Below are 57,671 nucleotides of genomic sequence, written 5' to 3' on the forward strand. Positions count from 1 at the left end.
CCTCAACGACACACCAAGAGCCCAACCGCCCCGGTCAGCCGCAGGCCCGAAACCCCACCATCCCAGGGGACTTAGCCTCGGCCCAGAGCACCGACGAGCTCCCTCGCGGTAGCGGCCGGCTGTCCCTGTCGGAGCAATAGGCGAACCAGGCTGCCCTGAGTGATGGGGCACGTCGCAAAGCCGGAACCGTTCGCCGACAGCCACCGCCCCGCCGGTCGATGGTGAACGTGGTCGCCGACCAGCAGCGCTACCAATACGTTGGCGTCGAGCAACGTGGTCAACCCTCGTCCTCCAAGGACCGGACATCCTCAGAAGTCACCACGGTGCCGAGATGTACCACCGGCAACCCGGTCAGCTGACTTTCCTGTACTCGAGTCACAGCGCCCTGCCCCAGGCCGCGCCGCATCAGATCGGCGACCGTCTCACCGAGAGTGCGGCGGGTATCCCGCGCAATCGCCTGCACCTGTCGGTGCAGGTCATCGGGCAGGTCCACCGTGGTTCGCATCTGCCCATCATATCATCAACACATCATGATGACCCTAGGCGACCGCTGGGTCGGGCACGCGACAATAGAGCGCCACTAAGCAGTGCGCCGCGGTCGAGGCCCGCGGTAGCGGATACCGGCCAGCTGCGGAACCCGATAGGGGCTGCGCAGCCGGCGGGTCCGGTGCCCGTGGCCACGCAGCTGATAGCGGCCGAGTTCCCGGCGCACCGAGGGCGCCAGCAACGGGCCCAACACCGCGCCGGCACCAAGTGCCAACGCCAGCCCGATCGCCAGGCCCACCGTGCCCCCGGCATTGGGGTGCCCGTTGACGAACTGCACGAAGCCGCGGAACACGGTCAGCCCGGGGACCAGCGGAATGATGCCCGCCATGATGATCACCAGCGGCGTCACCCGCAGCCGGGGCGCCAGCAGGGTGCCGACCAGACCGGTCGCCGCGGCCGCTATGAAGGAGCCCGCAATGGGGTCGGCGTCCACCAGTCGCAGCCCGAATACCAGCAACGTGGCGGTCGCCCCCGCAAGACCTGCCGCCAATGCCGCCTTGAGCTGCGCGTAACCGGCTATCGCCGCGGCCGCGGCGCCCATGGCGCCCGCCAGCACGTACACCGGCATGCTCAGCACTGCGACCGGTATCTCGGCGCTCACCCGGACTTGGGCGCCGAACCAGCCACCGATGCGCACCGCGATGGACACGCCGACCAGGATGCCCGCCGACGAGAGCAGGATGTCCATGCCCCGCGAGACCGCGGTGAGCTGGTAGCCGGTGATGGCGTCCTGCACCGAGCCGACGGTGGCCAGCCCCGACAACAACACCACGATGTTGGCGGCCACCACCGGTGACACCGACGCGCCGGCGGGCAGCCAGCCGACGGCGTGCGGAACGATGGCCACGCCGGTGGCCACCGCTGCGGCGACCACCTGCTGAAACAGCAGCGGTAGCCGCCAGCCGTTGAGCACCCGGCCGACCCGGTCGATCAGTGCGGTGGTGGCCGCCGAGATCACGGCAATCACCGGCCCGGCACCGATCAGCACCGAGAAGCAACCGGCCATGACCGCCCAGCCGGCGGTGGCCACCCATCGCGGATAGGGATGGTCGGCCCGGCTGACGATGTCCAGTTGCTGCTGCACCCATTCGGGATCGGGCGTGGTTGTGACGACATGCTCGGCGAGGTCGGTGGCCAGCTGCAGCCGGGTGTAGTCCAGTGAGCGCGACTGCACCAGATACATCGCCGTGACCGGGGCGCCCGGCACCCCGCGAGGCACCGACACCCTGATCGAGTTCGCCATGATGTCCACCTGGGTCTGCGGCAGCCCGTAAGCGGTCGCGATCGCGAGCATGCTCGAGGCGACATCGGCGGTTCCGGCCTGCGATCCCAACAGCAGCTGCCCGAAACGCAGGGCGATATCGAGCACCCGGCGAACATCGGTTTCATCCATACTCATCGTCTCCGATGACACCATGCCCGTCGGCTACCCGCGCAGGGGCCCCAGGTCACCCCCCCGTTGCCGGATGCGGCTGTCAGAGCAGAAAGCGATACGCCGGCGAGCCTGGCTCCAGCGGCTCGACGTGGATCTGCGAGGAGCGCATCCTGGCCAGCAGTCCACCGAGGTCCGCCGCCGAGCCCAGTTGAATTCCGACCAACGCCTCGCCGGTTTCCCGGTTGTTGCGCTTGACGTATTCGAACAGCGTGACGTCGTCCCCGGGCCCGAGAACCTCGTCGAGGAACCGCCGCAGTGCGCCCGGCTCCTGGGGGAAATCGACCAGGAAATAGTGCTTGAGGCCGAGGTGGACCAGCGAGCGTTCCAGGATCTCGCCGTAGCGCGACACGTCGTTGTTCCCGCCGGAGATCAGGCAGACCACGGTGGCGCCGGGCGTGATGTCGGCCTCGAGCAGCCCGGCCACCGACAGCGCACCCGCCGGCTCGGCGATGATGCCCTCGTTCTGGTAGAGGTCGAGCATCGCGGTGCACACCGCGCCCTCGTCGACGGTGGTGACCGACACCATGTCGCCGGCGGCGGCCAGCGCGGCGTAGGGCAGGGCGCCGGCACGCTTGACGGCGGCGCCGTCGACGAACTGGTCGACGTGATCGAGGGTCACCAGTTCGCCGGCGGCCAGGGCGGCCATCATCGAGGCCGCCCCCGCCGGTTCGATCCCCAGCACCGCACTTTCGGCGGTCCGCTCCGCGAGGTAACTGGTGATCCCCGCGATACAGCCGCCGCCGCCGACCGGAACGACGACCAGGTCCGGCGCCGTGTCGAGCTGGTTGAGGAGCTCCACGGCGATGGTGCCCTGACCAGCCATCGTCCGCAGGTCATCGTAGGGCGGCACCAGTGTGGCCCCGGTGCGCGCCACGTCGGCCAGCGCCGCCTCCGCAGCCATGTCATATGTCGCCCCGCCGACGATCAGCTCGATGAACTCCCCGCCGTGGTAGCGGATCCGGTCGCGCTTCTGCTTGGGTGTCTTGGCCGGCACGTACACCCGGCCGCGAATGCCCAGCGACCGGCAGGCGTAAGCGAAGCCCTGTGCGTGGTTGCCGGCCGATGAGCACACCACACCTGCGGCGATCTCGTCGGCGGTCAACTGCACCAGCAGGTTGTAGGCACCGCGCAGCTTGTAGGACCGCACCGACTGCAGGTCTTCGCGCTTGAGGTACACCGTGGCACCGGTGATCTCCGAGAGCCGGTCGCTGAGCTGCAGCGGAGTTGGCGCCACCACGCCCGCGATTCGCTGGGCCGCCGCGTCGATATCGGCCGCGTTCAGCGGGCAGGCGTTGGAGCCACGGTTCTGGCGCAGTTCGGCGGACACCGCAATATGGTGCCACCCAGCAGCGGGTTCAGCCTACCGGGGTCAGCACGAACACCGGGATTTCGCGGTCGGTCTTCTGCTGGTAGTCGGCGTAGTCCGGCCAGGCGGCCACCGCGCGTTCCCACCACTGCGCCTTCTCGTCGCCGAACACCTCGCGGGCGTCGTAGTCGCCGGTGACGGTGCCGTCCTGCAGTTCGACCCGCGGATTCTTGACGACGTTGTGGTACCAGACCGGGTGCTTGGGCGCGCCGCCCAGCGAGGCAACGATCGCGTACTGCCCGTTGTGCTCCACCCGCATCAGCGGGGTCTTGCGCAGCTTGCCGGTCTTGGCTCCCACGGTGGTGAGCAGCACCACCGGCTTGCCCTTCATCTCGGTGCCCTCGGTGCCGCCGGAAGACATGTACTGTTCGGCGTTCTCCCGGGACCAATCCCACGGGCTGGGTGCGTATTCTCCGCTCAGAGGCATGCCGCCCAGACTAGACCGGTACCGCAACACGGCCAGCCGTCTGTGGAGTTTCGGGTGGTCGAACAATTGGTTATCGCGTACCGTTAACGGCATGACGACCGCCGAGCGCCCACGGCACCAGGTGCCGATCGCCGGGGTGCCGTGGCCGGCCTACAAGCTGGTCGCGTTGGCGGTCGGATTGGCCACCCTGCTGATCGTCGGCGCGGCCACGGCCAGTGCCGCGGCCGCGGTGCTGAGCGCCGCCGGAGTCTGCACCGCGCTATGGCTGGTGCTGGGCTTGAAGCAGGGCTAGTCCGACGGACCGTCGTACACCAGGACATCACCGTCGATCCGCGCCTCCGCCATCGGGCGGTGCTCCCGCAGCTTTCCGTCGTGCATCAGGTGACACACCTGCACGCCGTGGACCAGCGTGAGGTAGTCCGCGATCAGCTTCCGATGGCATCGCCACCACACGGTCTCCGCACACATCACCGCGACCTGCCGGTCGGCCGCTTCGGCCAGCAGGTCGGCGATGCCGTCCCGAAAGTCATCGGTGCGCATATAGCCTGCATAGGAGCGGAATGAATCATTGCGCAGTCCGACATCCGGGCTGTCGCCGCTGCGCCGCCGCCAACCGCCCAACCGCGGCTCCCACCGATATCCGACGCCGGCTTCGGGCAGCCACTGCTGCATCGCCTCGCGTGCGCTGTCGGGATTGCGGCGGCTGCCCGGTGCGCTGCGCACGTCGACCAGACCGCGTACCCCGGCGCCGGTCAGCAGCTTGGTGATCTCCGCTGCGTCCGCGGTGCCGTGCCCGAAGGTGAAGATCGCCGTGGTAGGCCCCTTTCAGACGGCCGTTGCCGGGCGGGCATCCTCGGCGCCCGCCGGCTGATGGATGTGCGGTGCGGGTTCGGGCGCGTAGAGCGCCTCGATCTCGTCGGCGTACTTCGCGGCTATCGGCCCGCGTTTGAGCTTCATGGTGAGTGTGACCTCCTCACCGCCGGGCTCCCACAGCGTGGGCAACACCCGGAAGCGCTTGATCTGTTCGACTCGCGAGAGCTTGGCGTTGCCGGCCGCCACCCCGGCGGCGATCTGTGCGATCACCGCCGGGTCGGCGGCCAGCGCCGCAGGTGTCGCCTCCGGCAATCCGTGCGCGGCCGCATACGGGCCGACCGAGTCGGCGTCGAACACCAGCAGGGCGGTGTTGTAGGGCCGGGACTCCCCGATGGTGACCATCGCCCCGATCATCGGGCACGACGCCAGGATGGCGTTCTCGATGTTCGCCGGGGACATGTTCTTGCCTGCGGCGTTGATGATCAGTTCCTTCTTGCGGTCGACCACGCGCAGATAGCCTTCGGCGTCTGCTTCGAGGATGTCGCCGGTGTGCAGCCAGCCGTCGGCGTCGATCGCCTCGGCGGTCTTGGCCGGCTCTTTGCGGTAGCCCCGCATCACCAGTGGTCCCCGCACCAGGAACTCGCCGTCGTCAGCGATGCGACCTTCGAGCCCGGGCAACAACTTTCCGACGGTGCCGAGCCGGGCGTCGCGAGGATGGGTGGTCGAGGCGACGCAGCTGAGCTCCGACATACCCCACACCTCGCTGATCGGAATGCCGATTCCGGCGAAGAATCCCAGCGTCTCCCTGGGAATCGGCGCCGCGCCCGACACCGCCCACCGCAGTTCGCCGAAGCCCAGCTTGGCGCGAAGTTTCGACAGCACCAGCTCGTCGGCCTGCGACCACTCGGCGGCCACGGCGTCGGAAACCGGCTCACCGCCGATCAGCGCCGCAGCGCGTTTGGCGCCTACCGACAGCGCCCATTGCAGTGCTGCGCGACGGTCCCCGTCCGGCTCGGCATCGACCGCGAACTCGATGGCCGCCTTGAGCTTCTCCCAGACCCGCGGTACCGCTCCCCAGATGGTGGGACGCACGTCGGGCAGTGCGGCCCCGATGGCCCGGACATCGGGAACGACGGTGATCTGGACACCGAAGATCTCCTGGTTGTAGAGCCCCATCGCCCGGTCGGCGATGTGCGCCGACGGCAGGTAGGAGGTGATCCGGTCACCGAAGCGCACCCCGAGGACCGTATCGAGCGCCGCCGCCTCGAACAGCAGGTTGGTATGGGTCATCTCCACCCCCTTGGGGGCACCGGTGGTGCCCGAGGTGTAGATCAAGGTGATGACGTCGTCGGGTTGCACTGCCCGCCAACTGGATTCGAAGTCGAAATCGGGGCGCCCGGCGGCCAGCAGATCCGCGAGCGACAAGGTGCCGTCCGGATGGCCGTCGATGCACACGATGTGTTCCACGGGGGCACCGCTGGACCGGATCGTCTCGACATAGGCCTGCTCGCAGATCACCACCTTGGTGTCGGCGTTGCCGAACTGGTGGCCGAGCTGCTCGGCGGGCAGCGTGTTGTACACCGAGAACGACGTGGCGCCGGCGTGCTGAGCGCCGACCTCGAGCGGATAGAACTCGATCCGGTTGGCCATCATCAGCGACACCGTGTCCCCGCGGCACACCCCAAGCCCGGCCAGTCCGGCCGCGACCTGCCGCACCTGTGTCGCGTAGTCGCGCCAGGTCAGCGTCTGCCCGCCGCCGACCGTGCGCACCGCGACGGCGTCCGGATCGATGGCGGCCGTGCGCTGAAACGCCTCGCACAGGGTCGTCGCCGGCGGTGTTCCTGTCATCTACTCCTCCTGTCGTCGGCGGGCTCAGCGGCGATGGACCCGTTCCAGATACGCCATCGCCGAGGCCTGCGATTCGGTGTCGTGCACCGCGGTGACCAGCGCGTCGGCATCGTTCCAGCTGCGGGCGGTGCCCACCATGCCCTCGGTGACCGCGTTGACCTGGCGCTTGGTGCCGCCCAGGGTCAGCGCGGACTTGCCGGCCAACCGGCCGACCAGCGCCTCGACCTCGGCGTCCAAGTCCGCCTCGGCAACCACCCGGTTGATGAAGCCGGCCGCCTTCGCCTCGTCGGCGCCGAACGGCCGGCAGGTCATCACCAGCTCCTTGGTCAACGCGGGCCCGATCTCGCGAACCAACCGCGGGATGCCGCCCCATGCCAGCGGGATACCCAGATCGACCTCGGGTATCGAGAACCGGGTGTCGGCAGCGGCCACCCGCAGATCACAGGCGGCGGCCAGCACGACGCCACCACCGACGCAGTGACCGTGCAGCCGCGCCACCGTCACCGCCCGCATCGCTTCGATCGCATCGGCCATCCGCCGTCCGGCGTCGGCGGCCTCCCGCAGGGCTGCAGCGCCGTCGGTGGCGGCGGCAGACGCGGCCAGGTCCGCCCCGGCGGAGAACGCCCGGCCGCTGCCGGAGATCACCACGACCTTCACCGCGGGCCGGGCGTCGAACCAGCGGGCCGCCGCCACCAACTCCTCGAGGGTGAGCGTGCTCAACGGATTGAGTTTGTCCGGGCGATTCAACGTGATCGAGCCGAGCACACCGTCCGCCGTCACCGCGACGGTGGCGGCCTGCTGCGATTCCATGGTGTCGACGGTAGCGGCGCCGCCACCGCGACGACGCGGCTTTGCCCGCGCCCGCCCGGGCGCCGCCGGATCGCTTACGGTGGCCTCATGCCGATTGCCGTCACCGAATTCAGCCAGGTCGAGCAGACAGCATTTCTCACCGCCTACGCGCGCGCCCTCGACCACCGCGCCGAGACGCCGATCCTCGGCGACGCGTTCTCCGACCGGGTCGTCGGCCTGATCGACTACGACTTCGCCGGGTTGCGGATTCCGGCCAGCGTGGTGCGCCAAACCGCACTGCGCGCCAAGCTGCTCGACAATCGGGTCCGCCGGTATACCGCCGCGAACCCCGACGCCGTTGTCGTGGATCTGGGGGCCGGCCTCAACGAGCCGCTGGCCCGGGTGCAGCCGCCGTCGGGTGTCGACTGGTACAGCATCGATCTCCCGCGTGTGGTTGCGTTGCGCGACAAACTGCTGCCGGCCCAGCCCTCTGAGCGCGTCATCGCCGCCGATCTGACCGGCCCCGATTGGACGGCCGGCATCCCGGCCGGCCGGCCCACCATGGTGATGGCCGACGGTCTGTTCGCGTTTCTCACCAAAGCGCAGGTCACCGCGGTGTTGGGGCAGCTCATCGACCACTTCGGCAGCGGTGAGCTGGCGTTCAACGACTACGGCCGGGTGGGGCCGCTCAGCTCGCTGTCGATGAAGCTCGCGCCGCGCGGCATGTTCAGTCTGCTGCGCCACGTGTGGGCCAACCCCGGCTTCACCGATCCGCACACCCCGGAGCGGTGGGAGCCGCGCCTGCGCCTGGTGGAGCAGGCCTGCCTCGCGCATGCCGCCGAGGTCGACTCATTCCCGCCGGCCGCCCGGCGCATGACCCGGCTTGCCGGCCGGTTCAAGTCGGTGGCCGGCAAGGCCCGGGTGCTGCGCTACAAGTTCTGAGCCGAACGGTTAACCGACGAGGTCGCAGAGACCAAGGAAGTCACACGGATCGAAGTCCAGCGCGGCGAATGGGTCGTTCGGGATGAGGTAGTCCGGAATCTCCGGGGTCCAGGAGTGGAACAGGCTGTTCCACAGTTGCATTGGCGCGTCGTCGCCGAATTGGATCAAGGCTGCCGAGACACCCTTGAGGGGGTCGGTGACCACCGAGTAGGTCAGATCGTTGGCCGACATCACCCAGTAGTTCAGATCGTGCGGCCCCACGCCGTTCATGGTGAGATTGGTGAACGCGCCGTCGAAGAGGTTGATCTGGTAGATCGAGGCTCCGGACAGGTAGCCGAAGTTGCCTAGCGCACTCAAGTCGTCGGGGGTGTCAGCGTTAGGCATGAAGTCACCGAACTGGTACGCCGAGGTCGAGTAGAACGAGTTCCAGAAGTCCTCGATCTTGATGTTGTAGCCACCGACCTCTTCGCCGTTCAACTCGACGTTGTAGAGCTGGTCGCCCTTCCAGTCGGTGATCCACGGGCGGATGCCTTCGTAAGACCAGTCGCGGCCCACGCTCTCCCGAGTAAGGGGCTCCATCACTAGGCAGACCACCCCCTCGCAGGTCTCGTAGGGGCCGTCCCAACCGGGCACCGGGCTGGTGCTACCGGACTCGCCCGCAGCGTTAGCGACCGACATAGGCAGTACCAGCGCGGCGAACCCAGCAGCGACGCCTACCCCGAGCAGGGTAAGAAGACGGCGCGATTCCCACATGACTGCCTCCGTTAAGCTTGTTGCAAATGTGTACCTGTGAAGCTCAGGTGACCAAACGTTACACTTGTGTTACCCGATTCACATCCGAATCTGACGTATTTTTTTGTTAACACTGAGCGAGCGGTTTGTTCCCGTCGACACCCTATGTGGTGCTACCCAGTTGCGCCACTGCTACGTACTCGCCGACTTGAAGCCCTACCGGCCCCCGGGTCGTCGGGCGCCGGGTAGCCGGCCGCCGCGACATAACTCGAGTTATCGAGACTATTCCACACGAAAGCCGAGGCCGCACCATCGGCGTACCGGATGTGGCGGCCGGCATCACGACGCCACCGGGCAGAGCGGGCTGCCGTTCCCCCGAGCGGCGATGAAACCAGTCGTCGCACAGGCATCACAAATGATTCCCTTCCTCCCGGGCCACACGAGTTGTGCGTGGAGTTTCAGACGTTACACCGGTGATGCAGTGTTGTTATCGAAAACGAATCTAAACGTTACGTTGAGGTTCAGCTGTGTGCCGAGCCGGCCAGCCGCTTAGCTCGCGCCGGGGCGGGGCGGTGGGTGAACACCGCAGCTACAGGCGTCGATGGACGGGCAGGTGCAGCGCATGCCCCACTCGATGACCTCGCGGGCGCGAGCCAACGACTCCAGCTGGGCGTCGATCTCGGCGAGCTTGGCCTGCGCCAGCGCGCGGCTTGCCGGACGCCCGGGCGCGTCGTCGCCGAACAGCAGCTGGATCTCGGCCAAAGCGAAACCCGCGGATTTGCACAGCCCGATGATCTCGAGCCGGGCCAGCATCGCCTCGTCGTAGCGACGTTGGCCGCCGACCCGCCGCGGCGCGGCCAGCAGACCGACCTGCTCGTAGTAGCGCAAGGTGGTGGCGGCAACACCGCTGCGGCGGGCGACCTCGCCGATCGTCAGCGAGTCGGACATGCGGCCTCCTCGACGCCTTGACTTAGAGCCAACTCTAGGTTGTTCACTGGTGTCATGCCCGGACAACGACTCGAAGAGCTGCACGAAGCCCGCTACGCGCTGCTGCGCTCCTTCCGCCGCGACGGCTCGGCGGTCGACACGCCGATATGGTTCGCACTGGACGGCGACACCGTGGTGTTCCGCACCAAGGTCGGCCCGAAGACCCGGCGACTGGCGCTACGCCCCGATGTCGAGGTGGTCCCCTGCGATTACCGCGGCCGGTGCCGCCCCGGCGCCATCACTGTTGCCGGCCGGGCCACGATTCTCGCCGGCGACGAGGCCGAGGCCGCCAATCGCAGGTTGCACCGGCGCTACGGCTGGCAGTGGAACGTCATTCCGATGATCCAGGTCCCGGGCGTGACCAATGTGTATCGGGAGTTGCCGCTGCGCCAAAAACTGCGTCGGGCGCGCAGCCGCGCCCTCTGGCCCGACAGTGCCATCGTGGCGGTGACACTGAATGCCCGCTGAGCGCCGCTACTCCTCGACGGCGTGTAACCACAGGACACCACCGGCCGCGGTGGAACATCTCGTCGAGAAGCAGCCTCGGCGTCACTGGCCGAGCAGTTCCTGCTCACGTACCCAGCGGTCGTGGGCTTCGGCTGCTTCGACCTCGGCGCGGCCAATCCAGCCGTCGACCTCAGCCGGGAACGCCGCCTGGTAGGCGATCGCGGCGCGGATCAGCATCGGGTCGACCCCGCGGGTGTCACTGACCAACTCCACCAACGCCGCCGGGCCCAGGTCGGGCTCGCTGAGGCGCGCGCTACGCAGCGCACGGGCGACCTCCCAGACATCCGGCCCGCCGATCAGTCGAGCCCGGCGGCCGGCCGGGGGGCCAGCCGGGCGGCGACGTCGGCGTCGAACCGGACGGAGGTCGGAGCAGCCATGACTACATTGTCGTCAGATGTATCAGCCGCCCAGACACCCCGGCCCCAGCAACGCCTTCAAGTCCCCCATCAGCGCCGACGATGGCGTGACCCGCAGCGACGGGTCCAGTTCCAGCACGGTGATCCGCTCCCCGCTGATCAGCCGCAGCTGCACCTGTGCCGTTCCGGGATGGCGGGTCAGCACCTGTTTGAGTGCGCTGACCTTGTCCATGGTGCATTGCCGGGTCGGCAGACTGACCGCCAGCGGGCGATCCGCGGCGTTGGCGGAGAAGTCCGGCACCACCAGCTCGTTGGCGATCAGCGAGATCCGGTCGTCGCGGATGTTCACCTTGGCGCTGACCAGCACCACGGCGTCGTCGACGACCTCGGCGCCGTAGGCGGAGTAGGTCTGCGGGAAGAACATCACCTCGATGCCGCCGGTGAGATCCTCCAATTGCGCTGACGCCCAGGGCAGACCGTTCTTGTTCACCCGGCGGTTTACCGATGCCAGGATCCCGCCGACCCGCACCTGGGTGTCGGAGGCGATGTCACCCTCCAAGATGGCGGGGATCGGGGTGTCGACCTGGGCGGCCAGCAGATGGGCGATGCCGTTGAGTGGGTGCCCGGAGACGTAGAGTCCGAGCATCTCCCGTTCCAGGGCCAGTTTGTGCTTGTCGGCCCATTCTTCGTCGGGTACCCGGATGCCGAAAACCGCGTCGGCTCCGGCGCTTTCGCCATCGCCGCCACCGAACAGATCGAACTGGCCCATCGCCTGGGCCTTCTTGGTGCCCAGCACCGAGTCCACGGCATCGGTGTGCACCAGGAACAGGCCCTTGCGCGGATGGCCCAGCGAGTCGAAGGCGCCAGCCTTGATCAACGACTCGGTGACCTTCTTGTTGCAGGCTGCGATGTCGATCTTGTTGAGGTAGTCGGAGAAATCGGTGAAGCGGCCCTTGTGTGTTCGGGTGGCGATCAGTGACCCGACGACGTTGGCGCCGACGTTTCGCACCGCGCCCAGCCCGTAACGGATGTCGGAACCCACCGAGGCGAAATTCAATTCGGATTCGTTGACGTCCGGGGGCAACACGGTGATCCCCAGCCGGCGGCAGTCGGCGAGGTAGATGGCGGCCTTGTCCTTGTCGTCGCCGACCGACGTCAACAAGCCGGCCATGTATTCGGCCGGGTAGTTGGCCTTCAGATACGCCGTCCAGTACGACACCAGACCGTAGCCGGCCGCGTGCGACTTGTTGAACGCGTAGCCGGCGAACGGAAGAATGGTGTCCCACAACGCTTTCACGGCTTTTTCGGAGAACCCGTTGGCCGTCATCCCCTCGTAGAAGCCCTTGTACTCAGCTTCCAGTACCTCGAGCTTCTTCTTACCCATGGCCTTGCGCAGCGCATCGGCCTTGCCCATGGTGTAGGACGCCACCTTCTGGGCGATGAACATGATCTGCTCTTGGTAGACGATCAGGCCGTAGGTCTCCGACAGGATCTCGCGCAGCGGCTCTTCGAGCTCGGGATGGATGGGCTTGATCGCCTGGCGGTTGTTCTTGCGGTCGGCGTAATCGTTGTGGGCGTTCATGCCCATCGGGCCGGGCCGGTACAGCGCCAGCACCGCGACGATGTCGTTGAACTCGGTGGGCTGCATGCGGCGCAACAGGTCACGCATCGGGCCGCCGTCGAGCTGGAACACCCCCAGGGTGTCGCCGCGGCCCAGCAGCTCATAGGTGGCCGGGTCGTCCATCGGCACCGATTCGAGATCCAGATCGATGCCCCGATTGGCCTTGATGTTCTCCAGGCAGTCCCCGATGATCGTCAGGTTGCGCAGGCCCAGGAAGTCCATTTTCAGCAGGCCGATCTCTTCACACGACGGGTAGTCCCAGCCGGTGATGATGGCGCCGTCCTGCGGCCGTTTCCACAACGGGATCACGTCGATGAGCGGCTCGGAGCTCATGATCACCGCGCAGGCGTGCACACCGGCGTTGCGGACCAGGCCCTCGAGGCCCCGCGCGGTCTCGTAAATGGTGCGTACGTCGGGATCGGTGTCGATCAGCGTGCGAACCTCGGCGGCCTCCTTGTACCGCTCGTGGTTGGGGTCGGTGATACCCGACAGCGGGATGTCCTTGGCCATGATCGGCGGCGGCAGCGCCTTGGTGATCCGGTCGGCGATCGCGTAACCGGGCTGGCCGTAATGGACACGGGCCGAGTCCTTCAGCGCCGCTTTCGTTTTGATGGTGCCGAAGGTGATCACCTGGGCGACCCGGTCGCTACCCCACCGCTCGGCGGCATAGCGCACCATCTCGCCGCGCCGGCGGTCGTCGAAGTCGATGTCGATGTCGGGAGCCGACGGTCGTTCCGGGTTGAGGAAGCGTTCGAACAGCAGCCCGTGTGGGAGCGGGTCGATGTTGGTGATGCCCAGCGCATAGGCCACCAGCGATCCGGCGGCCGAGCCGCGGCCCGGGCCCACCCGGATGTTGATCGAACGCGCGTAGTTGATCAGGTCCGCGACGATCAGGAAGTAGGACGGGAATCCCTTGCCGCAGATGACATCGATCTCATAGGCGGCCCGATCGGTGTATTCGGCGGGCACCCCGGCCGGAAAGCGCCGTTGCAGCCCGGCCGCCACCTCGTGGCGAAGCCAGGAGCCCTGGTCGTGGCCGTCGGGAACCGGGAACACCGGCATCCGGTCGCGCGGCGCCCAGACGTCGGCGTAGGACTGCACCCGCTCGGCGATCAGCAGGGTCGAGTCGCACGCCTGCGGCAGCTGGTCGTCCCAGAGCGCACGCATCTCGGCGGCCGACTTCAGGTAGTAGCCGTCGCCGTCGAACTTGAACCGGGTGGGATCCGACAGCGTCTTGCCGGTCTGAATGCACAGCAGCGCCTCGTGGTTCTGGGATGCGTCGCGGGTGACGTAGTGGCAGTCGTTGGTGGCCAGCGCCGGGATGGCGAGCTTGCGGCCGACGGCCAGCAGCCCGTCGCGAACCCGGCGTTCGATGGCCAGGCCGTGGTCCATCACCTCCAGGAAGTAGTTCTGCGGCCCGAAGATCTCCCGCCATTTGGCGGCCGACTCCAGCGCCTCGCGGTCCTGGCCCAGCCGCAACCGGGTCTGCACCTCCCCCGAGGGGCAGCCGGTGGTGGCGATGATCCCCTCGGCGTGCTCGGCGATGATCTCGGCGTCCATCCGTGACCATTTGCCGAGCTGGCCCTCGAAGGAGGCCAGCGAGGACAGCTTGAACAGGTTGCGCAGGCCGGTGGCGTTCTCGGCCACCATCGTCAGGTGGGTGTAGGAGCCGCTGCCGGAGACGTCATCGCTCTTCTGGCCGGGATCCCCCCAGTGGACCCGGCGGGTGTCGAACCGGGAACCGGGAGCGATGTAGGCCTCCACCCCGATGATCGGTTTGATACCGGCTGCGGTGGCGGCGTTGTAGAACTCGCTGGCGCCGAACATGTTTCCGTGGTCGGTCATTCCGATCGCCGGCATCTCCAGACGCTGCGCCTCGGCCAGCATCGGGGCGATCTTCGCCGCGCCATCGAGCATCGAGTACTCGGTGTGGTTGTGCAGGTGTACAAACGAAGATCCCATAGGTCCGCCAGTCTATGGCCGGGCACCGACCGAGCCGGGCGTGTCGCCGGGTGTGTCTTCCCGGCGGGCGTTTCGCGCGACAGCGGCCACCGCCGTGCACTACGTTGAAGTTCGTCTGAAGCGGAGGAGACACATACATGAGCGTGTACCGGGTGATCGACATCATCGGGACCAGCCCGTCGTCTTGGGAGAACGCCGCGGCCGAAGCGGTGCACCGCGCCAAGCAAACCATCGATGACATCCGCGTCGCCCAGGTCGTCGAGCAGGATCTCACCCTCGACGACAAGGGCGGGATCATCTACCGCACCAAACTGCGGATCTCGTTCAAGATCCGGCCGCCGAAATCGCCGCGCGACTCCGGCTGACCGCCCCGATGTCACGAAGCTTCGACGACCTGGTTACCGAGGCCGCCGCCGCTCCGGTCGACGGCTGGGAATTCTCCTGGCTCGACGGCCGCGCCACCGAGCAGCGGCCGTCCTGGGGCTACCAGCGTCAGCTGGCACGTCGGCTGTCGGGGGTAGCGGCCGCCGTCGACCTGCACACCGGTGGCGGCGAAGTGCTGGCCGGTATCGAGCGGTTCGGCACGTTCCCCCCGACCATGGCGGCCACCGAATCCTGGCCGCCGAATGCCAAACGCGCCACCGAGCTGCTGCATCCGCGCGGGGTCGTGGTGGTGACGGTGCCCGACCGGCCGCCGCTGCCGTTCGGCGACGAAGCCTTCGACCTGGTCAGCAGCCGGCACTCGCTGGAGACATGGTGGTCCGAGATCGCCCGGGTACTGCGGCCCGGCGGCCGCTACTTCGCCCAACAGATCGGGCCGGCGACGATGCTGGAACTCAGCGAGTTCTTTCTCGGACCGATGCCCGGCAAGGGCGCCCAATACGAGCCCGAGGCGGTGCGGGCCGGCGCGACGGCCGCCGGCATGGAAATTCTCGATCTGCGCCTCGAGCGGCTCCGCGCCGAGTTCTTCGACGTCGGCGCGGTGATCTACTTCCTGCGCAAAGTGATCTGGACGGTGCCCGACTTCGCCGTCGACGACCACCGTGACCGGCTGCGTGAGATGCATGAGCTCATCGAGTCCCGGGGCCCGTTCGTCGCGCACGCCACCCGGGTGCTGGTGGAGGCCAGGAAGAGCTGAGTCAGCGCCGCAGCACGTCCAGGGCGTGCTGCAGATCGGCCGGATACTCGCTGGTGATCTCGATGCGCCGGCCGTCGCCAGGGTGGGCGAAGGCCAGCGAGTGGGCATGCAGCCACTGGCGTTCCAGCCCGAGTTTTTTCGCCAGCGTGGGATCAGCGCCGTAGGTGAGGTCGCCGCAGCAGGGATGGCGCAGCGCGGCGAAATGCACCCGGATCTGGTGGGTGCGGCCGGTCTCCAGATGCACGTCGAGCAGGCTGGCCGCGACGAATGCCTCCAGCGTGTCGTAGTGGGTGATGCTGTGCCGGCCGTCGGCGGTGACGGTGAACTTCCAGTCGCGGCCATGGTGCCGGCCGATGGGTGCGTCGATGGTGCCGCTGGACGGATCCGGATGGCCCTGCACCAGTGCGTGATAGCGCTTTTCGACGGTGCGCGCCTTGAAGGCGCGTTTCAGCACGGTGTAGGCCCGCTCGGAGATCGCCACCACCATGACCCCGGAGGTGCCGACGTCCAGCCGGTGCACGATGCCCTGGCGTTCGGGGACCCCGGAGGTGGTGATCCGGTAGCCGGCCGCCGCCAGCCCGCCCAGCACGGTGGGTCCGGTCCAGCCCACGGAGGCGTGGGCGGCCACCCCGGCGGGCTTGTCGACGGCGACGATGTCGGCGTCGGAGTACAGGATCGCCATGCCCTCGACCTCGGCCGGGGTGTTCTCCAACGGAGCCGGCGCCTCGGGCAGCCGCACGTGTAACCACGCCCCGGCGGCCAACCGGTCGGACTTTCCGGCGGGCGTCCCGTCCAGTTCGACGTCGCCGTTCTCGGCCAGCGTCGCGGCAACGGTCCGGGACAGCCCCAGCAGGCGGGCCAGCCCGGCGTCGACGCGCATGCCGGCCAGCCCCTCGGGCACCGGCATGGAGCGTTCAGTCACGACCGCAGCAAGCCTGGTCGCTGCCGGCAGTGCTCACGCGCGCTGCTCCTCGGCGTCGTCCCGGCGGCCGTCGTCGCCGCCGCGGCGGCGGCCCACCGTGTCGAAGTCGAAACCGAACACCGAGAGGGTGACCAGCAAGATCGCACCGCCGACCACCGCGGGATCGGCGACGTTGAACACCGGCCACCAACCGATCGACAGGAAGTCGACGACGTGGCCCTGCAAGTGCCCGGGCGCCCGGAAGAACCGGTCCACCAGGTTGCCCAGTGCCCCGCCGAGGATCATGCCCAATCCGACCGCCCACCACGGCGACACCAGCCGGCGCGACATCCAGATGATGCCGAGCACCACCGAACTGGCGATCAGCGTCAGCACCCAGGTGTAGCTGGTGGCCATCGAGAACGCCGCCCCCGAGTTGCGCACCAGGGTCCAGGTGACGGTGTCGCCGATGATCGGCACCGGCTGGCCAGGGGTCAGCAGCCTCACCGCGAGCACCTTGGTGACGACGTCGACCAGCAGCACGACCGCGGCCACCGACAGCAGCAGGCCCAGCCGTCGGCGGGGCGCAGCCGGCGCCGGCGCCGGCGCCGCATCGGTGGCCGGCTCGGTCGAGTCGGTTGTCTCCTCAGTCACGCCCCCATCATTCCTTAACGCGGGTACGGCATGATCGCGGCATGGTGTCCAAGCGCCTGACCGTCATCACCACCGGCGGAACCATCGCCGCCAGCACCGACGACGACGGGGTGCGCCGGCCCACCGTCCACGGTGCGGACCTGGTCGCCGGGGTCGGCGCCGGCTCCGCCGAGGTCACCGTGGTGGACCTGATGGCGCGCGACAGCTCGGAGCTGACCCCGGTCGACTGGGGCCGGATGCTGGCCGCGGTGCGGGCCGGCGTCGACGGTGGTGCCGACGGGGTGGTCGTCACGCACGGCACCGACACCTGCGAGGAGACCGCGCTGTGGTTGGAGCTGGGCTACACCGGCGACGCCCCGGTCGTACTGACCGGGGCGCAACGCAGCGCCGATGCCCCCGACGCCGACGGGCCGGGCAACCTGCGTGACGCGCTGCGGCTGGCCGCGGACCCCGCGGCCCGCGGTCTGGGTGTGCTGGTGTGCTTCGCCGGGCAGGTGCTGGCCCCGCTCGGGCTGCACAAGACCACCACCTCCGACCTGACCGGCTTCAGTGGCGCACGGGCGGGCACGGTGGCCGGCGATCGGGTGTCCCTGGACGGCGAAAAGGTGCGGCCGCAACTGCCGGTGACCGCCCCGCCCCGAGTCGACATCGTCGCGCTCTACGCCGGCGCGGACGCGGCAGCGCTGGACGCCTGCGTGGCCGCGGGCGCGCGCGGAATTGTCCTGGAGGCGCTGGGGTCGGGCAACGCCGGAACAGCGGTGATCGACGGGGTGCGCCGGCACTGCCGCGACGGGGTGGCCGTCGCGGTGTCCAGCCGGGTGCCCGGCGCGCGGGTCGGGGCGGCCTACGGACCGGGCCGGGCACTGGTCGACGCCGGTGCGGTCATGGTGCCTCGGCTTCGCCCGCCGCAGGCGCGGGTGCTGCTGATGGCGGCGCTATCCGCTGGCTTGCCGGTGGCCGACGCCGTGGACCGGTGGGGCTGACCGGTGAGAAAAGTTCTGCCGCTGGGCTGCGCCGCGGTTCTCGCGGTCGGGATCGCTCCGGCAACCCGGGCCGAGCCCCCGCCCGGGATCGGCGCCGTCGACAGCTACCCGATCGCCACCGGCCGCTACTCCTCACCCGGCGACTTCTACTGGGTTTTCTTCAAGACCCCGGACGGCCGGTCCTGCGGAATCGGCCCCAACGGTGGGCCGATCGGTTGCGACGCGGTGCCGATGGACGCGCCGGCCGGCGCCAACCAGACCGTGATCGAAGTGGGCGGCGTGCCCGCGTCCTACCGCCGCGCCGAGACCGCATCGTTCACCAGGGACGTCGATGTGTTGCCGCAGGGCTACCGGCTGGAGAACTGGGGTTCGCGCTGCGCGGTCGGCTACCAGGGCACCGTGACCTGCCAGGGCTATGGGTCCCATGGTTTCACCATCTCCGCTGTCTACGGTGTGTTGTGGTGATGCTGTTTTACCCGGGCTCGTCCGGGACGGCCGGGTAGTCGGGCCAGTCCAGGCTGGCGACCGGATCGGCGCGGGTGATCCCCGGTTCGGCGACGGCGAAGGTCCGCACCGGGCCCGGGCCGGAGCTGCGGGTCTCGAACCGCACCGTTACCACTCCGTGGCCGGAGCCCTGCACCCAGCCGTGCCCGAGCTCGACGTGGGTGACGTCATCGCCGACCCGCCATGACGCCGCGCTCGACGGTGAAACCGGTTGCAGCGCTGGTGTTTCGGGTGAATCAGCGGTGGCCTCCGAGAACTCCAGCTCCGGGAACAGCGATTCCTGACGGACGTCGGTCAGCCCGGAGAATCCCACCCCGAGCAGCCGGATCGGGCCGATCTGCGCCGGGTCGAGCAGCAGCCGGCCGGCGGCGGCCGTCAGCGCGGCGGCGTCGGTGGTGGCATAGGGCAGCGTCGCCGAGCGGGTCAGCACGCTCATGTCGGCCTTCTTGAGTTTCACCGTCACCGTACGGGCGCCCCGCCCGTCGCGCAGCAGCCTGCGGTAGGCGTGTTCGCCGATCGGGCCGACCTCGGCCCGCAGCTGCTCCAGCGTGGTCAGATCGGTGGCGAAGGTGGATTCGGCGCTGATCTGTTTGGCCTCGGCGCGTTCGGCGACCGGACGGTCGTCGATCCCGCGGGCCAGCCGGTGCAGCGCGGGCCCGATCGTGGCGCCCAGGATGTCGGCGACCTCGCTGTCGGTCAGCGCGGCGAACGCGCCGATGGTGGTGATGCCCAGCCGGTGCAGCTTCTCCTCGGCCACCGGACCGATACCCCACAGCCGGCGCACCGGCAGCCCGTCCAGCAGCAGTCGTTCCTCGGCGCGGCTGACGACCCGCACCCCGTCGGGTTTGGCCAGATCGGAGGCGATCTTGGCGATCTGTTTGCCCGAGCCCGCCCCCACCGACGCCACCAGGCCGGTCTCGTCGCGCACCCGGCGGCGCAACCGCTCACAGAACCGGTGCACGTCTTCGCTGCCGGCGCCGGACAACTCGGCCGGTTCGCCGAACGCCTCGTCGAAGGACAGTTGCTCGACGACCGGGATCACCGCGCGCACGGTCTCGAACACCCGGCGGCTGGCCACCCCGTACACCGCCCCGCGCGGCGGCAGCACCACCGCCGGGGCGCCCACCAGTCGGCGCGCCTGGTGCATCGGCATCGCCGAACGCGCCCCGAAGACCCGCGCCTCGTAGCTGGCGCCGGCCACCACACCGCGGCCCCCCAGCCCGCCGACCAGCACCGGGCGACCGCGCAGCGTCGGGCGGGTCAGTTGCTCGACGGAGGCGAAGAATGCGTCCATGTCCAGGTGCAGGACCCACCGGGCGTCCACACCGATGAATGTTATTGCGCCGCCGCCTAGGGTGGTCGACATGGCGATGAACCTGCTGCACCGTCGCTGCTGCAGCTCACGGCGGTGGGCCCGGCAAGTCGAAGACCAGCTGGTCCCCTGGGCGCTGGCCGGCGTCGACCTCGGGGACGACGTCCTCGAGATCGGCCCGGGCTACGGCGCCAATATCAAGGTGTTGATCGACCGGGCTGCGCGTTACACCGCGGTGGAGATCGATCCGGTGCTCGCCGAGCGGTTGCAGGGCGAGTACGGCTCGCGCGCACGCATCATCAACGGCGACGGCACCGCCACCGGGCTGCCCGCGGCCGCGTTCAGCGCGGTGGTGTGCTTCACGATGCTGCATCACGTGCCGACACCGGAGCTGCAGGACCGGCTGTTCGCCGAGGCGTTCCGGGTGCTGCGGTCCGGCGGGGTGTTCGCCGGCAGCGACGGGGTGCCGTCCTGGCACTTTCGGCTGCTCCACTACCGGGATACCTACAACCCGATGCCACCTGAGTCGCTGCCGGACCGGTTGCGGCACAGCGGATTCACCGACATCGCTGTCGCGACCGCAGCCGGCCGGCAACGCTGGCGCGCCGTCAAACGCTGAGCTGCCGGCCGTTCGGCGGCGTCGCTCAGGCCTTGGTGATCGTCACCCGCACCCCGTCGCCGATCTCGGCGGCATCGGCGCCCGGTTCGCCGAATTCGAAGCCGGTGGCCAGGATCTCACCGGCGATGAGCTCAGCGTGGGCCTGTGCCCAGCCCAGCCGCGAGTCGGGCACCGACATCACCACGCTGATCCGGTCGGAAACCTGCAGGCCGGTGTTCTTACGTAGGTCCTGTAGTTCGCGGATGCGGTCCTTGGCCCAGCCCTCGGCTTCGAGTTCCTCGGTCACCGTGCCGTCGAGCACCACCAGCCCGGCGCCGTCGGGCAGCGCCACGGTGAATTCGGGGTCGGCGGCCACCAGTTTCGCCGTGTACTCGCCGTCGAGCAGCACCACCGGCCCGGCGCCCAGCGTGCCGTCCGGGTTGACCACGCCCTCCCCCGCCTTGACGGCCTTGATCGCGGCCTGCACGTCCTTGCCCAGCCGCGGACCGGCCACCTTGGCGTTGACCGCCAGCTCGAAGCGGCCGTAGCGGTCGATGTCCTCGGTCAGCTCGACGGCCTTGACGTTGAGCTCGTCGGCGATCAGCCCGGAGAACGGGGCCAGCCGCTGTGGGTCCTCAACGGCAACGGTGAGTTTGGGCAGCGGCAGCCGGACCCGCAGTTGGTGCGACTTGCGCAGCGAGGACGCGGCCGAACACACGTCGCGCACCTGATCCATCGCCTCGACCAGCTGCGGGTCGTGCGGTAGATCGTCGGCCTCGGGCCAGTCGGTCAGGTGCACCGACCGTTGCCCGGTCAGCGAGCGCCAGATCTTCTCGGTGGTCAGCGGCAGCAATGGTGCGGCCAGCCGGCAGGTCACCTCGAGCACGGTGTGCAGGGTGTCGATGGCGTTCGGGTCCTCGTCCCAGAACCGTTGCCGGGAGCGTCGCACATACCAGTTGGTCAGCGCCTCGGTGAACTGGCGCAGTTCCTCGCACGCCCCGGAGATGTCGCAGCCCTCCAGCGCGGCGGTCAGATCGTCGCGCAGCGCCGCCAGCTTCGCCAGGATGTAGCGGTCGAGCACGTGCGGTGAATCGGTGCGCCACACACCGGATTCGGGCGCATAGAGGGCCAGGAAACTGTAGGCGTTGGACAGCGGCAGCATCACCTGGCGCACCCCCTCGCGGATGCCCGGTTCGGTGACGACCAGGTTGCCGCCCCGCAGGATCGGCGAGGCCATCAGGAACCAGCGCATGGCGTCGGAACCGTCGCGGTCGAACACCTCGTTGACGTCGGGATAGTTGCGCAGCGACTTGCTCATCTTTTGCCCGTCGGAGCCCAAGACGATGCCGTGTGCCACACAGGTTTTGAACGCCGGACGGTCGAACAGCGCGGTGGCCAGCACGTGCATCATGTAGAACCAGCCGCGGGTCTGGCCGATGTACTCGACGATGAAGTCGCCCGGGTAGTGCGCGGGCTCGGCCGCCGAACCGTCGAACCAGTCGCGGTTCTCGAACGGATAGTGCACCTGGGCATAGGGCATCGACCCGGAGTCGAACCACACGTCGAGCACATCGGGGATGCGTCGCATCGTCGAGGCGCCGGTCGGGTCGTCGGGGTTGGGCCGGGTCAACTCGTCGATGTAGGGCCGGTGCAGGTTGTCGGGTCGCACCCCGAAATCGCGTTCCAGCTCATCGAGGCTGCCGTAGACATCGATTCGGGGGTACGCCGGATCGTCGGATTTCCACACCGGGATCGGAGTGCCCCAGTAGCGGTTTCGCGAAATCGACCAGTCGCGCGCACCGCGGAGCCAGTTGCCGAAGATCCCGTCCTTGACGTGCTCGGGATACCAGGTGATCTGCTCGTTGAGTTCGACCATGCGGTCCCGGAATTCCGTGACACGCACGAACCACGACGACACCGCCTTGTAGATCAGCGGATTGCGGCACCGCCAGCAGTGCGGGTAGGAGTGCTCGTAGGTTTCGTGGCGGACCAGCACCGCGCCATTGGGGGCAGCAGGGCCAGCGGCCGCTTTCAGATCGGCGATGATCGCCTTGTTCGCGTCGAAGACGTGCTGTCCGGCGTAGTCGGCGACGCTGGAATCGAAGCGGCCCTTGGTGTCGACCGGGGTGACCGGGGTGATCCCGGCGGCGTCGGTGGTGTTCTTGTCGTCCTCGCCGTAGGCCGGCGCGAGATGCACGATGCCGGTGCCGTCGTCGGTCGACACGAAGTCGGCGGCCAGCACCCGAAATGCGCCTGCCGCCGCCATGAAATACGGGAACGGCGGCAGGTAGCGCATCCCGATCAGCTCCGAACCGCGGTAGCTGCCCAACAGCTGTGGCTCTTCCCCGAATTCGCGCGCGTAGGCGCCGAGCCGTGCCTCGGCGAGCAGGTACCGGCGGTCCCCGACCGCTACCTGCACATAGGTCACCTCCGGGTTGACCGCCACCGCCAGGTTGGCCGGCAGTGTCCAGGGTGTGGTGGTCCACACCAGCAGGTGCGCGCCGGCCAGCTCAGCGGCGGGTCCCCCGTCGGCCACCCGGAACCCGACGGTCAGCGCCGGGTCCTGCCGACTCTGGTAGACGTCGTCGTCCATCCGCAGTTCGTGGTTGGACAGCGGCGTCTCGTCGCGCCAGCAGTACGGCAGTACGCGATAGCCCTCGTAGGCCAGGCCGGAGTCCCACAGCTGTTTGAACGCCCACAGCACCGATTCCATGAACGGCAGGTCGAGGGTTTTGTAGTCGTTGTCGAAGTCGACCCAGCGGGCCTGCCGGGTGACGTAGTCCTGCCATTCGGCGGTGTAGCGCAGCACCGATTCCCGGCAGGCCTGGTTGAACGCGGCGACGCCCATCGCATCGATCTGCGACTTGTCGGTGATGCCGAGCTGGCGTTCGACCTCGAGTTCGGCGGGCAGCCCGTGGGTGTCCCAGCCGAACCGGCGTTCCACCTTGTAGCCGCGCATGGTGCGATACCGCGGCACGATGTCCTTGACGTAGCCGGTGAGCAGGTGCCCGTAGTGCGGTAGCCCGTTGGCGAACGGCGGGCCGTCGTAGAACACGTATTCTTCGGCGCCGTCGCGGCGGGCGATGCTGGCCCGGAAGGTGTCGTCGGCCGCCCAGTAGTCGAGGACCTCGATTTCAGCCGCCGGGAAGTCGGGGGCACCGGCGGCCGGCTTCGGATAGCTGCGTTTGCTCATGCTGTGTCGCCTCCCAAGCGCCCGGCCCGGGGACGACGCCGCGCGGGTTGCGCGAGCACCGCGGTACCACCCCGCTTGCCGCGCTGCCGGCGCGACCGCTCCACAAGGCTGTGACGGGCCAACCCGTTCGGTTCTAGTGAGGCCCGGCTGTCAAGCGCTGGGCCCGTTCCTCCGAAGGCTCCCCGGTGATGGCCGGATCATTGCCGATGAGCCGATTGTACGGAGCGCCGCCGATTCCCCGGACGCGGCCCGGCCCTCATGTCCGGGTGCTGCGCCGGCCCTGCCGCCCGGATTCGTTCAAACCGTTAGCCTGCCTCCAGGCACTCCCAGCTGTCGGGCAGCAAGCCGGTCTCGATGAACTCGGTCACCGCTGCCGCCTGGTCGGGTTCCAGCCCGTTGTCGGCGGCCCGGTAGATGACCTGCTCCTCCTTGGAGTTGTGCACCGCAAGCTGATCGAGCAGCAGCCGGGAGACCGCCATCAGCGCCGCGGTGTCGCCGTCGGGCAGCAGTCCGACCAGCGCGTCCATCGTGCGCCAGATCTCGCCGTGCTCGGCCATCATGACCGCAACCGGCATCGCCATGCCGGCCTGCCGGATCGGCGGGAACAGGATCCGCTCCTCGAGGTAGATGTGCTTGCGGAGCCCTTCCAGAGCCGCGCTCAGGCCGGCGGCGTCCACCCGGCCGTCGCGAAGGTCGATCAGGAAGGCTTCGAGACCGGCGTCGATCTGCTGGTGCTCGCGCTCCAGGGCGGCCGACACGGCCACGCGGGCTTTCTCTGGGGGCATTGCGATCTCCTTACCACCTCTACGCAGCGGCCTTCGCACAAACCCAGCCGTCGGGCATCCGGCCGGATTCGAGGAAGTCGGCGACCTCGGCGGCCTGCTCCGGGGCCAGGCCGGTGTCGGCGGCCGGATAGATCACCGGTTCCTCCACCTTGTTGTGGTCGGCAAGTAGAGTCAACAGCCGTTGGCAGGCTTCCCGCAACTCATTGTGGTCGGCGGCATCGCCCGGTCCGGCCGCCAGGTCCTCGAGTGCGTCCATGGTGCGCCAGATCTCACCGTGGCCGCGGATCATCCCGAACACCGACATCATCTGCGCACCCTTGCTGATCGGTGGGAACAGCAGCTGTTCCTCCAGGTAGATGTGGCGTCGCAGCACGGCCAGTGTGTCGCGCAGCGCGTCGGCGGCCACGCTGCCGGCAGCCAGCTTCGCCAGGAAGTCCGCGAGCCCGGCGTCGACTTCCTGGTGTTCACGTTCGAGTGCGACCGAAAGCGTTGCGGTGGACATGATTTCACCCACTCCCCTCAGGCAAGCTGCGCGTCGACGCTGACCTCGGCGCCGGCGAACAGCCGCGACACCGGGCACAGCGCGGCGGCGGCGTCGACGATCTGGGCGAAGCCGGCGGCGTCCAGGCCGGCGACCTCGCCGCGAACGGTCAGCTTCGACGTGGTGATGGTGGGCAGCCCGTCGACCTCGGCGAGGGTGACCGTCGAGGTGACGTCGAGTCGCTGCGGCGGTGTGTCGTTCTCACCGAGCTTCAGCGACAACGCCATGGCGAAACACGAGGAATGGGCGGCGGCGGCCAATTCCTCCGGGCTGGTCTTTCCGCCCGGTTGCTCGGTGCGGGCGGCCCAGGTCACCGGCAGCCCGTCGAGCGCACCGCTGCTGCCGCTGCCCAGGGCGCCCGCCCCGGTTGCCAGCGGCCCTTCCCAGCTGGTCTGCACAGTCCGATCCGCAATGCTCATCCGCCGCCTCCTCTGCCGGTGCGGACACCGCCCGAACCGAGCCGGAACCCGCCTTATTTTTTACAATCAGGACTTGTCTAAATCTAGTCCATTGGCGGGGTGCTGGCCAGGGCGGATCAGCGGCGTTCTAGTGCTCGGTTTCGTCCTCCGGCGGTGGGGTGGCGGCCAGCACCTCGGTGGGCCGGTCCTCGGCCGGTTGTGCCGGTGGTGCCGACAGTTCCGGGAACGCGGTGGCCACCATGTCCTCGAACGTCCACTCGTGGGCGTCGGACGGGCCGGTCGTCGCCGCGGTGGCTTCCGCGGCCGGCGCGGCATGCGCTGCGACCGAGGCGGAATCGCCGGCCGCCGTTGCGGCCGCCCCGGCCATGACCGGCGCCACCGCACGCGGTGCGCGCGGCGGATGCTCCCGCACGTTCAGCGGCCACCAGAACCACCGGCCGAGCAGCGCCGCCATCGACGGCATCATGAACGAGCGGACGATCAGGGTGTCGAACAGCAGGCCGAGCCCGATCGTGGTGCCCACCTGGCCCACTACCCGCAGGTCACTGACGAGCATGGAGGCCATGGTGAACGCGAATACCAGTCCGGCGGCCGTGACCACCTTTCCGGTACCCCCCATCGCCCGGATGATGCCGGTCTTGATCCCGGCGCCGAGCTCCTCTTTGAATCGGGCGACCAGCAACAGGTTGTAGTCACAACCCACCGCCAGCAGGATGATCACCGACATCACCATCACCAGCCAGTGCAGGTGGATGCCGAAGATGTACTGCCAGACCAATACCGACAGTCCGACCGACGCTCCCAGCGACGCCAGCACCGTCCCGACGATCACCAGCGAGGCGATGAAGCTCCGCGTGATCAACAACATAATGATGAAAATGATTGCCAGCGCAGTGATCCCGGCTATCAACAGGTCATAGTCGGCGAGCCCCTGCAGGTCGTTGAAGAGCGCGGCGGTACCGGCGACATAGACCTGGGCGGTCGACAACGGCGTCCCCTTGAGGGACTCGGTGGCGGCCTTCTTGATCAGGTTCACCCGGGCCATGCCTTCCGGCGTCGCCGGGTAGCCGTCGTGGGTGATGAAGAACCGCGCGGCGTGGCCGTCCGGCGACAGGAAGAGCTGGATCACCCGCTTGAAGTCGGGGTTGTCGAACGCCTCCCGAGGCAGATAAAAGGAGTCGTCGCTCTTCGCCGCGTCGAAGTCCTGGCCCATCGCGGCCGAATCCCCGCCGACCTCCTCGACCTGCGCCAGGATCCCCGACATGGTGCTGTGCAGCGTCAGCATCATGGTTTGCAGGCTGCGCAGCGCCGCGATCTGCGCCGGCATCATCTCCAGCAACTGCGGCGTCACCACGTCGACATTGCTCATCACCGGCGCCAGCTCGTTGAGTTTGTCGGTGAGCTGGGTCGCGCCGTCCATCGACGCGTAGGCCGACCGCAGCGACAGGCAGGTCGCGTCGCCACGACAATCCTGGGTGTCAACGGAGTTGCGCAGCAATTTGGAATTCTCGTTGAAATCGGCCATGTGGCTGCGCATCTGCTGAGCCAGATCCATCGCCTCGTGCGAGACGCCGGTCGCTTCATGGGTGTTGGCACTCAACTGCTGCATCAGCACATACATCCGTTGCAGCGAGGCGACGGTGCCCTCCAGATCGTCGGCCTGCTTACGCATGTCGGCGACGCGGTTCTTCATGAAGTCCAGGTTCTGCATCTGGCCGGCGCTTTGCATGCTGAGCAGGAACGGGATCGAGGTATGCCCCAGCGGGGTCCCCTCCGGCCGGGTCACCCCCTGCACCAGCGCGACGCCCTCGACCGCGAAGACGCTCTTGGCCAGCTTGTTGAGCACCAGGAAGTCCGCCGAGTTGCGCATGTCGTGGTCGGACTCGACCAGCAGCACCTCCGGCAGCAGGCGCGATTCCGGGAAGTGCCGTGACGCGGCGGCCCAGCCGAGGTTGGCGGGGGTGTCCTTGGGAATGAACGACGGGTCCTTATAGCTCACCTGGTAACCGGGCAGCGCCAGCAGTCCGATGAGTGCGACCGCGCTGGCGGCCACGAAGATCGGTCCGGGCCAGCGCACGATCGCCGTACCCACCTTGCGCCAGCCGCGATCCGACATCTTGCGCCGGGGTTCCAGCAAGCCGTAGCGACTGGCGACCGCGAGCACCGCGGGGACCAGGGTCAGCGCGATCGCCACCGCGACCAGCATGCCGACCGCGCACGGGATGCCCATCGTCTGAAAGACCGGTAACCGGGTGAAGCTCAGACAGAACGTGGCGCCCGCGATCGTCAAACCCGATGCCAGCACCACATGGGCGACCCCGCGATACGTGGTGAAATACGCCGTCTCGGGATCCTCGCCGGCATGCCGGGCCTCGTGATAGCGGCCGATGAAGAAGATGCCGTAGTCGGTGCCGGCGGCGATCGCCAGCGTCACCAGGATGTTGATCGCGAACGTCGACAGCCCGATCAGCCCGACATGGCCGAGGAATGCCACTATGCCGCGCGCGGCCGCCAGTTCGATCCCGACCACGGCCAGCAACAGCGCGACGGTGCTGAACGAGCGATACAGCAGCAACAGCATCAGCGAGATCACCGACACGGTGGCTATCAGGATCTTCAGTACCGCGCGGTCGCCGCTGGTGTTCATGTCGGTGACCATCGGCGCCGGGCCGGTGACGTAGGCGCGCACCCCCGCCGGGGCGGGTGTGCGGTTCACGATGTCGCGGACCGCCTCGACGGAGTCGTTCGCCAGCGCCTCGCCCTGGTTGCCGGCGAGGTTCAGCTGCACCAGCGCGGCCTTACCGTCGGCGCTTTGGGCGCCGCCCGCGGTGAGCGGGTCGCCCCAGAAGTCCTGGATGTGCTGGACGTGCGTGGTGTCCGCGTTGAGCTGGGCGATCAGCTCGTTGTAGTAGTGATGGGCGGCATCGCCGAGCGGTTCCTCGCCTTCGAGGACGATCATCGCCGCGCTGTCGGTGTTCGATTCGGCGAACACCTGTCCCAGCCGCGCCATCGCCTGGATCGACGGCGCGTCCTTGGCGCTCAACGACACCGGATGGTCCTTGGCGACCTGCTCCAACTGCGGGACCGCGACGCTCACCAGCGCCGTGATGGCCACCCAGCCCAGGATTATCGGCCACGCGAACCTGCGGACGAACCCTGCCGCGGACGACCGGCCAAGGCCCAGGTGGTGTGTCTTCGTCACTTTCCAGGGCCCTCCCCAGACGATTTACCCCAAGCGATCACTTTAACCCCCAGTTCAGGACCGCGGCGAAGGAAACTACCCGATCAGGTAGTCCGACAGCGGGAAGTGGTCCTGCTCCTTCACCGCGCTGCGCACCGAGGTCGGCCGGAACAGCGGGGCCTCGCCGGTGTTGTGGTTGAACCAATAGGAGTTCGACGTCGCGCAGTTACCGCGATGGAACACCGAACTGTCGAGCAGCCCCATCATCCGCTCGTAGAACGCGGTGTTGGCCTCTTCAGTGACCTCGAAGGTACGCGCCTGGCGCCGCTGCAGCTCGCCGAACAACCGGTTCATGTGCCGCATCTGGTACTCGACGGTGTTGAACCAGGACAATCCCACCCAGGCGAACGGACTGGCCATGTGGATGAAGTTGGGGAACTGCGGCGCCGTCATGCCCTGGTAGGCCTGAAAACGCGTCTCCCGCCACCACTTGCCCAGGTTGCGCCCGCCGCGACCGACCACCTCGATGGCGGGCAGGTTGCCCTCCCACACGTCGTAACCGGTCGCCAGCACCAGGGTGTCGACGTCGCGCTTGGTGCCGTCGGCCGAAACGATGCCGCCCGGCTCGATCCGCTCGATACCGGCTGTCTCCAGGTGCACGTTCGGCTTGGTGAACGTCGGGTAGTAGTCGTTGGAGATCGACGGACGCTTGCAGCCGAAGTCGAAGTCGGGGCTCATCTTGCGGGCCAGCTCGCGGTCGCGCACCGACATCAGCCGATGCAGGGCGGACTGGGCCGCCATCGCCTTGTTGAGAAACTTGAAGCGCCGGTAGCGCCACATGGTCAAGACCATCATGAAGTCCGTGACGTTGTCGGTGATCCACCGCACGATGCGCTGGGTGAACGGCACCCGCGCGAACATCCGCTGGACGACCGGGGGGAACACCACGTCGGACTTGGGGGTCACCAGGATCGGGGTCCGTTGGTACACGGTCAGCTCGGCGACTTCTTTGGCCAGTTCGGGGATGACCTGGATCCCGGTGGAGCCGGTTCCGATGACCGCAGCACGACGTCCCGCCATCGGGTAGTCGTGATCCCAGGCGGCGGTGTGGATGATCTTCCCGGCGAACGTGTCGATGCCGGGGATGTCGGGGATCTTCGGCTGGCACAGAAAACCGGTGGCGACGATGAGGAACTGTGCCGTCAGGGTCTCGCCGCCGGCCAGCGCCACCCGCCACGTCTGGCTCTCCTCGTCCCACTGCGCGCCGTCGACGCACGCGTTGAAACGCATGTAGCGGCGGACGTCGTATTTGTCCGCGACATGCTCGGCGTAGGCCCGGACCTCGTTGCCCGGCGCGAAAAGCCGTGACCAGTACGGGTTGGGCTCGAACCAATAGGAGTAGGTGGTCGACGGCTGGTCGACGGACAGACCCGGGTAGTGGTTGACCCGCCACGTCCCGCCCAGGCCGTCCTCGCGGTCGAGGATCAGGATGTTGTCGTAACCCAGCCGGTTCAGTTGGATCGCCGCGCCGATGCCACCGAAGCCCGCACCCACGATGACGGCCTGGTAGTGCTGGTACTGCTGGGTCCCCATAAGGAGAACACGCTACCGCAACAGCATGACGCGGCGCTGTGCACGCAGGTCGCCTTGGCCTGCGGGCGATGCCGGTCGAAGGTAAAGTAACGGCCGCTGCGCGATCGCGAGATGGCGGCAATCACACCACAACACCGTGACTTGTCTTAGTAATTTGCCAGACTCGGCGGTAAGCTTCGGCCCAGCCGCGCAGTTTCAGCGCACGTCGCCAACGACGGGAGAATGTTCGCTCATGCCGATCTGGCTTGACATCGTCGGACTGGTGGGTGGTCTGTTGATCGCCGGGTTGGCATTCGTCCTCGGCGTGCGCGCCATGGCCCGCTACCGCCGCAACATGGACGTCACCGACGACACCCAGTACATGGCGACCCTGGCGAACCTCTCCGAAAGCTCGGTACGTCGCCGCTTCGATCCGTTCACCGACATCGAGTGGGACGCGCCGGAGTACGCGATCACGCCCGATGACCCGCGCTGGGTGCTGAAAGACGATCCGCTGGCACGTACCAGCTGGTATCGCAGCCAGCCACTGAGCAAGCAGATCGAGATCGGGATGTGGCGGCAAGCCAACATCGCCAAGGTCACCCTGCAGTTCGAGAGCATGCTGATCCGCGGCCTGGTGCAGTACGCGTCGCGGGTGCCCAACGGCTCTCCGGAACACCGCTACTGCCTGCACGAGTCGGTCGAAGAGTGCAACCACGTGCTGATGTTCCAGGAGCTGGTGAACCGCATCGGGTTCGACGTGCCCGGGATGCAGTGGTGGATGCGCTGGCTGTCTCCGCTGATGCCGCTGTACGCCGGACCGTTCCCGAATGTGTTCTTCTTCGGTGTGCTGGCAGGCGAGGTGCCGGTCGACGTGCTGCAGACCAACGCGCTTCGCGAGGCCGGCTCCGGGCATCCGGTCGTGGAGAAGGTGATGGCCATCCACATCGCCGAGGAGGCCCGGCATATCTCATTCGCCGACGCGTATCTGCGCAAACGCGTCCCGAAGGTGTGGCGGATCAACCGGCTGTGGATGTCGGTGTACGTGCCGTTCGTCATGCGATTGCTGGCCAAGCCGATGGTGCAGCCGCCGCGACGCTTCTTCCGGCAGTTCGAGGTGCCGCGTTCGGTGCGCAAGCAGCTGCAGGTCGGCTCGCCCGAGTCGCGCCAGACGCTGCGGGACACCTTCGCCGACATCCGGATGCTCTGCGGCGACATCGGGTTGATGACTCCCGCCGGACGGCTGATGTGGCGGCTGTGCAAGATCGACGGTGCCCCGTCGCGTTACCGTGGCGAACCGCAGCGCACCCAGCTGGCTGCGCAAGTCACCGCGGTCTAAAGCACCCGCTGAGCTGTGACATACTTCCGGTATGGTTCGTTCTCCGTCTGAGACCCTGGAAAAAGTCGGCGCCGATCTGGTCTACCGGATCTCGGCGATGCCGATGTACAAGAAGGCCTTCAAGTACTGGTACCCGTTCATGACCAAGCGGATGGGGCACGACGACGTCGTCTTCCTCAACTGGGGCTACGAACAGGATCCGCCGCTGGGCCTGAAACTCGACGAGTCCGACGAGGAGAACCGGTACTCGATCCAGCTCTACCACCAGACCGCCACCCAGATCGACCTGGCCGGCAAGAAGGTGCTGGAAGTCAGCTCCGGCCACGGCGGCGGCGCATCCTTCCTGGCTCGCACGCTCAAGCCGGCCTCCTACACCGGCCTGGACTTCAACCCCGACGGCGTGGCCTTCTGCCAGCAGCGCCACCAGGTGCCGGGACTGGAGTTCGTGCAGGGTGACGCGCTGAACCTGCCGTTCCCGGACAATTCCTTCGATGCGGTGGTCAACGTCGAGGCCTCCCACATCTACCCCGACTTCGCGCAGTTCGTTCGCGAGGTGGGGCGGGTGCTGCGTCCCGGTGGGCACTTCCTGCACACCGACTTCCGCGCCAAGGAGGACATCGAGTCCTGGCAGCAGACGCTGGCCACGCCGCCGCTGCGACTGGTCAATGAGCGCGATATCAGCCGCGAGGTCGTCCGTGGCCTGGCGGCGAACTCGCCGCGCTCCAACGAGCTGATCAACGAGCGGATGCCGTTCTTCCTGCGCCGCTTCGCCCGGGAATTCGCGGTGGTCGAGGGTTCGCTGTTCTATCGCGACCTGGACCGCGGCGAGATCACCTACCGCATCTTCGACCTCGTCAAGGACTGAGAACCACCGAGGGCATTCGGATCGCCGGAGCGGGCCGGGACGCTGTCCCCCGCTCCGGTGCTTCTTTTCTGCGACCGGCGTCGCTTCGGCCGCCGGAAGCCGGGTTAGGGTGACGGCTGTGCCCGATCGCGGGCCAATCGCGCTGAAAAATCTGACGATCGAGGGGCTTGCCAGATGGACCAGAGGGAACTGACGCGTCGGCTTCGCTTTCGCGCCAGCCTGCTCAGGATCGGCATCGACGGGCTGGTCGGGGTGGCCCGTGACCGGGCGACCGCCTATCGGTACGCGCTGACCGGCCGCGAGACCGCACCGCTGACTGATTTCGACCCGTTCGCTCCCGCGACGATGCGCGACCCCTACCCGGGATACCGCACGCTGCTGAGCGGTCCGGAGGTCTGGTACAGCCGCAAACGGGGCATCTGGATCATCCCGGGGTACGACGCGGTGCGCCAGGCATTGCGCGACGATGAGGCGTTGTCGTCGGCGCAGAGCCAGGCCCGCTTCCGGGTCCGGCTGCAGACAATGAACGCCCAAGACCCGCCGGTGCACACTCGGCTGCGGCGGTCGGTGTCGCGGGCGTTCACCCCGCGTGCGATGAAGGCGTGGGAGATCAACATCAATCGCGTCGCCGACGAACTCGTCGCCGCGATGATCGAACGCGGCCGCGTCGAGATCGTCGACGACCTGGCCAAGCCGCTGCCGAACCGGCTGATCACGATGATGCTGGCGATCCCGCAGGAAGACCGCCACCAGTTCCTGGAATGGGCCGACACCATCAACGAAGCGGCGTTCGCACCGCTGACCGCGCGCGGGATGGCGCTGAACATGCGCTCGAGCCAGGCCGTCATCGCGATGCACCGCAGCCTGGACCCGATGATCAAAGCGCGTCGCGCCGCACCCGGCGACGACCTGATCTCGATGCTGGCCGCGCCAAGCGGCGAGGACACCCTCTCCGACGACGAGGTGTTCTGGAGCGCATCGATGCTCGTCGGTGCCGGCAGCGAGACCACGACGAACCTGATCTCGGGCCTGTTTCTGACGCTGGCGCAGCGCCCGGACGTCTACACCCGGCTGCGCGAACACCCGGAGTTGATCCCCGCCGCGATCGAGGAGCAGCTGCGGTTGGTCTCCCCCGTGCAAGGGTTCTACCGGACCGCGACCCGCGACTACCGGGTCGGCGACCACACCATCCCGGCGGGTGCGCGGGTGCTGGTGCTGTACGCGGCCGGCAACCGCGATCCACGCCACTACCCCCACCCCGACACCTTCGACTTGGACCGCAATCCGACCGACCATCTCGCGTTCGGCGGCGGGGCGCACTACTGCCTGGGCACCCACCTGACCCGCATCGAGGTGAGCCGGGTGCTGACGCAGCTGATCCCCCACGTCAAGGAGATCCGGCTGGCCGGCGAGTACCGCTACCTGGTGAACGCGACAATGCGCGGCCTCGAGCACCTGCCCGTCGAGCTGGTGCCCGCCGAGGCCGGCGCCGCCGGGACCGCGACCGACCTGCGGTCCACCGGCAGCCGATGACGGCCCAGCAGGTTGCGCTGGTCACCGGGGCGACGAGCGGGATCGGCGAGGCGACCGCCGACCGGCTGCGGGCCGCCGGCTACCGCGTCATCGCCGTCGGCCGCAATCCCGAAGCGCTGCAACGCCTTGCGGCGAGGGGACTGGATGCCCGCACCCTCGATGTCACCGACGAGGCAGCGGCGCGGCGGCTCGTCGCGGAGATCGACGCCGACCATGGCGCGGTGAACGTCTTGGTCAACTGCGCGGGATTCCCGCTGACCAGTCCGCTTGAGCAACTGCCGTTGTCGGATCTGCGCAAGCTGTTTGAGACCAATGTCATTGCGGCACTCAACTTGTCACAAGCGGTACTGCCGGCCATGCGTGAGCGTGGGACCGGGGTCATCGTCAACATCGGCAGCACCGGTGGACGTTTCGCCAGTCCGGGTGCCGGCGGGTACCACGTGGTGAAGTACGCCATGGAGGCGTTGTCGCTGTCGCTGCGGGCCGAACTGGCGCCGTTCGGGGTGCGGGTGGTCCTGCTCGACCCGACGGTGGTGCATACCCCATTCGTCACCTCACAGCAGGAGGCGCAGCCTTCCTACGCCGCTGACGACCCCTACGGCGACTTCAAACGACGCTACGCCGAGAACACTCGCCAGCTGTCGGCGAAGCGCGGCGTGATGATCGGACCCGATGTCGTCGCCCGAGCCGTGGAGCGGGTGGTCCGGGCGAACAACCCGCGGCCCCGCTATATCGTCGGGCTCTCCGGCAAACTCACCGTGCTCGCCCGGGCGCTGCTGACCGACCGGATGTGGGATCGAATCCTGATGCGCGGACTGCGGGACTGAGCCATCGCGGGCCGCTGACCCCATCACTGGCCGCAAACCTCTTCCGTGACATACTCCCTCGGTGGCCACGATGAACCGCCTGATATTCAACCCGGTAACCCACCGCGTCATGACGAACCCGTTCGTCTACCACCTGCTGTTCACCTCGTTCGTGACCAAGCGGTTCGCCACCCAGACCAAGCTGCTCAGCGGTGACGACTGGCTGTTCCTGAACTACGGCTACGAGGAAGACCCGCCGATGGCGGTGCCACTGGAGGCGTCCGACGAACCCAACCGGTTCTTCATCCAGCAGTACCACCGCACCGCCGCGCAGGTGGACCTGGCCGACAAGAAGGTGCTCGAGGTCAGTTGCGGCCACGGCGGCGGCGCGTCGTATGTGGCGCGCACCTTCAAACCCGCCTCCTACACCGGCCTGGACCTCAACGAGACCGCCATCGAGTTCTGCCGGCAGCGCCACCGGCTGCCCGGGTTGGACTTCGTGCAGGGCGACGCCCAGAACCTGCCCTTCGACGACGGCTCGTTCGACGTGGTGTTCCAGGTCGAGGCGTCGCACCTGTACCCGCATCCGGCACGGTTCTTCGACGGCGCCGCACGGGTGCTGGCACCCGGCGGGCACTTCCTCTACACCGACTTCCGCCGGCGCAGCGAGCTGGCCCAGTGGGACGCCGAGCTGGCCAACACCGGACTGCGGCTGGTGACCCAGGAGGACATCAGCATGGCGGTGCTGCGCGGTAACGAACAGAACCTCGCCCGCAAGCAGGACATGATCGCCCACCACGGCAGCATGGCCCGCTTCGCCAGCGCCGCAACGGACTGGACGTTCAACGGCGCCCTGCGCAACGGCGAATTCGTCTACCGGCTGTACTGCTTCGCCAAGGACTGACCGTTCGGGACGGCGGCTACAGGCCGCGACCGCCGAGCCAGTCGTGGATGCGTTCGGCCACCGATTCCCAGCCCGGCTCGAGCATCATGTTGTGGCCCATGCCGGGAAAGAATTCCGCCTCGGTGCCGTAAGCGCGCGCCGTCGCCTGCACTTCTTTGCGGGTGTGCGCACCGTCCTGTTCGGCTCCGAGCACCAGCAGCGGCGCGGTGATCCGGGCCGGGCGGGGCAGATTGAGCATCAGGCAGTCGATGCTCACGCGGGCGCTGTCCTCCTGCAGTCGCGCCGCGCACTCGAGCACCTGATCTTCGGGGGTCTGATCGGAGAAGAACTTCTGCCGGGCCAGTTCCGGCGTATTGATGTAGCGCAGTGACTTGCCGGTGACGGCCATCTTGATCGCCTGCCAGGGGTGGCTCCGCAGCCAGCGCAGGCTGGACCCGTAGTTGCCCTGCGGGGGAATCGACGCCATCAGCACCCCGGCCGGTGCGCGACGGCCCTCGAGGTACTTCTGCACGATCAGCCCGCCCATCGAGTGGCCGATCACCACGGGCTCCGCCGGCAAACTGTCGGCCACCGACCTGACGTCCTCGACGTAGTCCTCGACGCTGCAGCGGCGCAGCGGCTTGTCGATCGCGCTGCCGCCGTGGCCACGAAAACTGACCGCCACCGCGCGATAACCCAGGTCGGCGAAGTATCCGAGGAAATTCTCGTCCCAGCACCAGGCCGCGTGCCAGGCGCCGTGGACGAACAGCAGCGGAGCAGGATGGGCTTCACTCACGCAGCCCTTGTCGATCACCTCAAGCATCACACTGCTCCCCCTGTCCGGTGATCGACCGTCCCGTGACGTCGATGAGATCCCGGTGTGCCCCTCACCCGCGCTGCGAGTCGACAGCGGAGTGCGCCGCGCCAGCAACGGTAGCAGCGGGCCGTGCGGCACGATCCGGTAGGCGGCCACCAGCAGCCGGTTCGCCCATCCGGGTGTCACCCGGCCCCTCCCCGCGGCCATGCCGTCGACCGCTGCGCGAGCGACGGTATCCACCGACTTCCACATGACCGCGGGCAAGACCTGCTTGCGTTCGCCCTCACGGAACCCCGCGTCGATGTCCAATCGGGTGTCGACCGGCCCCGGGCACAGGGCGGTGGCGCTGACACCGGTACCTCGCAGCTCGCTGCGCAGACTCTCGGTGTAGGAGGCGACGAACGCTTTCGCGGCGCCGTAGCTCGCCTGACCGGGCAGCGGGCCGAAGCCGGCCACCGACGACACGTTCAGCACGGCCCCTCGGCCGCGCGCCACCATGCCCGGCACGAACCGGCAACACAGGTCGACGACGGCCGCCACGTCGACCTCGACCAGATTCAGTTGGCTCGCCGGCTCGGTGTTGGCGGCCAGTGCCACCACCGACAGGCCAGCGTTGTTGATCAGGATGTCCGCGACCAGGCCCAGGTCGGCGATCCGGCCCGCCAAGGCCGCGCGTTCGGTGCGGCAGGACAGGTCCGCCGGCAGCACATGCACGGGGTGTGGGCTCAGTTCGGCGGCGAGCGCGTGCAGCCGGTCGGCGCTACGCGCCACCACGATCAGCTGATGGCCACGCCGGGCCAGTTCGCGCGCCATCGCCGCACCGATCCCCGACGACGCGCCGGTGACGATGGCCGCGCGGTCGGGACCCGGTGCTGGTAGAGCCACCTGGCCACCCTATCGCCCGGCTTGTCGGCGGACTCCCCCGCCAAATCATTTGACGCTTGCGAAACTTTCTCCTACCTCGGCGGGCGCTGGGACGAGTTCCTGTGTACGCTGACGCGGACATGTGTGTGATGTAAATGGGGGACGTTGATGACACGCTCGAGAAATCGCTGGATGACGGTCGGATTGTTGGCGGGGGGCTGCGCCGGCCTATTGGGAATGACGTCGGCGGTCGGGGCCGGGGTGGCCCTCGGTGACGACACCGCGCTGATCATGGGCTCGGCATTTCAGCCGACGCCGAAGGATTCCTATATCGACCAGGTCATGGACTATTTCCTCAACCCGCAGAACCCATTTCCGGGACAGCCCACATTTCCTGGCTACAGCCCCGTCGGCGTGACCACACCGCAGACCGACTATGGCCCGGGCCTGACCCAGGGCGTCGCCGACATCGACAAGGCGATCTTGGAGCACCTGGCCAACGGCGACAATGTCACCGTCTGGGGATACTCGATGAGTGCCGCGGTGGCGACTCAGGAATTGGTGAATCTGCTGGCACTGCCCCCCGGAGAGCAGCCGGATCCAGATCACTTGAGCTTCGTGTTGCTGGAAAACCTCGGCACCCCCAACGGCGGGTTCTTCACTCGCTTCGAGGGCTCAGGCATGCCGATGACCCCTCCGGACGGGATCTACCACACCGACAGCTACACCATCGAGTACAGCGGGGCGACCGACTTCCCGAAGTACCCGCTGAACTTCCTCGCCCTGGCAAACGCGATGGCCGGTTACGTCTCCCTGCACCCGGCGCTGCTACCCGGGTGGCCGACGACGTTCGACCCGAGCTCGGTCGCCGACGCGGTGCAGCTGCCGACCTCGGAAGACGTCAACACCGACTACTTCCTCATCCCGACGCAGAACCTGCCGCTGCTCGACGGGATCCGTTGGGTTCCTTTCTTCGGGCCGGCGATGGCCGACCTGGTGCAGCCCGCCCTGCGGGTGCTGATCGACCTGGGATACGACCGCAGCGATCCCGCCGACGTCCTCACGCCGGTGTCGTGGAGCCTGCCCACGATCGACTGGGACACCGTGGCGCAGAACCTCGAGCTGGGCTTCGAGCAGGGGTGGACAGCCGCCCAGGTCCAGCTGGGGATGCTGCCGGAGAGCGAGCTGCCCGACCTGTACCCCTACCTGCCCGACCTGTCAGGGCTCATCGGCGTTTAGCGCGTCCGGCCGGTCGGGTCAGCCCGGCCGGCCGGTGATCAAGCCGCGGTGACGTCGAACACCGCATCCCAGAGCCCCTGGATATCGAAGGGCCCGATGATCCCGATGTTGTCGGCGATATTGAACAGATAGTCGCCGAGGAAATCCCGGACCTGATCGACGGTGGGCAGGAAGTCGGTGGTGTCGATCGCCGGGTCGTCCGGCAGCGGATTCTTGAGGTCGAGCAGCACGGTGCCCAGTCGCCACAGCCATGCCTCATGCTCGATGATCTCCGGCGTGGAGACATTGGCGGTGCCGCCGTCATAGGCGGCCAGCCATTCGTCGATCACGGGGTTGCCCGGCCACAGGTCCCCGATCAGTTTCGCCAGCAGGTAGTAACTGGGCGTGTTCCAGTCCTCGGGGTTGAAGATGTCGCCGCCGGGTTCGGGCAGCAGGCACGGCCCGGGGCAGAACGGGCTGCCCGGGATGAAGGGGTTGAAGGCCACCAGGAACGAGGCGATCACGGCCTGCAGCGCCCTGCCGAACTCCACCAAGTCGGGAAGCTGGAACTTGTCGACGTCGAAGGGCTGCATCAGGCTGTCGAAGAAGTTGATGAACGGCTGGTCGAAGTCCATCTCGTAGTAGCTGCCCGCCCACGGCTGCAGCGGGGCGTCCGGGTCGATATCGGGGTAGTCCTCCGGGTTCAGCCCCAACTCCTCCAGCGTGCGGGTGCCCTCCCAGTAGAACCCGTCATGAGCGAACCCGACATTGACCATGCCGGGACCATTGGGGTCGAAGTAATAGGCATTTCCGTTCATCATGGCCGAGAACGGGATTTGGAACCAATTCTGAATCAACGGGAACTTCTGCACACCGGTGGCGATCAGCAAACTCCAGATGGCCTGGTCGATCCAGGTGAAGCCGGTGATCGGACTGGTCGGCATCACCGGCAGGCAGTCCAGCCCCGCGCAGCTCAGATCTACCGGGATCTCCACGTTGGCCAGCATGGACAGCTGCTGGCCCAGACCCGGGTGGAAGAAGTCTCCTTCGTGGCCGGCTCCGGACAGCTCCGGGAACGGAACCAGCAGTTGAGCGACGAACTCGAAGTGTCCCAAGTCGCCGGGGTCCTCGCCCCAGGCGTTGGTCGGACTGCCGACGAACCACGGGCCGCTGTAGAACAGTGACTTTGCCATCGTGTCCAGCGCGTGGATGTAGTTCGCCGGAACGTTGACCAGGTCCTGGAAAAGGTTCAGCGGGACGTTCAGCAGCGATTCATCAGCGGTCAAGCGGGGCGCAGGGTGCGCAATGGTGGTGGCGTCGGGAACCGGCACGGGCGGCTCCATCGGGGTGACGGCGACGAGGCCCGCGGCGGTGATCGCCAGCCCAGCACTGAAGTAGGAGCGCAGGGCAGAAACCATCCTGGCGGACCTCCGAAGCCGAGGGGGAAGGCACGCCAGAACGGCATGACCTAAGAGCGCTTATGCAATCTACCAAAGAATTACATAAGTGCAACCGATAGCACTCCTCCCGGAAACGCCGTTGCCGGGCTACTTTGCGTGCGGGTCTAGAAGGTGAACCAGCTCGCGATCTCGGCCCACAGGTCTTCGAGCGTGGTGTTGAGCCCGCCGCTCGGGTCGAGGAACATGATGAAGTCGTTCCAGAGCAGCAGCGAGTTCTTGCCGCCGTATTCGCCGATCTCCTGCATGTCCAGCGGCAGGTCGGGGTTATAGGTCGGCGGCGTGTAGTAGCCGGTCTCCGGGTTGATCGACCACGGCCCCAGCAAGCCCGGGTCGGTCATCAGGCCGCCGTTCACCACCAGGTTCGGCAACCAGGGGTTGATGTCAGCCAGGAAATCGATGATTCCGTTGTGAGTGTCCGCGTCGAAGGTGAATATCCCGGTCTGCAGCGCCGAGATACCGGCCATGATCTGCTCGTCGGTGCCGCCGTTGGCGTTGCCGACGGCGTTGGCGGCTTCCTGCTCGGTCAGGTCGATCCACTGCTGGATCAGCGGGTTGGGCGCGCCGATGGTCTGGATCGACTTGACCAGATCCAGCGTGGTCACCCCCCACGGCGGGGAGACCGGTGGCATATTGCACAGACCGGGGCACATCGGGCTACCGGGGACGTACGGGTTGAAGTCGACGACCAGCCCGGCGATCAGGGCCTTCATCGTCTGGAAGATTTCCTCCGGGCCGGAGAAGTGGAAGCCGGTGAGCGGGTCGTCGCCGTTGACGCTCCAGTCGACCGGCTGCATCAGGCTGTCGAACCACCGCTGGAACGGGCCGAACGGGTCCAGCTTGAAGGTCAGGCCCGCCCACGGCATCAGGTTGACCTGGTTGCCGTACTCGTCGAGGATCAGGTTGCCGTCCGCGTCGGTCAGCGGAACGGTGCCCGGGAAGCCGAAGCCGGGCTGGGCGTGGCTGCCCGGGACCGCGTCGAAGTCTGAGCCCGGCACCGCGCCGCCCTCACCCACACCGGCGTCCGGGTTGGCGATGCCGGCAGAGGTCGGGTTGTCGGGGTCACTCCACGGGCTGTCCGGGAACGTGTACCCGTTCAGCATGTCCTGGATGGGCACCTTGAGCCAGTACTTGAACAGGTCCAGCTGGTTGTCGTCGTTGGGGAAGTTGCTGAACTTGATGAAGAAGTTCAGCATGGCGTCTATGGCGGTCACCCCGGTGATCGGCTCCACCGGCGACATCGGAAAACACTGGATCGAGTCACACGATGCGCTGACCGGCAACAGGGCGGCGGCGAACATGGCGAACTGCTGACCCAGACCCGCGGTGCCGTTCTCCAGCGCCTCCGGGTCGATCGTCGGGTCGAAGGCACCGGAGACGTGGGGGGAGAATGAGAACAGGTAGTCCATCACCGCCATGAAGTGGCCCGGGTCGCCCGGGTCCTCACCCCAGATGTTGGTTGCGCTGGGGGTGAACCAGTTCCCGGTGAAGAAGAACGAGTTGGCCAGCACATTGGTCGCCTGGACGTTGTTGAACGGGATGTTGACGAAGTCCTGGAACAGGTTGAACGGAATGTTCAGGATGGAGGCCTCGGCGGCCAGCGCCACCGCCCGCTCCGCGGCGCTCAGGCCGGCTTCCCACGGCGCGACCGGGGCGACGGGCGCCATGGCGACAACGCCCGCGGCGGCGACGGCGGCACCGGCGGTCACGTGGCGGCGCTGCGGGACCAGGCGATGAGTACCTGTGATCGGATTCCGACGCGCAGGAACCGCTCGGTGTCGACCCGCGTTCGTATACCGACGCTTCCGCGTCACACCATTCTTCACATGTCCCCCTTGAGTCCCCACCGAACCGTGCCAGCATAACGGCGGCGCGGTCCGGTGTCTAAGCGAGTGTCGATTAATTTACATGGGGCGCGGACAAGCGTCTGCTAAGTGGTACATCATGATCGTCTTTGGCGGGTCTTCTACTCCGTTTCACCGGTTCGGTCACCGTTGGTCACCACCGGATGTACTTCGCGCCGCCGATTCAGCCGGACCATACCGCACGACGTGGCCGGCCGCACCCGGTGACGGCACCGGGCCCGGGGCCACAGCACCAGGGCGACCCCGCTCTAGAGCAGCGCTGCCAGATCTGCCAGCCCGACGGCGTCGAGCAGGCCGGCGAACCCGTCCGCGGTGCCGGCTGCCGCGCCACCGATGTCGCCGGGATCGGGGCCGGCCCCCAGGACCGGGGTGAAGTCGTCGAAGTCCACCGGCTGGTAGCCGGCCAGATTGGCCCAGTCGGCGAAGAACTGCTGGACCCCCGACTGCTCCATGAAGTCGATGAGCTGCTGCATCATCGGCGACGGCGAGAATGCGATCGGGGTGTCGACGTTGGCCGGCGGGTCATCCGGCGAGGCGTTGCCGACATCGAACCACTGCTGTAGCGACTGCGACACCGCGTCATTGACGTCGACCTGGTGCGGTGTCGGCCCGTTGGCCATGCCGTAGAACGCATTGAGCGGGCTGTCCGCGTTGGCCAGCGCGAGCCAGTTCTCCAGATAGGGGTTGCCCGGCCACATCTTGTCGAGGCCGGCCACCAGCGCCAGCGGGGTGGCCCACGGATACGCCAGACAGGTGCTACCGCAGAAGGGGTCGCCCGGAGACGACGGGTCGAAGGCGATGACCATGCCCGCGGCCAGCGTCTGCAGCGCCCGGCCGACCTCGTCGAATGTCGGGATCTGGAACCCACTGACGTAGGTGTTGAGCTCCACCGGGGCCTGCAGGCTGTCGTAGAAGTTCTGGAACGGATACAGCAGGTCCAGCTTGAAGGTCTCGTTGGACCACGGCATCAGGTGCACCGGGTTGCCGTTGCCGTTGACGACCTCGTCGGTGCCGGGCACGACGTGGATGCCCTGCGACTGGGTCGCGGTGTCCTGCGGCAGGTTCGCGATGTCGTCCGGGGTGGCCGGGTGGGTGCCCGCAAAACCCAGGACCGGATCACCGGGTACGGAGCCGTCGGGGTTTCCCTCGCTGTCGACACCGATCCCCATCGAGGGGTTGATCACCGTCGGAAAGGTATAGCCGGCCATCAGATCCGACAGCGGCACGCCGAACCAGTTGTCGAACAGCGGGTAGGGTTGCATACCGGACAGCGCTGCGAAGAACCAGGCGTTGTGGTCGAGAAACGACGAGCCGGTGATCTCGCTCGACGGCAGCAGCGGTGCGCTGTAGTCGGCATCGCTGGACGCGCTCGTCGGGATCTCGGCATCGGCGAGCAGGGTGAACTGCTGGCCCAGCCCCAGGTGGCCGGCGGCCGCCTCATCCCAGTCGAAACCGGGAGCCCCCGGCGCCGGGCTGCCCTGCCCGGAGACCTGGGTGAACGGGAACGCCATATCGATGGTGCCCATGAAATGCCCCGGATCACCCGGGTCCTCACCCCAGATGTTGGTGGCGCTCGGCGACCACCAGTTCCCGCTGTAGATCAGCGAGTTACCCAGGACGGTCATCGCGCCGAGCTCGGTGCTGGGAATGTTGACAATGGCCTGGAACAGGTTCAGCGGAATATTGAGCAGCGAATCTCCGGCGCTGGCCAATACCAGGTCCCGGCCCACGACGAGGGGGCCCGCCGGCACGGCCGCCACCGGTGTGACCAGCGCGGCGGCGAGCATTCCCGCCGCGAGCGCAGCCTTCGAATCAGATGTGCATTTGGCCGTGTCCATGAGCCCCCGACCGATGTGTTACACAGGATCGGCTGAATCTACATCACCCGGTTTGCGATAACCAATAAAAACAAGGCTTCATAATCTTCTACGACGGATAGGATGCCTTTTCGGCTACCAGACCGGACTATTTCATCCGAAAACGGCTCATTCTTCCAGCCAAGCTCGGTTACCGTAACCGTCGAGATGGGCGACCTCGCCGACCGGCCTACGGGTGGTCGGACCGTAGCGTCCGCGCGGCCAGCCCAGCGGCACGATGCAGCACGGCGTGACGTCGCGCGGCAAGCCCAGGATGCGCCGCGACGCCCGTTGACTCCACAGCGGCAGCGTGATCAGCGAGGCGCCCAGCCCCATCGCACGGGCCGCCAGCAGCAGGTTCTGGACACTGGGATAGATCGACCCCCAGTAGGCCGACTCGGCGATATGCGGCATCCGCACCACCGGCAGTCGTCCTTCCCGGGCTCCCAACCGCAGGCAGGCCACCACCAGCACCGGGATCTCGGCGAAGTGGTCGATCTGCCACTCCATCGCCCGTGCGATCCCGGCGATCGACTCGTCGGTCTTGAGCCTGCGCCGCAATACCACGTCGCGCTGGATCTTCCACGCCTGCCGGTAACGCTTGGCCAGCTCCTCCTTGACCCGGCGATCGCGAACGACGATGAACTCCCAGTTCTGCCCGTCATTGCCGGTGGGGGCCCGCAGCGCCAGCTCGATGCACTTGAGCACCACCGCGTCGTCGACCGGTTCGGAGTAGACCCGGCGCACCGCGCGTTGGGTCATCATGGCCTCGCCCAGCGGCATGTCGAGCCGGGCCAGCGCCTCGGCGGTAGCGGGCACGTTGGCGGGGATGAACCGCACGGTGTCAGCCATGGTCGGCCAACCAGCCGGCGGTGAACCGCTGAATATTAGGAATGCCCTCGGCGAACTCCTTGGCCAGGAACCGCTCGATCGGCCCACCCACCAGCGGGATCTTGAACTCGATGGTGCCGGTGAGGTTCATCCGCGAACCACTGCCGGCAGGCTGCAGCAGGGCGGTCCCGCCGCCGCGGCCGGGCGCCCCGACCACCGCGACGTCGATGTCGCCGTTGACCCGACCGTCGCCGGTGGGCGTCCAGACCTCGGTGGTCACGATGTTGAGGTCACCGCGGTAGACCTTGGTCAGCATCCCCGGCAGCGCGCCGTGACGCAGATCCTCGGTGACCACCACCCGGACCGCGCCTTGCTCATCGACGGTCAGCGAGTCCAGCGTTTTCTCGCCGCCGTCGAACTCGGCGTTGCGGGCCAGCCAGTAATCACGCGAGCCGAACGCGGATTGAATCTGCTCGACGCTCGCCGGCGACTCGAACACGATGTCGAAGGAACGGGGCATGCCTGCGGATCCCCTACTTGCCGAACAGCCGGCTCGCCAGGCCCGCCGCGAACGCGCGCACCCGGTCGAGTTGCTCGGGCTGGACGTTGGTGGGCGGAAGGCGCAGCCCCAGGTAGCGGTTGCGGTAGCGCCCGCTGCCCAGGTAGCTGGTCAGCGACAGCATCGAGCGCAGCGGGTCGCCGGGATAGGTGAAGTGGATCTCGTCGGTGTAACGGCCACCGCACTCCTCGCCGAGTCGGCAGACCTCGGCGTAGTTCTCCTGCCAGTACTCCCGGCACACGGTGAAGACCGCGAACGGCTTGCCGTCCAGCAGCTTTCGCGCCTCGTCGGTTTGCAGGAACGACCGGATCGGCATGGCCGGCGCCTTCCACCAGGTCGGTGAGCCGATGCAGATCAGGTCGTAGTCACCGTCGCGCACCGCGTCGGGTGTGCGGATCTGGCCCGTCTCGCCTTGCTGCTGGGCTTTGAGCACGCTGAGCATGTCCGGCCACACCCGTCGCATCGGGAACCGCGAGAACCGCTGCGCGTAGCGCGGATCGGTGAACTCGATACCGGCCTTGGTGACCTCGCAGCCCCGCTCGGCGAACACCTCGCCGGCCGCCTCGAGGACCTTGAGCGCCTGCCCGGTGTAGCTGTAGTACAGCAGCAGTACCCGCGGCGCCCGCCCACCGTCGTTGGCCTCATCCGCCATATCCGCCTCCTGGTTCGACCGTGCGGTGCATCCGGTTCCCGTCAAGGGTATTAGGCTCGCCGACGTGGCAGACAAGATCCCCGTCGACCTGCACGGCGCCGCACAGACCATGTTGACGACGCTGTACCTCAAGGCCCTCGACGCCGATTTCGACTCCCCGGTGTTGGGCGATCGGTACGCCAAGGAGGCGGTCGAGCGCATTGACTTCGACTGGGACGCACTCAACGCCCCGGGCCGGTGGGCGCCGCTGGTGACGGTGCGCACCGCCCAGTACGACATCTGGGCGCGCCAGTTCCTGGCCGCTCACCCGCGGGCGACCGTCATCCACCTGGGCTGCGGCCTGGACGCCCGGGTCTTCCGGATCGATCCGGGGCCGGAGGTCACCTGGTACGACGTCGACCAGCCGCCGGTGATCGCGTTGCGCGAGCAGATCTATCCCGACCGCCCCGGTTACCACCTGATGGCGACCTCGGCGACCGATCCGTCCTGGTTGGACGAGATTCCCGCTGAGCGCCCGGTGCTGTTGCTGGCCGAGGGCATCAGCATGTACCTGACCGAATCCGACGGGGTGGCGCTGCTGCAGAGTGTCGTCGACAGGTTCCCCGCCGGCGAACTGCAGATCGACTTCTACAACTGGCTCGGGATCAAGTCGCAGAAGACCCACCGGCTGCAACGTCAGTCCGGTGCCACGCTGCACTGGGCGGTCAACAGCGCAGGCGACATTCTGGACTCGGTCGACGGGCTTCGGTTGCTGGCCGCGGCGAATCTCTTCGACGCGGAGACCTTCGGCCGGGTGCCGGCCGGTTTCCGGCGCTCCGCCCGGGTTGCCCGTGCGCTGCCGCCGCTGCGAACCATGCTGCAGTATCACCGCTACGCTTTCGGCCCGGTCAGCTGACGCCTGCGGCGGCATGCTGCTCGGCGATGCCGCACAGCAGTGAACGGATCGCCTCCACCGAGCGCTCCGGCTCGGGCCCGTGCGAGTGGTATTCGATGTTGAGCTGGCCGGCGAAGATCTGGGTGAAGTAGATGTCGATCCCGGCGCTCACCGCGAAATACAGTTCGCCGTGGGTGGTGGTCACCTCCACACCCGGTGGTGTCCGCACCGGCGGAACCAGACCGTTGTTGCTCAGCACCACGACGTCGGGCAGGCCGGGCGGGTTTCCGACGTACTGCGGGCTGAAGTGCAGCCGCGACTGCTGGATGACGCCCTCATCGAGGTCTTTCTGGAAGTTCTCGGCGATGTCGCGGGCGATCGCGACCAGGTCGGTCTTGGCGTCGATCTCAGCCAGATAGGTGGCCAGACCGATCGGGTTGGTGCATCCGGTAGCCGAAACCGGCGGTGACAGAAAATATCTCAGGTCGACGGTGTAGACGTAGGGCACCGGAATGCTCAGTTTGCCCCGCAACTGCCATTCGGCCATCAGCACGGCCGCCGACAGCACCGCATGCAGGCTCAGGTCGTGGGCCCGCCCGAATGCGACCACGTCGTTGGTCTGGCTTTCGGTCAGCCGGCACGACGCCATCGGAACCCGCACCGGCGACGACGGCGTCTCCCCCGCGACGGCCCGCCGGGTGGGAGGAAGGTCGTAGGCGAACAATGCCGGCATGAACCGCTCGATGCCGGAGCGCTGCTGCTTCTCGATCCCCCGGTCTGCCAGCACCGCCTCGATCGACTGCGGCGCGGGCTCGACGTTGATCGCGCCGATCCTTCCGGTGGTCACCAGATCGGTGTAATAGGAGAGCATCTCCTCGATCAGCGCGTACATGTGGTGACCGTCGGCGACGGCGTGGTGCACATACAGCGTCGGCTGCGCCTGACCGTCGGCGATGATCACCCGCAACGCAACCAGCGACTCCGTCTGATCGAAATGCGGGGCCGGCGGCTCGGCGTCGGGGCGAGCGAGTTCGATGACCTCGATGCCGTCGGGCATCAGGTCATCAGTGACGAACTGGTGCCGGCCGTCGGGCAGTCGCTCCAGGCGACCGGTGAGGATCGGATGCGCCTCCAGCAGCGCCTCGTAGGCCTCCGAGAGCAGGTCGATGTCGACCGGACCGGTGACGTGCGCGGCCAGGCCCACGAAGTTGTGGGTCTCGGCAAGCATCTCCTCACTGATCGCGAGCTTCCGAATGACCGACGTGGCAAACACTTTCGGTTCTCTCCTAAATCCTGAAAACTACGACAGCTCGACCAGGGTCATTTCCCCGTCTGCAGCGTCGGCCGAGTCCAGCTCGTCTTCGGCGATGGCCTCGCGGACCAGATCCATCACGGCTCTTGTGAACCCGTCGGCGATCGCGTGCACCACCGGCTCCTCGATGCGTCGGCTGTCATACCACCAGTCCAGGTGCAGCACACCGGCGGAGCGGTAGGCCCGCAGCTCCAGCGCGTGTCCCAGACCCGGGATCGCCTCGCGCACCGGCATCGCGGTGTCGGGGTCGAACTGCACGGGTGCGTCGCCCGCGGCCGGCAGCTCGGGGATCGCCCCGACGTAGGCGAAGTGGATCTCGGCCGGTGGCACCGAGCCGAATAACCGCGCGGTCGGTGCGTAGAGGTAGCGCAGCAGCCCGTAGCCGATCCCGTAGTGCGGTACCGCCCCCAGGGTCTCGTGGATCTCGTCGAGCAACCGGCGTGCGCCTGCCGGTGCGGCGGTGGCGCAGTGCAACGCGACCGGGTAGATCGTGGTGAAGGATCCGACCGTGCGCCGCAGGTCGATATCGGGTTTGAGCACCGAGCGGCCCGTTCCCGCCATGTCGACGGCGACGGTGCCCTCACCGACTGCCGCCGCCACCGCGCGGCTCAGTCCGGCCAGCAGGATCTCGTTGATCGGCAACCGCAGCCGGCGCCGGGCGTCGTCGATCTCGCTGACGTCGGCCGCCGCCAGCACCGAGGTGAGCTTTGCCACATCGGCTGCCGCCGGCGGCTCGGCGACGTCGGCACCCAGCCGCAGGGTCGCGGCTTGTGTTGTCCGCAACCAGAATTCGCGGCTCTCCAGCACCGCCGGGTGGGTGGCCAGTCCGGCGCAACGCTGCGACCATTCGGCCCAACCGACGCCGACCGGGGCCAGCTCGATGTCGTTGCCCGCCAGCTGCTGGCCGAACGCGGTGAAGATGTCGGTCAGCAGGATGTCGCGGGACGCCTCATCGCCGACGATCGCGTGCAGGCTCAACGCCAGATAGCACACGTCGCCTGCGGCACCCCGGATGTACAGGGCGGTCAACGGCGGGCAGGACAGCTCTTGTTCCCCGATGTGCTCGGCCAGCATGGTGCGCACCGCATCGTGCTCGGCGGTGAGGCCCTCCGGCAGCGAATGCGTGCTGATCTCACCGAACTCGCCGGGTTCGGCGATGCGCTGTTCCCAGGTCCCGGCCCGCTCGGTGATGCGGAGCCGCAGCGCGTCGTGGTGATTGACCACCGCGGTCAGCACCGCACGGACGTCGTCGACGGAGACGTCGGGACGCAGCCGAAGAATCAGCGGGATGCGCCAGCGGCCGTGCTCGCGAACACCGTTCTCCAGGAAGTAGGTGATGTTCGGCGGGACGGGCGGATGCTCGACGTCGCCGGGCGACTGGCGGGCCAGCCCGCCCGCGGCGTAGCGAGCGGTCAGTGCCTTGGCCAGCGCCGACACCGTCGGGTTGTCGTAGAGGTCCTGCGGGGTCAGGTCGAGCCCCTCATGGGAGGCGGCCATCGCGACGCTGATCGCCACCAGCGAGTCGCCGCCGATGTCGAAGAAGTTGGCGTTGCGGTCCACGGAGCTGACCCCCAGGCAGACCGCCCAGATGCGTTGCAGCGTCGCGTCCATGGAAGCCCCGGCGGCGCCGTCGGCTCCGGACGTGCCGTTCACCGCGGTGCCGTTGGTCGCGGCGCCGGACACCCAGGTGGCGCCGGCATTGTGCTCCAGCCAATGCCGTTGCCGCTCGAACGGATAACCCGGAACCGTGACCCGCTTGGGCTGGTAGTCGCCGCGCAGGCCAGCCCAGTCCACCTCGACGCCGGCGGCCCACAGTTGGCCGAGCGCCAGCAGGAAGGCGTCGCGGTCGTCGCGGTTCTGGGCGTGGTGGCGCATCAACCGGACGGCACGGTGACCGCCGGCGAACTTGGGATTCCTCGCCGCCGAGGCGGTCAGGGTGGCGCCGGGGCCGACTTCGACCAGCACCCGGTGCGGGTCGTCGAGCAGCGTGTCGATCTCGTCGGCGAAGCGCACCGTGGCACGGACGCTGCGCGCCCAGGTCGCCGGGTTGGTCGCCTCGCTGGGCGCCAGCCAGGTCCCGGTCAGGTTGGACAGCACCGGGATCCGCGGTTCGTTCAGGGTCTGCCGGGACAGGAACGCGGTGAACTCCGAGATCATCGAGTCCATCAGCCGGGAGTGGAACGCGTGCGAGGTGCGTACCCGGCGCGCGTTGATGCCGGCCTGCTTGAGGGTCTCCGAAAATTCGCGGATGGCGTCTTCGGCGCCGGCCACCACGCAGCCGTCCGGGTCGTTGACCGCGGCGAGGTCGACCTCACCGGTCAGGTAGGCGCCGACCGCGTCGGCGCTGATCGGTACCGCCACCATGACGCCGCGGGGCGCGGCGTGCATCAGCCGCGCCCGCATCGCCACCACCTTGATCGCGGTGTCGAGGTCGAAGACACCGGCGATGGTGGCCGCGGCGTATTCGCCGATGCTGTGGCCGACCACCGCGGCCGGCCGCACACCGTAGCTTTCGATCAGTTTCGCCAGCGCGTACTCCACGGTGAACAGTGCCGGCTGGGTGCGGTCGGTGCGCTCGAGGTCACGTGAGGTGCCGTCGAAGATCACCGCCCGCAGATCGAATCCCAGTTCGGCGTCGAAGCCGGCGACGCAGCGGTCGAAGTACTCGGCGAACACCGGCTCGGTGTCATACAGGCCGCGCGCCATCCCGATGTGCTGTGCGCCCTGGCCCGGGAACAGGAACACCACCCGGTCGGCGGTGGCGGCCGCGTCATCGCTCACGCCCTCACCGATGAAGACGTTCTCGCTCTCCTCGGCGGTCAGCACGGCGGCGGCATCGGCGCGGTCGGCGACGACCGCCGCCAGGCGCAGGTTGTACGCATGCCGGACGGCCAGGCTGTGGGCGACGTCGGGTAGTGCCGGCGCCTCGCTGTCGTCGGCGGTCAGTGCCGACGCCAGTTCCTTGCGTCCCTGTTGCAGCGCCTCGGACGTGCGCGCCGACAGCAGCAGCACCTCGGGTCCGGGGCGCGGGGCGGCGCCGGCCGGTTCGTCTGCCGGCCATTCCTCCACGATGACATGGGCGTTGGTGCCGCCCACGCCGAACGAGCTGACCCCGGCACGGCGAATGCCGTCGGCTTCCCAGGGTCCGTATTCGCTGCGGATCTCAAACGGGCCGTCGTCGAGGTGCAGTTCGGGGTTCGGGCTGGTGTAGTGCAGGGTGGCCGGGATCGCCCGGTGCTGCAGGCACAGGATGGTCTTGATCAGGCTGGCGATGCCCGCCGCCGATTCCAGGTGCCCGATGTTGGACTTGACCGATCCCACGTAGCACGGCCCCGAGCGCGGCTCCTCGGACACCGCGAAGGCTTGTCGCAGGCCCTCGATCTCGATCGGGTCGCCCAACGGGGTGCCGGTGCCGTGCGATTCGACGTAGCTGATGGTGGCGGCGTCCACATCGGCCACCGCGTGCGCCTCGGCGATCACATCGGCCTGCCCGGCGGCGGTGGGCGCCGCGTAGGTCATCTTGGTGGCGCCGTCGTTGTTGAGCGCCGAGCCCCGGATCACCGCGTGGATGTGGTCACCGTCGTCGACGGCGGCCTCCAGCGCCTTGAGCACCACCACACCGACGCCGCTGGCGAAGATCGTGCCGTCGGCCCGCACGTCGAACGGCCGGCAGTGCCCGGTCCCCGACACCATCGAGCCGGGCTCGTGCCAGTACCCGACGTGGTGCGGAACCCGCAGCGACGAGCCGCCGGCCAGCGCCATGTCGCATTCGCCGCCCAGGATGCTCTGGCAGGCCAGGTGCACCGCGACCAGCGCCGAGGAGCACGCCGTCTGCACTGACAGCGCCGGCCCGCGCAGGTTGAGCTGGTGGGCCACCCGGGTGGCCAGATAGTCCTTGTCGTTCTGCAACGACAGGTTGACCATCTCGAAGCTGACGCCCTGACCGATGATGAGGTTCGGGTCGTAATGCGACATCAGGTTGTGCAACAGATAGCCGCTGGTGGTGCTGGTCCCGTAGACGCCGACCGACCCCTCGAGCTCCCCCGGCCGGTAGCCGGCGTCTTCCAGGGCATGCCACGCGGTCTGCAGGAAGAGCCGGTGCTGCGGGTCCATGGTGCGTGCGGCCAGCGGCGTGAAACCGAAGAAGCCGGCATCGAACTCCTCGATGCCGTCCAGCAACGCGGCTCGCCGCACGTAGTTGTGGTTCGCCAGCGCCTTGTCGCTCACGCCGTTGGCGCGCAGCTCGTCCTCGGACAGCGTGACGATGGATTCGGTGCCGTTGCGCAGGTTGTCCCAGAACTCCGTCAGGCTGCGGGCGCCGGGAAACCTCCCGGCCATGCCGACGACCGCGATAGCGTTGGGCGGCAGTTCGTTGTTGGTGCTCACGTTCGGTCTCCTACTTTTCGCCGCGACGCCGCCCGCTGCCGTGCCGCGGCACGCTGCTGGGCGCGGCTACGTACTTCGCTGGCGCCGTCGCCGGCACTGTCCTGCGGGGCGAGGCCCAGTTGACGGGTCAGGTCGGCGGCCAGGTCGGTCAGTGAGGCGCCCTGCAACAGCAGCGCAACCGGCGGCTCCGCCCCGAAGTCGCCGCGGACGGTGTTGCGGATGCGCACCGCCATCAGCGAATCCATGCCGAGCTCGGTCAGCGGCCGGCCGGGGTCGATCGCACTGCCTTTGGGGTAGCCCATGATGGCCATGATCCGCGAACCCAGCCTGGCCACGACCGCCTTGGCGGCCGCGGCGGGCTCGAGCTGCTTGAGGCCTTCCGGGCCGGGCCAGTCGTCGTCCTCGCTGTCGAGGTCGAGTTCGGCGGCCAGCGTCGCGAAGTAGCCGAGTTGCTGCAGTTCCGGGAACGCCGCGGCGACCCGGTCCAGGCGCAACCGCGCCACCCCGACCCGGGCGAGGTCGCCGCCCAGAATCGCCTCCAGCGCCTCCATGCCCTCGGCCGGGTCGATCGGATCCAGCGCACTGAACTTGAGCTCCTGGGCGACTCCGACGCCGGACCACTGGCCCCAGTTGATCGTGATCGCCGGCAGCCCGGCGGCCCGCCGCCATGCCACCAGGCCGTCGAGCCAGGCGCTGGCCGCCGCGTAGGAGGCCTGTCCGGGTGCCCCGAGCAACGACGACGTCGAGGAGAACCCGACCCACCAGTCCAGCTCTTTGCCGGAGTCGCCCAGCGTGGCCTCGTGCAGGCGCAGCGCTCCGGTCGCCTTGGGCGCCCAGACCCGCTCCAGGGTGTCGTGATCGATGCCGACCACGATCTGGTCGTCGATGACCGCGGCGCCGTGGACGACACCACGCAGGCTCAGCCCTGTCTCCTGTGCGGCGGCGACCAGGCTCTCGGCCACACCCGGTGCTGCCAGGTCACCGGAGACGACCGCGATCTGGGCCCGCTCGGCGAGTTCGTCGAGAACCGCGCGCTGCTGGTCGGAGGGCTGCGAGCGGCTGTTGAGCACGATGCGCGCGGCGCCGTGGTCGATCAGCCATCGGGCCACGACCAGGCCGATGCCGCCCAGGCCGCCGGTCAGGACGTAGGCGCCGTCGGACCGCACGGCCGGGGCGCCGCTCGACCCCAGGGTGGCCCGCTTGAGACGCTCCGCGTAACGCGTCTGCCCGCGCCAGGCCACCACGTCGTCGGTGCCCGTCAGGCCCAGTTCGGCGATCAGCGTCGCCGCCGGGTCCGCCCCCGCATCGAGGTCGACGACACCGGTCCGCAGGTCCGGGTGCTCGTAAGCCAGCACCCGCACCAGCCCCTTGAGGGCACAGATCGACGGGTCGCCGTGCTCAAGGCTGCCGGGCTCGCCGGCGTTCACACTCAAGCCGTTGCGTGCGACCAGCCACAACCGGGGTGCGGCGCCGTGCCAGCCGGAGACGATGGTGCGCACCGTGGCGGCAACCGACCAGGCCAGCTCGCGGCCGCGGTCAGAGGCAGCGGTCGGATCGAAGGAACCGTTGTCGGCGAAAACCAGCACGCCGGCCGGTGGCCGGTCCGGGTCGTCGGCGGTCTGGGCGAAGGCCTCCCGCACGGCCGGCTCGCTGGTCAGGTCCGCGGTGATCACCCGGCGGCTGTCCGAGGCGAACCGGTCGGCGAAATCGGCTGCGAACGCCCGGCTTTCGTCGCCCTCGGTCAGCACCAGCCAGCTGCCGTCCGCGGCCGCCGGGGCTTGCGGGGGCACGCCGGCGTCGATCCACTCGGTGTCGAAGATCTTCTGGCTCAGTGGCAGCGGCACCGTGCGGCGCTGCACGCGCTGCAGATAGATCCCGGACAGCTCGGCGGTGACCGTCCCGGTGTCGTCGGTCAAGGTGACCCGGCCCAGGATGCCGCCGTCGTCGTGGCTCACCAGCTCGGCGTGGCCGCGGGCCCGCCGGCCCACCTCGCCGAACACCCGAATGGTCTCCACCGCGATCGGCAGGTAGGTGGCTTCGTCGGCCCCGGGGCCTGATCCGCTCAGCGACTCATCGGGCAGCGCGGCCGCCAGGCACTGCAGCGCCGCGTCGAGCATCACCGGATGGATTCGGTAGCCCCGGTGCGCGGTCGCCTCGTCGGGCAGCACGATCTCGGCCTCCGAGCCGCCGCCGGGCTTGCGGACGATGCGGGTCAGCGCGGCGAATGCCGGCCCGTGCTGCAGGCCGGTACGGCGCAACGCCGTGTAGAAGTCCGCCGGTGACAACGTGGTGCCACCCCCGCCGGATGCCGGGCGCTGCGCGGCGGCCGATTCCGGGGCGGCCGCGCCGACCCGGGCGACGGCGTGGCGCGACCAGGCGCCGCCGGGCGCACGGGAGTGGATCTCGATCCGCAGGTCGTCGGTGCCCTCGCCGTCGGTCAACAGTCGGGTGGTCACCTCGGTCCGGGTGTCGACTCGCAGCATCTGCTCGACCTCGACCCGGTCCACGGCGACCGCCGAGGCGGGCAGGCTCAGCGCCTCGCCGGCCGCGGCGAGCGCCATCTCGGCGAAGCCGGTGGCCGGCATGACGACCTGGCCGTGGACCTTGTGGTGGGCCATCCATGCCACGACGTCGGTGCCCACGTCGGCCTGCCAGACGTGGCCGTGGCCCGACGGCAGCTCCACGTGCACACCCAGCAGCGGATGCGCGTCGGCCGAGTGCCGGTTCGCCGCGGTCGCACCGGCCCAGTAGCGCACGTGCTGCCAGGGGCGCGGCGGCAGGTCGGCGCGGCCGATCCCGCCGTCCGGCTGCGGTGCCTCCGCCGACGGCGGCGCGACGGTCGCCAGGTTGGTGTGGAAGCTCAGCGCCTCGGGCTGCTCACGCAGCAGGGTGCCGGTCACGGTGGTGTCACCGGCGGGCCGCGCCGCCGCCAGGTTGCCGTTGATGGCGTGGGACAGCAACGGGTGCGGGCTGACCTCGACGAACGTGGCGTGCGCCGCCGCGGCCGCGGTCACGGCCTGGCTGAACCGCACCGGGTTGCGCAGGTTGTGCACCCAGTAGTCGGCATCGAATACCGGCATGCCGGTTCCGTTTTCGGTTTGACCGACGGTGCTGATCAGCGGGATCGTCGGCGCCGACGGCTTCAAGTCGGCCAGCGCGGTGGCCAACTCGCCCAGGATCGGGTCCACGGTGGGATGATGCGATGCGACGTCCACCTCGACGCGGCGGGCCAGTTTGCCCTGGGCGTCGACCACCGCGATGACCGCGTCGACCTGGTCGGGCGGGCCGGCGATGACCGTCTGCTGCGGGGCGGCGTACACCGCCACGGTGATGTCGGAGTGCTCGGCGACCAGCTTCTCGGCTGAATCGGCATCAAGCTCGAGCAGCGCCATCGCGCCCTGGCCGCTCAACCGGGCCATCAGCTTCGAGCGGGTCGCGATGACCTTCAGGCCGTCGGCCGGGCTCAGCGCACCGGCCACCACGGCGGCGGCCACCTCTCCCATCGAATGCCCGATCACCGCGTCCGGCTCGACCCCGTGGGAGCGCCACAACGCCGTCAACGCCAGCTGCATGCCCACCAGGACCGGCTGGATGCGGTCGATGCCGACCACCGGCTCACCGGACTCCAGCACGTCGCGCAGTGAGAACCCGACCTGCGCGACGAAGTCCGGTTCCAGCTCGTCCACGGCGGCGGCGAACGCCGGCTCGTCGCTCAGCAGTTGCCGGCCCATGCCGGCCCACTGCGAACCCTGACCGGAGTAGAGGAACACGGTGCCTTTGCCGGCCTGGGCGGCGCGGGTGCCGACCACGCCGGGGGCCGGGTAGCCGCCGGCGACCGCGCGCAGCCCGGCCAGCGCCTGCTCGGTGTCGCGCGCGCAGACCGTGGCGAACCTGGCGTACCGGCTGCGGTGGTGGTTGAGGGTGTTGGCCACGTCGGCCAGTGGCACCTCGGCGCCGGGGCCGGCCAGCCAGTCGGCCAGCGTCGCCGCCCAGGCCGCCACCCGCTGATCGGTCTTGCCCGAGACCACCAGCGTGGCCACCGGGTCGGCCGGTGCCGGCGCGGGCACCGGGTCCGGGCCCTGTTCGAGTACCACGTGCGCGTTCGTGCCGCCCAGCCCGAACGAGGAGACCGCGGCACGCCGCGGGCCCTCGGCCGCCGGCCAGGGGGTCATCTCGGTGGGAACGAACAGCCGCGTCGGGGACGGGTCGATCGCCGGGTTCCACTTGGTGAAGTGCAGGTTCGGTGGGATCTGCCCCCGCTGCACCGCCAGCGCGGCCTTGATGAAACCGGCGATCCCGGCGGCGGCCTCCAGGTGACCGATGTTGGTCTTCACCGCGCCCAGCGCGCACTTCTCGGCGCCACGTCCGTAGACCTCGGCGAGCGCCTCGAATTCGATCGGGTCGCCCAAACCGGTTCCGGTGCCGTGGGTTTCGATCAGATTGACTGATCCTGCCGCGACGTCGGCGCTGCGCAGCGCGCGGGTGATCGCGTCACTTTGGGCGATGGTGTTCGGTGCGGTCAGGCCGTTGGACCTGCCGTCGGAGTTCACCGCCGAGCCCCGCACCACCGCCACGATCCGGTCGCCGTCGCGGATCGCGTCGGTGAGCCGCTTGAGCACCACGATCCCGGCGCCCTCGCCGCGGACGAATCCGTCGGCGCCGGCGTCGAAGGTGTGGCAGCGGCCGCGCGGCGACAGCATCCCCCACTTGGCCATGGCGATCTGGGTTTCGGGCCGCAGGATGAGGCTGACCCCGCCGGCCAGCGCCAGGTCGCTCTCCCGCATCCGCAGGCTCTGGCAGGCCATGTGGACGGTGACCAGTGATGACGAGCACGCCGAGTCCATCGCGACCGCGGGCCCACGCAGACCCAGCAGGTAGGCGATGCGCCCGACGGCGACGGCGTGCGCGTTGCCGGTGGCCGAGTAGCCGTCGATCGCGTTCGGGTTGGAGGCTGAAATCCCTTGGTATTCGGTGTAATACACGCCCATCATCACCGCGGAGCGGATGCCCGACAGCTGTTCGGGCGACACGCCGGCGTGCTCGAGCGCCTCCCAGGCGACCTCGAGCATCAGCCGCTGCTGCGGATCCATCGCCTCGGCTTCACGCGGGGAGATGCCGAAGAAGTCGGCGTCGAAACCGGCGACATCGGAGATGAAGCCGCCCCACTTTGACGACATGCGCCCCGGCGCCAGCGGGTCCGGGTCGTAGTATTCGTCGGCATCCCAGCGGTCCGGGGGGATCTCGGTGATGGCGTCGCGGCCGCCTGCCAACAGGTCCCAGTAAGCGTCCGGGCCGGACGCCTCACCGGGGAACCGGCAGCCGATCCCGACAACCGCGATCGGCTCGGCGGCGGCGATCCGGGACGCCTTCTCGAACTGCTCGGTCAGCGCCCCCCGCTTGTCGGCGCCCATGGCCGACATCCTGTTGACGATCGACGTCTTG

The 57,671-nt window shown here is 68.2% G+C and carries 46 protein-coding genes and 1 pseudogene (1 of these 47 running past the window's edge); 15 read left to right on the top strand and 32 right to left on the bottom strand.

The genetic code is table 11. From position 1 onward, the window contains the following. Positions 1-71: 71 nt before the first annotated feature. The 5 genes from BST10_RS24305 to BST10_RS16900 form a co-directional block, all read right to left on the bottom strand. On the bottom strand, positions 72-281 hold the full coding sequence (locus BST10_RS24305; protein WP_341350368.1) for a PIN domain-containing protein: 210 nt from the start codon (positions 279-281) through the stop codon (positions 72-74). Then, on the bottom strand, positions 278-505 hold the full coding sequence (locus BST10_RS16885; RefSeq protein WP_083039225.1) for an antitoxin: 228 nt from the start codon (positions 503-505) through the stop codon (positions 278-280). The genes BST10_RS24305 and BST10_RS16885 overlap by 4 nt, the downstream gene beginning before the upstream one ends. A gap of 75 nt (positions 506-580) precedes the next feature. Continuing rightward, complete coding sequence (locus tag BST10_RS16890; RefSeq protein WP_235673605.1) at positions 581-1,945, bottom strand: threonine/serine exporter family protein; 1,365 nt, start codon at positions 1,943-1,945, stop codon at positions 581-583. A gap of 76 nt (positions 1,946-2,021) precedes the next feature. Continuing rightward, a complete protein-coding gene (gene ilvA, locus BST10_RS16895) occupies positions 2,022-3,308 on the bottom strand; it encodes a threonine ammonia-lyase IlvA (RefSeq protein ID WP_083039229.1) in 1,287 nt (428 codons plus the stop codon). Positions 3,309-3,336: 28 nt separating this feature from the next. Further along, positions 3,337-3,774 carry a nitroreductase family deazaflavin-dependent oxidoreductase gene (locus tag BST10_RS16900; protein WP_083039231.1) on the bottom strand — a complete coding sequence of 146 codons (438 nt, stop codon included), beginning with the start codon at positions 3,772-3,774 and terminating at the stop codon, positions 3,337-3,339. Positions 3,775-3,865: 91 nt separating this feature from the next. On the opposite strand from BST10_RS16900, the gene BST10_RS16905 reads away from it, so the two are divergent. Continuing rightward, positions 3,866-4,066, top strand: coding sequence for a hypothetical protein (locus BST10_RS16905; RefSeq protein ID WP_083039233.1), 201 nt, complete (start codon positions 3,866-3,868; stop codon positions 4,064-4,066). Here the strand turns inward: BST10_RS16905 and BST10_RS16910 are convergent. The 3 genes from BST10_RS16910 to BST10_RS16920 form a co-directional block, all read right to left on the bottom strand. Next, on the bottom strand, positions 4,063-4,497 hold the full coding sequence (locus BST10_RS16910) for a DUF488 domain-containing protein (RefSeq protein WP_235673606.1): 435 nt from the start codon (positions 4,495-4,497) through the stop codon (positions 4,063-4,065). The genes BST10_RS16905 and BST10_RS16910 overlap by 4 nt on opposite strands. 102 nt (positions 4,498-4,599) lie before the next feature. Then, the gene (fadD11, locus tag BST10_RS16915) at positions 4,600-6,435 is read right to left on the bottom strand and encodes a fatty acid--CoA ligase FadD11 (RefSeq protein WP_083039238.1); all 1,836 of its coding nucleotides are present in this window, start codon (positions 6,433-6,435) and stop codon (positions 4,600-4,602) included. 24 nt (positions 6,436-6,459) lie between these two features. Further along, positions 6,460-7,245, bottom strand: a complete 786-nt coding sequence (locus BST10_RS16920; RefSeq protein WP_083039240.1) for an enoyl-CoA hydratase/isomerase family protein — start codon at positions 7,243-7,245, stop codon at positions 6,460-6,462. Positions 7,246-7,332: 87 nt separating this feature from the next. Here BST10_RS16920 and BST10_RS16925 point away from each other — a divergent pair, with 87 nt between their 5' ends. Then, positions 7,333-8,166 carry a class I SAM-dependent methyltransferase gene (locus BST10_RS16925; RefSeq protein ID WP_083039242.1) on the top strand — a complete coding sequence of 278 codons (834 nt, stop codon included), beginning with the start codon at positions 7,333-7,335 and terminating at the stop codon, positions 8,164-8,166. 9 nt (positions 8,167-8,175) lie between these two features. Here the strand turns inward: BST10_RS16925 and BST10_RS16930 are convergent, their stop codons facing one another. Both BST10_RS16930 and BST10_RS16935 read right to left on the bottom strand, forming a co-directional pair. Further along, positions 8,176-8,844 carry a hypothetical protein gene (locus BST10_RS16930; RefSeq protein WP_133054438.1) on the bottom strand — a complete coding sequence of 223 codons (669 nt, stop codon included), beginning with the start codon at positions 8,842-8,844 and terminating at the stop codon, positions 8,176-8,178. Positions 8,845-9,447: 603 nt separating this feature from the next. Further along, entirely contained in the window at positions 9,448-9,846 is a 399-nt protein-coding gene (locus BST10_RS16935) for a MerR family transcriptional regulator (RefSeq protein ID WP_083039247.1), read from the bottom strand. Positions 9,847-9,900: 54 nt separating this feature from the next. On the opposite strand from BST10_RS16935, the gene BST10_RS16940 reads away from it, so the two are divergent. Beyond that, positions 9,901-10,353 (top strand): PPOX class F420-dependent oxidoreductase, encoded by a 453-nt coding sequence (locus tag BST10_RS16940; RefSeq protein WP_083039250.1) that lies wholly within the window; start codon positions 9,901-9,903, stop codon positions 10,351-10,353. A gap of 81 nt (positions 10,354-10,434) precedes the next feature. Here the strand turns inward: BST10_RS16940 and BST10_RS23340 are convergent, their stop codons facing one another. Then, positions 10,435-10,605, bottom strand: a complete 171-nt coding sequence (locus BST10_RS23340; RefSeq protein ID WP_163762331.1) for a hypothetical protein — start codon at positions 10,603-10,605, stop codon at positions 10,435-10,437. Positions 10,606-10,791: 186 nt separating this feature from the next. After that, positions 10,792-14,331 (bottom strand): DNA polymerase III subunit alpha, encoded by a 3,540-nt coding sequence (gene dnaE, locus BST10_RS16950; protein WP_083039251.1) that lies wholly within the window; start codon positions 14,329-14,331, stop codon positions 10,792-10,794. A 137-nt stretch (positions 14,332-14,468) separates the two neighbouring features. On the opposite strand from dnaE, the gene BST10_RS16955 reads away from it, so the two are divergent. Next, positions 14,469-14,696, top strand: coding sequence for a dodecin family protein (locus tag BST10_RS16955; protein ID WP_013829114.1), 228 nt, complete (start codon positions 14,469-14,471; stop codon positions 14,694-14,696). 8 nt (positions 14,697-14,704) lie between these two features. After that, positions 14,705-15,469, top strand: coding sequence for a class I SAM-dependent methyltransferase (locus BST10_RS16960; RefSeq protein WP_083039253.1), 765 nt, complete (start codon positions 14,705-14,707; stop codon positions 15,467-15,469). Between the two features lies 1 nt (position 15,470). On the opposite strand, the gene BST10_RS16965 is transcribed toward BST10_RS16960, so the two are convergent. Together BST10_RS16965 and lspA are read right to left on the bottom strand one after the other, a co-directional pair. Continuing rightward, the gene (locus BST10_RS16965; protein ID WP_205277395.1) at positions 15,471-16,391 is read right to left on the bottom strand and encodes an RluA family pseudouridine synthase; all 921 of its coding nucleotides are present in this window, start codon (positions 16,389-16,391) and stop codon (positions 15,471-15,473) included. 33 nt (positions 16,392-16,424) lie between these two features. After that, the gene (gene lspA, locus BST10_RS16970) at positions 16,425-17,024 is read right to left on the bottom strand and encodes a signal peptidase II (protein ID WP_083039257.1); all 600 of its coding nucleotides are present in this window, start codon (positions 17,022-17,024) and stop codon (positions 16,425-16,427) included. Positions 17,025-17,065: 41 nt separating this feature from the next. Between lspA and BST10_RS16975 the strand changes: the two genes are divergently transcribed. Then, positions 17,066-18,007: an asparaginase gene (locus tag BST10_RS16975; RefSeq protein ID WP_083039258.1), complete on the top strand. Its 942-nt coding sequence runs from the start codon at positions 17,066-17,068 to the stop codon at positions 18,005-18,007. 3 nt (positions 18,008-18,010) lie between these two features. Further along, complete coding sequence (locus BST10_RS16980; RefSeq protein ID WP_083039260.1) at positions 18,011-18,472, top strand: hypothetical protein; 462 nt, start codon at positions 18,011-18,013, stop codon at positions 18,470-18,472. A gap of 7 nt (positions 18,473-18,479) precedes the next feature. On the opposite strand, the gene BST10_RS16985 is transcribed toward BST10_RS16980, so the two are convergent. Then, positions 18,480-19,835 (bottom strand): DNA polymerase IV, encoded by a 1,356-nt coding sequence (locus BST10_RS16985; RefSeq protein ID WP_083039262.1) that lies wholly within the window; start codon positions 19,833-19,835, stop codon positions 18,480-18,482. Between the two features lie 40 nt (positions 19,836-19,875). Between BST10_RS16985 and BST10_RS16990 the strand changes: the two genes are divergently transcribed. After that, positions 19,876-20,442, top strand: a complete 567-nt coding sequence (locus BST10_RS16990; RefSeq protein WP_083039289.1) for a class I SAM-dependent methyltransferase — start codon at positions 19,876-19,878, stop codon at positions 20,440-20,442. Positions 20,443-20,467: 25 nt separating this feature from the next. Here the strand turns inward: BST10_RS16990 and ileS are convergent, their stop codons facing one another. The 6 genes from ileS to BST10_RS17020 form a co-directional block, all read right to left on the bottom strand. After that, positions 20,468-23,614, bottom strand: coding sequence for an isoleucine--tRNA ligase (ileS, locus tag BST10_RS16995; RefSeq protein ID WP_083039264.1), 3,147 nt, complete (start codon positions 23,612-23,614; stop codon positions 20,468-20,470). A gap of 305 nt (positions 23,615-23,919) precedes the next feature. Then, positions 23,920-24,399 (bottom strand): hemerythrin domain-containing protein, encoded by a 480-nt coding sequence (locus BST10_RS17000; RefSeq protein WP_083039266.1) that lies wholly within the window; start codon positions 24,397-24,399, stop codon positions 23,920-23,922. 19 nt (positions 24,400-24,418) lie between these two features. Continuing rightward, a complete protein-coding gene (locus BST10_RS17005; protein WP_013829124.1) occupies positions 24,419-24,901 on the bottom strand; it encodes a hemerythrin domain-containing protein in 483 nt (160 codons plus the stop codon). 17 nt (positions 24,902-24,918) lie between these two features. Further along, the gene (locus BST10_RS17010) at positions 24,919-25,359 is read right to left on the bottom strand and encodes an OsmC family peroxiredoxin (RefSeq protein ID WP_013829125.1); all 441 of its coding nucleotides are present in this window, start codon (positions 25,357-25,359) and stop codon (positions 24,919-24,921) included. Positions 25,360-25,486: 127 nt separating this feature from the next. Next, the gene (locus tag BST10_RS17015) at positions 25,487-28,561 is read right to left on the bottom strand and encodes an MMPL/RND family transporter (RefSeq protein WP_205277396.1); all 3,075 of its coding nucleotides are present in this window, start codon (positions 28,559-28,561) and stop codon (positions 25,487-25,489) included. A gap of 75 nt (positions 28,562-28,636) precedes the next feature. Beyond that, on the bottom strand, positions 28,637-30,133 hold the full coding sequence (locus BST10_RS17020; protein ID WP_013829127.1) for a flavin-containing monooxygenase: 1,497 nt from the start codon (positions 30,131-30,133) through the stop codon (positions 28,637-28,639). Between the two features lie 232 nt (positions 30,134-30,365). On the opposite strand from BST10_RS17020, the gene BST10_RS17025 reads away from it, so the two are divergent. From BST10_RS17025 to BST10_RS17045, 5 genes are all read left to right on the top strand, one after another. Then, positions 30,366-31,451, top strand: coding sequence for an AurF N-oxygenase family protein (locus BST10_RS17025; RefSeq protein ID WP_232062432.1), 1,086 nt, complete (start codon positions 30,366-30,368; stop codon positions 31,449-31,451). A gap of 97 nt (positions 31,452-31,548) precedes the next feature. Beyond that, complete coding sequence (locus tag BST10_RS17030) at positions 31,549-32,316, top strand: phthiotriol/phenolphthiotriol dimycocerosates methyltransferase (RefSeq protein ID WP_193466452.1); 768 nt, start codon at positions 31,549-31,551, stop codon at positions 32,314-32,316. 174 nt (positions 32,317-32,490) lie between these two features. Then, positions 32,491-33,849: a cytochrome P450 gene (locus BST10_RS17035; protein WP_013829130.1), complete on the top strand. Its 1,359-nt coding sequence runs from the start codon at positions 32,491-32,493 to the stop codon at positions 33,847-33,849. Then, the gene (locus BST10_RS17040) at positions 33,846-34,676 is read left to right on the top strand and encodes an SDR family NAD(P)-dependent oxidoreductase (RefSeq protein ID WP_013829131.1); all 831 of its coding nucleotides are present in this window, start codon (positions 33,846-33,848) and stop codon (positions 34,674-34,676) included. Before BST10_RS17035 ends, BST10_RS17040 begins: the two co-directional genes overlap by 4 nt. 70 nt (positions 34,677-34,746) lie before the next feature. Next, positions 34,747-35,559 carry a phthiotriol/phenolphthiotriol dimycocerosates methyltransferase gene (locus BST10_RS17045; RefSeq protein ID WP_013829132.1) on the top strand — a complete coding sequence of 271 codons (813 nt, stop codon included), beginning with the start codon at positions 34,747-34,749 and terminating at the stop codon, positions 35,557-35,559. A 16-nt stretch (positions 35,560-35,575) separates the two neighbouring features. Here the strand turns inward: BST10_RS17045 and BST10_RS17050 are convergent, their stop codons facing one another. Both BST10_RS17050 and BST10_RS17055 read right to left on the bottom strand, forming a co-directional pair. Continuing rightward, entirely contained in the window at positions 35,576-36,361 is a 786-nt protein-coding gene (locus tag BST10_RS17050) for an alpha/beta hydrolase (RefSeq protein WP_041319874.1), read from the bottom strand. Positions 36,362-36,436: 75 nt separating this feature from the next. Further along, a pseudogene (locus BST10_RS17055) lies at positions 36,437-37,240 on the bottom strand (SDR family NAD(P)-dependent oxidoreductase); the annotation flags it as partial. 171 nt (positions 37,241-37,411) lie between these two features. Here BST10_RS17055 and BST10_RS17060 point away from each other — a divergent pair. Then, on the top strand, positions 37,412-38,458 hold the full coding sequence (locus BST10_RS17060) for a PE-PPE domain-containing protein (protein WP_083039270.1): 1,047 nt from the start codon (positions 37,412-37,414) through the stop codon (positions 38,456-38,458). Positions 38,459-38,496: 38 nt separating this feature from the next. Here the strand turns inward: BST10_RS17060 and BST10_RS17065 are convergent, their stop codons facing one another. The 6 genes from BST10_RS17065 to BST10_RS17090 all read right to left on the bottom strand — a co-directional run bounded on the left by BST10_RS17065 (position 38,497) and on the right by BST10_RS17090 (position 45,657). After that, complete coding sequence (locus BST10_RS17065; protein ID WP_083039272.1) at positions 38,497-39,855, bottom strand: hypothetical protein; 1,359 nt, start codon at positions 39,853-39,855, stop codon at positions 38,497-38,499. A gap of 146 nt (positions 39,856-40,001) precedes the next feature. Next, positions 40,002-41,603: a hypothetical protein gene (locus tag BST10_RS17070; RefSeq protein WP_083039273.1), complete on the bottom strand. Its 1,602-nt coding sequence runs from the start codon at positions 41,601-41,603 to the stop codon at positions 40,002-40,004. Positions 41,604-42,007: 404 nt separating this feature from the next. Beyond that, positions 42,008-43,597 carry a hypothetical protein gene (locus BST10_RS17075; RefSeq protein WP_133054439.1) on the bottom strand — a complete coding sequence of 530 codons (1,590 nt, stop codon included), beginning with the start codon at positions 43,595-43,597 and terminating at the stop codon, positions 42,008-42,010. 147 nt (positions 43,598-43,744) lie between these two features. Continuing rightward, on the bottom strand, positions 43,745-44,467 hold the full coding sequence (locus BST10_RS17080; protein ID WP_083039277.1) for a nitroreductase family protein: 723 nt from the start codon (positions 44,465-44,467) through the stop codon (positions 43,745-43,747). Next, positions 44,460-44,966: a DUF2505 domain-containing protein gene (locus tag BST10_RS17085; protein ID WP_013829139.1), complete on the bottom strand. Its 507-nt coding sequence runs from the start codon at positions 44,964-44,966 to the stop codon at positions 44,460-44,462. The genes BST10_RS17080 and BST10_RS17085 overlap by 8 nt, the downstream gene beginning before the upstream one ends. 13 nt (positions 44,967-44,979) lie before the next feature. Next, positions 44,980-45,657 (bottom strand): flavodoxin family protein, encoded by a 678-nt coding sequence (locus tag BST10_RS17090; protein ID WP_083039279.1) that lies wholly within the window; start codon positions 45,655-45,657, stop codon positions 44,980-44,982. Positions 45,658-45,721: 64 nt separating this feature from the next. On the opposite strand from BST10_RS17090, the gene BST10_RS17095 reads away from it, so the two are divergent. Then, positions 45,722-46,552, top strand: coding sequence for a class I SAM-dependent methyltransferase (locus tag BST10_RS17095; RefSeq protein ID WP_083039281.1), 831 nt, complete (start codon positions 45,722-45,724; stop codon positions 46,550-46,552). Here the strand turns inward: BST10_RS17095 and BST10_RS17100 are convergent. The 3 genes in view from BST10_RS17100 to BST10_RS17110 are tightly spaced (at most 27 nt apart) and all read right to left on the bottom strand, a layout consistent with a single transcriptional unit that may run on beyond the window. After that, positions 46,545-47,804: a phthiocerol/phthiodiolone dimycocerosyl transferase family protein gene (locus BST10_RS17100; RefSeq protein WP_013829142.1), complete on the bottom strand. Its 1,260-nt coding sequence runs from the start codon at positions 47,802-47,804 to the stop codon at positions 46,545-46,547. The two genes, BST10_RS17095 and BST10_RS17100, sit on opposite strands and share 8 nt — an antisense overlap. 27 nt (positions 47,805-47,831) lie before the next feature. Then, positions 47,832-52,229, bottom strand: a complete 4,398-nt coding sequence (locus tag BST10_RS17105; protein ID WP_083039283.1) for a type I polyketide synthase — start codon at positions 52,227-52,229, stop codon at positions 47,832-47,834. Then, positions 52,226-57,671 carry the 3' portion of a type I polyketide synthase gene (locus tag BST10_RS17110; protein ID WP_083039285.1) on the bottom strand. 14 nt of this gene lie beyond the right edge of the window, so only the last 5,446 of its 5,460 coding nucleotides appear in the window; its start codon lies beyond the right edge, outside the window; its stop codon occupies positions 52,226-52,228. Before BST10_RS17110 ends, BST10_RS17105 begins: the two co-directional genes overlap by 4 nt.

This window comes from Mycolicibacter algericus DSM 45454, assembly GCF_002086455.1.
Lineage (GTDB): Bacteria > Actinomycetota > Actinomycetes > Mycobacteriales > Mycobacteriaceae > Mycobacterium > Mycobacterium algericum.

What these genes read in the sequence shown, in the direction of transcription:
- BST10_RS17035 (WP_013829130.1), top strand. Translation starts at nt 32,491, where the DNA reads ATGGACCAGAGGGAACTGACGCGTCGGCTTCGCTTTCGCGCCAGCCTG.
- fadD11 (WP_083039238.1), bottom strand. Translation starts at nt 6,435, where the DNA reads ATGACAGGAACACCGCCGGCGACGACCCTGTGCGAGGCGTTTCAGCGC.
- BST10_RS17025 (WP_232062432.1), top strand. Translation starts at nt 30,366, where the DNA reads ATGCCGATCTGGCTTGACATCGTCGGACTGGTGGGTGGTCTGTTGATC.
- BST10_RS16920 (WP_083039240.1), bottom strand. Translation starts at nt 7,245, where the DNA reads ATGGAATCGCAGCAGGCCGCCACCGTCGCGGTGACGGCGGACGGTGTG.
- dnaE (WP_083039251.1), bottom strand. Translation starts at nt 14,331, where the DNA reads ATGGGATCTTCGTTTGTACACCTGCACAACCACACCGAGTACTCGATG.
- BST10_RS17005 (WP_013829124.1), bottom strand. Translation starts at nt 24,901, where the DNA reads ATGTCCACCGCAACGCTTTCGGTCGCACTCGAACGTGAACACCAGGAA.
- BST10_RS16940 (WP_083039250.1), top strand. Translation starts at nt 9,901, where the DNA reads ATGCCCGGACAACGACTCGAAGAGCTGCACGAAGCCCGCTACGCGCTG.
- BST10_RS16975 (WP_083039258.1), top strand. Translation starts at nt 17,066, where the DNA reads ATGGTGTCCAAGCGCCTGACCGTCATCACCACCGGCGGAACCATCGCC.
- BST10_RS17040 (WP_013829131.1), top strand. Translation starts at nt 33,846, where the DNA reads ATGACGGCCCAGCAGGTTGCGCTGGTCACCGGGGCGACGAGCGGGATC.
- BST10_RS16955 (WP_013829114.1), top strand. Translation starts at nt 14,469, where the DNA reads ATGAGCGTGTACCGGGTGATCGACATCATCGGGACCAGCCCGTCGTCT.
- BST10_RS17050 (WP_041319874.1), bottom strand. Translation starts at nt 36,361, where the DNA reads ATGCTTGAGGTGATCGACAAGGGCTGCGTGAGTGAAGCCCATCCTGCT.
- BST10_RS17020 (WP_013829127.1), bottom strand. Translation starts at nt 30,133, where the DNA reads ATGGGGACCCAGCAGTACCAGCACTACCAGGCCGTCATCGTGGGTGCG.
- BST10_RS16890 (WP_235673605.1), bottom strand. Translation starts at nt 1,945, where the DNA reads ATGAGTATGGATGAAACCGATGTTCGCCGGGTGCTCGATATCGCCCTG.
- BST10_RS17085 (WP_013829139.1), bottom strand. Translation starts at nt 44,966, where the DNA reads ATGCCCCGTTCCTTCGACATCGTGTTCGAGTCGCCGGCGAGCGTCGAG.
- BST10_RS16905 (WP_083039233.1), top strand. Translation starts at nt 3,866, where the DNA reads ATGACGACCGCCGAGCGCCCACGGCACCAGGTGCCGATCGCCGGGGTG.
- BST10_RS17030 (WP_193466452.1), top strand. Translation starts at nt 31,549, where the DNA reads ATGCCGATGTACAAGAAGGCCTTCAAGTACTGGTACCCGTTCATGACC.
- BST10_RS17045 (WP_013829132.1), top strand. Translation starts at nt 34,747, where the DNA reads ATGAACCGCCTGATATTCAACCCGGTAACCCACCGCGTCATGACGAAC.
- BST10_RS17010 (WP_013829125.1), bottom strand. Translation starts at nt 25,359, where the DNA reads ATGAGCATTGCGGATCGGACTGTGCAGACCAGCTGGGAAGGGCCGCTG.
- BST10_RS16930 (WP_133054438.1), bottom strand. Translation starts at nt 8,844, where the DNA reads ATGTCGGTCGCTAACGCTGCGGGCGAGTCCGGTAGCACCAGCCCGGTG.
- BST10_RS17075 (WP_133054439.1), bottom strand. Translation starts at nt 43,597, where the DNA reads ATGGACACGGCCAAATGCACATCTGATTCGAAGGCTGCGCTCGCGGCG.
- BST10_RS16935 (WP_083039247.1), bottom strand. Translation starts at nt 9,846, where the DNA reads ATGTCCGACTCGCTGACGATCGGCGAGGTCGCCCGCCGCAGCGGTGTT.
- BST10_RS17090 (WP_083039279.1), bottom strand. Translation starts at nt 45,657, where the DNA reads ATGGCGGATGAGGCCAACGACGGTGGGCGGGCGCCGCGGGTACTGCTG.
- BST10_RS16925 (WP_083039242.1), top strand. Translation starts at nt 7,333, where the DNA reads ATGCCGATTGCCGTCACCGAATTCAGCCAGGTCGAGCAGACAGCATTT.
- ileS (WP_083039264.1), bottom strand. Translation starts at nt 23,614, where the DNA reads ATGAGCAAACGCAGCTATCCGAAGCCGGCCGCCGGTGCCCCCGACTTC.
- BST10_RS17080 (WP_083039277.1), bottom strand. Translation starts at nt 44,467, where the DNA reads ATGGCTGACACCGTGCGGTTCATCCCCGCCAACGTGCCCGCTACCGCC.
- BST10_RS17000 (WP_083039266.1), bottom strand. Translation starts at nt 24,399, where the DNA reads ATGCCCCCAGAGAAAGCCCGCGTGGCCGTGTCGGCCGCCCTGGAGCGC.
- BST10_RS17065 (WP_083039272.1), bottom strand. Translation starts at nt 39,855, where the DNA reads ATGGTTTCTGCCCTGCGCTCCTACTTCAGTGCTGGGCTGGCGATCACC.
- BST10_RS16900 (WP_083039231.1), bottom strand. Translation starts at nt 3,774, where the DNA reads ATGCCTCTGAGCGGAGAATACGCACCCAGCCCGTGGGATTGGTCCCGG.
- BST10_RS17060 (WP_083039270.1), top strand. Translation starts at nt 37,412, where the DNA reads ATGACGGTCGGATTGTTGGCGGGGGGCTGCGCCGGCCTATTGGGAATG.
- BST10_RS16885 (WP_083039225.1), bottom strand. Translation starts at nt 505, where the DNA reads ATGCGAACCACGGTGGACCTGCCCGATGACCTGCACCGACAGGTGCAG.
- BST10_RS16960 (WP_083039253.1), top strand. Translation starts at nt 14,705, where the DNA reads ATGTCACGAAGCTTCGACGACCTGGTTACCGAGGCCGCCGCCGCTCCG.
- BST10_RS16990 (WP_083039289.1), top strand. Translation starts at nt 19,876, where the DNA reads ATGGCGATGAACCTGCTGCACCGTCGCTGCTGCAGCTCACGGCGGTGG.